This is a genomic window from Clostridium sp. (genome assembly GCF_036569345.1).
Taxonomy (GTDB): domain Bacteria; phylum Bacillota; class Clostridia; order Clostridiales; family Clostridiaceae; genus Clostridium_AD.
Map to the genome: position 1 here is coordinate 1 of NZ_DATCQT010000120.1, position 57671 is coordinate 57671.

Annotated in this window: 61 protein-coding genes and 1 tRNA gene (1 of these 62 running past the window's edge); 6 read left to right on the top strand and 56 right to left on the bottom strand. The window is 30.7% G+C overall.

The window, feature by feature from the left end:
- Window positions 1-59: 59 nt before the first annotated feature.
- Window positions 60-134: transfer RNA gene (locus VIM70_RS11665), tRNA-Thr, on the bottom strand.
- A gap of 190 nt (window positions 135-324) precedes the next feature.
- On the bottom strand, window positions 325-951 hold the full coding sequence (locus VIM70_RS11670) for a hypothetical protein (protein WP_331945936.1): 627 nt from the start codon (window positions 949-951) through the stop codon (window positions 325-327).
- A gap of 159 nt (window positions 952-1110) precedes the next feature.
- Here VIM70_RS11670 and yyaC point away from each other — a divergent pair, with 159 nt between their 5' ends.
- A complete protein-coding gene (gene yyaC / locus VIM70_RS11675; RefSeq protein ID WP_331945937.1) occupies window positions 1111-1665 on the top strand; it encodes a spore protease YyaC in 555 nt (184 codons plus the stop codon).
- Between the two features lie 118 nt (window positions 1666-1783).
- On the opposite strand, the gene VIM70_RS11680 is transcribed toward yyaC, so the two are convergent.
- The 19 genes from VIM70_RS11680 to VIM70_RS11770 all read right to left on the bottom strand — a co-directional run bounded on the left by VIM70_RS11680 (window position 1784) and on the right by VIM70_RS11770 (window position 18967).
- Window positions 1784-2818 (bottom strand): rod shape-determining protein, encoded by a 1035-nt coding sequence (locus VIM70_RS11680; protein WP_331945938.1) that lies wholly within the window; start codon window positions 2816-2818, stop codon window positions 1784-1786.
- A 124-nt stretch (window positions 2819-2942) separates the two neighbouring features.
- Window positions 2943-3197: a sporulation transcriptional regulator SpoIIID gene (gene spoIIID, locus VIM70_RS11685; RefSeq protein WP_331945939.1), complete on the bottom strand. Its 255-nt coding sequence runs from the start codon at window positions 3195-3197 to the stop codon at window positions 2943-2945.
- Between the two features lie 123 nt (window positions 3198-3320).
- The gene (locus VIM70_RS11690; protein WP_331945940.1) at window positions 3321-4094 is read right to left on the bottom strand and encodes a M23 family metallopeptidase; all 774 of its coding nucleotides are present in this window, start codon (window positions 4092-4094) and stop codon (window positions 3321-3323) included.
- A gap of 127 nt (window positions 4095-4221) precedes the next feature.
- Window positions 4222-5268: a stage II sporulation protein D gene (gene spoIID, locus VIM70_RS11695; RefSeq protein WP_331945941.1), complete on the bottom strand. Its 1047-nt coding sequence runs from the start codon at window positions 5266-5268 to the stop codon at window positions 4222-4224.
- 203 nt (window positions 5269-5471) lie between these two features.
- Window positions 5472-6737: a UDP-N-acetylglucosamine 1-carboxyvinyltransferase gene (gene murA, locus VIM70_RS11700; protein WP_331945942.1), complete on the bottom strand. Its 1266-nt coding sequence runs from the start codon at window positions 6735-6737 to the stop codon at window positions 5472-5474.
- Window positions 6738-6764: 27 nt separating this feature from the next.
- Entirely contained in the window at window positions 6765-7484 is a 720-nt protein-coding gene (locus tag VIM70_RS11705) for a YwmB family TATA-box binding protein (protein WP_331945943.1), read from the bottom strand.
- Between the two features lie 310 nt (window positions 7485-7794).
- Entirely contained in the window at window positions 7795-8196 is a 402-nt protein-coding gene (locus VIM70_RS11710; RefSeq protein ID WP_331945944.1) for a F0F1 ATP synthase subunit epsilon, read from the bottom strand.
- A 98-nt stretch (window positions 8197-8294) separates the two neighbouring features.
- Window positions 8295-9692 (bottom strand): F0F1 ATP synthase subunit beta, encoded by a 1398-nt coding sequence (gene atpD, locus VIM70_RS11715; protein WP_331945945.1) that lies wholly within the window; start codon window positions 9690-9692, stop codon window positions 8295-8297.
- A gap of 15 nt (window positions 9693-9707) precedes the next feature.
- A complete protein-coding gene (atpG, locus tag VIM70_RS11720; RefSeq protein WP_331945946.1) occupies window positions 9708-10562 on the bottom strand; it encodes an ATP synthase F1 subunit gamma in 855 nt (284 codons plus the stop codon).
- 149 nt (window positions 10563-10711) lie between these two features.
- Window positions 10712-12229 carry a F0F1 ATP synthase subunit alpha gene (gene atpA / locus VIM70_RS11725; protein WP_331945947.1) on the bottom strand — a complete coding sequence of 506 codons (1518 nt, stop codon included), beginning with the start codon at window positions 12227-12229 and terminating at the stop codon, window positions 10712-10714.
- Window positions 12230-12244: 15 nt separating this feature from the next.
- Window positions 12245-12778 carry a F0F1 ATP synthase subunit delta gene (locus VIM70_RS11730; protein ID WP_331945948.1) on the bottom strand — a complete coding sequence of 178 codons (534 nt, stop codon included), beginning with the start codon at window positions 12776-12778 and terminating at the stop codon, window positions 12245-12247.
- A gap of 1 nt (window position 12779) precedes the next feature.
- Window positions 12780-13265: a F0F1 ATP synthase subunit B gene (locus VIM70_RS11735; protein ID WP_331945949.1), complete on the bottom strand. Its 486-nt coding sequence runs from the start codon at window positions 13263-13265 to the stop codon at window positions 12780-12782.
- A gap of 59 nt (window positions 13266-13324) precedes the next feature.
- Complete coding sequence (atpE, locus tag VIM70_RS11740) at window positions 13325-13567, bottom strand: ATP synthase F0 subunit C (protein WP_331945950.1); 243 nt, start codon at window positions 13565-13567, stop codon at window positions 13325-13327.
- A 32-nt stretch (window positions 13568-13599) separates the two neighbouring features.
- Window positions 13600-14280 carry a F0F1 ATP synthase subunit A gene (locus VIM70_RS11745; protein WP_331945951.1) on the bottom strand — a complete coding sequence of 227 codons (681 nt, stop codon included), beginning with the start codon at window positions 14278-14280 and terminating at the stop codon, window positions 13600-13602.
- Window positions 14281-14284: 4 nt separating this feature from the next.
- The gene (locus tag VIM70_RS11750; protein WP_331945952.1) at window positions 14285-14659 is read right to left on the bottom strand and encodes an ATP synthase subunit I; all 375 of its coding nucleotides are present in this window, start codon (window positions 14657-14659) and stop codon (window positions 14285-14287) included.
- A gap of 567 nt (window positions 14660-15226) precedes the next feature.
- A complete protein-coding gene (gene wecB / locus VIM70_RS11755; RefSeq protein ID WP_331945953.1) occupies window positions 15227-16360 on the bottom strand; it encodes a non-hydrolyzing UDP-N-acetylglucosamine 2-epimerase in 1134 nt (377 codons plus the stop codon).
- Window positions 16361-16412: 52 nt separating this feature from the next.
- Window positions 16413-17441, bottom strand: coding sequence for an MraY family glycosyltransferase (locus tag VIM70_RS11760; protein WP_331945954.1), 1029 nt, complete (start codon window positions 17439-17441; stop codon window positions 16413-16415).
- Window positions 17442-17541: 100 nt separating this feature from the next.
- Window positions 17542-18030 (bottom strand): deoxycytidylate deaminase, encoded by a 489-nt coding sequence (locus VIM70_RS11765; RefSeq protein WP_331945955.1) that lies wholly within the window; start codon window positions 18028-18030, stop codon window positions 17542-17544.
- A gap of 196 nt (window positions 18031-18226) precedes the next feature.
- Window positions 18227-18967, bottom strand: coding sequence for an ATP-binding protein (locus VIM70_RS11770; protein ID WP_331945956.1), 741 nt, complete (start codon window positions 18965-18967; stop codon window positions 18227-18229).
- A gap of 141 nt (window positions 18968-19108) precedes the next feature.
- Between VIM70_RS11770 and VIM70_RS11775 the strand changes: the two genes are divergently transcribed.
- Window positions 19109-19804 (top strand): Crp/Fnr family transcriptional regulator, encoded by a 696-nt coding sequence (locus VIM70_RS11775; protein ID WP_331945957.1) that lies wholly within the window; start codon window positions 19109-19111, stop codon window positions 19802-19804.
- Between the two features lie 196 nt (window positions 19805-20000).
- Entirely contained in the window at window positions 20001-20546 is a 546-nt protein-coding gene (locus tag VIM70_RS11780) for an NADH peroxidase (RefSeq protein ID WP_331945958.1), read from the top strand.
- Window positions 20547-20890: 344 nt separating this feature from the next.
- On the opposite strand, the gene upp is transcribed toward VIM70_RS11780, so the two are convergent.
- The 10 genes from upp to VIM70_RS11830 form a co-directional block, all read right to left on the bottom strand.
- Window positions 20891-21520 carry a uracil phosphoribosyltransferase gene (upp, locus tag VIM70_RS11785; protein ID WP_331945959.1) on the bottom strand — a complete coding sequence of 210 codons (630 nt, stop codon included), beginning with the start codon at window positions 21518-21520 and terminating at the stop codon, window positions 20891-20893.
- Between the two features lie 25 nt (window positions 21521-21545).
- Entirely contained in the window at window positions 21546-21995 is a 450-nt protein-coding gene (rpiB, locus tag VIM70_RS11790) for a ribose 5-phosphate isomerase B (protein ID WP_331945960.1), read from the bottom strand.
- Between the two features lie 70 nt (window positions 21996-22065).
- Window positions 22066-22272 (bottom strand): hypothetical protein, encoded by a 207-nt coding sequence (locus VIM70_RS11795; protein WP_331945961.1) that lies wholly within the window; start codon window positions 22270-22272, stop codon window positions 22066-22068.
- A 55-nt stretch (window positions 22273-22327) separates the two neighbouring features.
- Window positions 22328-23374, bottom strand: a complete 1047-nt coding sequence (locus VIM70_RS11800; protein ID WP_331945962.1) for an L-threonylcarbamoyladenylate synthase — start codon at window positions 23372-23374, stop codon at window positions 22328-22330.
- Window positions 23375-23408: 34 nt separating this feature from the next.
- Window positions 23409-24137 carry a ZIP family metal transporter gene (locus VIM70_RS11805; protein WP_331945963.1) on the bottom strand — a complete coding sequence of 243 codons (729 nt, stop codon included), beginning with the start codon at window positions 24135-24137 and terminating at the stop codon, window positions 23409-23411.
- A gap of 108 nt (window positions 24138-24245) precedes the next feature.
- Window positions 24246-24848 (bottom strand): hypothetical protein, encoded by a 603-nt coding sequence (locus VIM70_RS11810; protein WP_331945964.1) that lies wholly within the window; start codon window positions 24846-24848, stop codon window positions 24246-24248.
- A gap of 33 nt (window positions 24849-24881) precedes the next feature.
- Complete coding sequence (prfA, locus tag VIM70_RS11815; RefSeq protein WP_331945965.1) at window positions 24882-25958, bottom strand: peptide chain release factor 1; 1077 nt, start codon at window positions 25956-25958, stop codon at window positions 24882-24884.
- Window positions 25959-26043: 85 nt separating this feature from the next.
- Entirely contained in the window at window positions 26044-26898 is an 855-nt protein-coding gene (gene prmC / locus VIM70_RS11820) for a peptide chain release factor N(5)-glutamine methyltransferase (RefSeq protein ID WP_331946000.1), read from the bottom strand.
- Window positions 26899-26964: 66 nt separating this feature from the next.
- Entirely contained in the window at window positions 26965-27870 is a 906-nt protein-coding gene (locus VIM70_RS11825; protein ID WP_331945966.1) for a DUF1385 domain-containing protein, read from the bottom strand.
- 2 nt (window positions 27871-27872) lie between these two features.
- Window positions 27873-28457, bottom strand: coding sequence for a thymidine kinase (locus VIM70_RS11830; protein ID WP_331945967.1), 585 nt, complete (start codon window positions 28455-28457; stop codon window positions 27873-27875).
- Between the two features lie 220 nt (window positions 28458-28677).
- Here VIM70_RS11830 and rpmE point away from each other — a divergent pair, with 220 nt between their 5' ends.
- Window positions 28678-28896 carry a 50S ribosomal protein L31 gene (gene rpmE, locus VIM70_RS11835; protein WP_331945968.1) on the top strand — a complete coding sequence of 73 codons (219 nt, stop codon included), beginning with the start codon at window positions 28678-28680 and terminating at the stop codon, window positions 28894-28896.
- Between the two features lie 60 nt (window positions 28897-28956).
- Here rpmE and rho read toward each other — a convergent pair whose 3' ends face one another.
- The 18 genes from rho to VIM70_RS11925 all read right to left on the bottom strand — a co-directional run bounded on the left by rho (window position 28957) and on the right by VIM70_RS11925 (window position 48744).
- On the bottom strand, window positions 28957-30426 hold the full coding sequence (gene rho / locus VIM70_RS11840; protein ID WP_331945969.1) for a transcription termination factor Rho: 1470 nt from the start codon (window positions 30424-30426) through the stop codon (window positions 28957-28959).
- Between the two features lie 207 nt (window positions 30427-30633).
- Entirely contained in the window at window positions 30634-30978 is a 345-nt protein-coding gene (locus VIM70_RS11845) for a hypothetical protein (RefSeq protein ID WP_331945970.1), read from the bottom strand.
- 181 nt (window positions 30979-31159) lie between these two features.
- Window positions 31160-32764, bottom strand: a complete 1605-nt coding sequence (locus tag VIM70_RS11850) for a CTP synthase (RefSeq protein ID WP_331945971.1) — start codon at window positions 32762-32764, stop codon at window positions 31160-31162.
- Between the two features lie 274 nt (window positions 32765-33038).
- Complete coding sequence (locus VIM70_RS11855) at window positions 33039-33332, bottom strand: ribose-5-phosphate isomerase (protein WP_331945972.1); 294 nt, start codon at window positions 33330-33332, stop codon at window positions 33039-33041.
- Window positions 33333-34028: 696 nt separating this feature from the next.
- Complete coding sequence (locus VIM70_RS11860) at window positions 34029-34448, bottom strand: DUF1934 domain-containing protein (RefSeq protein ID WP_331945973.1); 420 nt, start codon at window positions 34446-34448, stop codon at window positions 34029-34031.
- A gap of 14 nt (window positions 34449-34462) precedes the next feature.
- On the bottom strand, window positions 34463-35446 hold the full coding sequence (locus VIM70_RS11865; protein WP_331945974.1) for a tRNA 4-thiouridine(8) synthase ThiI: 984 nt from the start codon (window positions 35444-35446) through the stop codon (window positions 34463-34465).
- A gap of 44 nt (window positions 35447-35490) precedes the next feature.
- On the bottom strand, window positions 35491-36522 hold the full coding sequence (locus VIM70_RS11870) for a D-alanine--D-alanine ligase family protein (RefSeq protein WP_331945975.1): 1032 nt from the start codon (window positions 36520-36522) through the stop codon (window positions 35491-35493).
- Window positions 36523-36753: 231 nt separating this feature from the next.
- Window positions 36754-38124, bottom strand: a complete 1371-nt coding sequence (gene ypeB, locus VIM70_RS11875) for a germination protein YpeB (RefSeq protein WP_331945976.1) — start codon at window positions 38122-38124, stop codon at window positions 36754-36756.
- A 77-nt stretch (window positions 38125-38201) separates the two neighbouring features.
- Entirely contained in the window at window positions 38202-38831 is a 630-nt protein-coding gene (spoIIR, locus tag VIM70_RS11880; RefSeq protein WP_331945977.1) for a stage II sporulation protein R, read from the bottom strand.
- Window positions 38832-38892: 61 nt separating this feature from the next.
- Window positions 38893-40068, bottom strand: a complete 1176-nt coding sequence (locus VIM70_RS11885) for a Ger(x)C family spore germination protein (RefSeq protein WP_331945978.1) — start codon at window positions 40066-40068, stop codon at window positions 38893-38895.
- Window positions 40058-41173 (bottom strand): endospore germination permease, encoded by a 1116-nt coding sequence (locus tag VIM70_RS11890; RefSeq protein WP_331945979.1) that lies wholly within the window; start codon window positions 41171-41173, stop codon window positions 40058-40060. The genes VIM70_RS11885 and VIM70_RS11890 overlap by 11 nt, the downstream gene beginning before the upstream one ends.
- Window positions 41174-41210: 37 nt before the next feature.
- On the bottom strand, window positions 41211-42671 hold the full coding sequence (locus VIM70_RS11895) for a spore germination protein (protein WP_331945980.1): 1461 nt from the start codon (window positions 42669-42671) through the stop codon (window positions 41211-41213).
- A gap of 93 nt (window positions 42672-42764) precedes the next feature.
- Window positions 42765-42956, bottom strand: coding sequence for a CLC_0170 family protein (locus VIM70_RS11900; RefSeq protein WP_331945981.1), 192 nt, complete (start codon window positions 42954-42956; stop codon window positions 42765-42767).
- A gap of 193 nt (window positions 42957-43149) precedes the next feature.
- Window positions 43150-43992 carry a 4-(cytidine 5'-diphospho)-2-C-methyl-D-erythritol kinase gene (gene ispE, locus VIM70_RS11905; protein WP_331945982.1) on the bottom strand — a complete coding sequence of 281 codons (843 nt, stop codon included), beginning with the start codon at window positions 43990-43992 and terminating at the stop codon, window positions 43150-43152.
- Between the two features lie 297 nt (window positions 43993-44289).
- Entirely contained in the window at window positions 44290-45852 is a 1563-nt protein-coding gene (locus VIM70_RS11910) for a DUF3794 and LysM peptidoglycan-binding domain-containing protein (protein WP_331945983.1), read from the bottom strand.
- 288 nt (window positions 45853-46140) lie between these two features.
- Window positions 46141-46398, bottom strand: a complete 258-nt coding sequence (locus VIM70_RS11915) for a Veg family protein (protein WP_414648711.1) — start codon at window positions 46396-46398, stop codon at window positions 46141-46143.
- Between the two features lie 246 nt (window positions 46399-46644).
- Window positions 46645-47559, bottom strand: a complete 915-nt coding sequence (yabG, locus tag VIM70_RS11920; RefSeq protein ID WP_331945984.1) for a sporulation peptidase YabG — start codon at window positions 47557-47559, stop codon at window positions 46645-46647.
- A 180-nt stretch (window positions 47560-47739) separates the two neighbouring features.
- The gene (locus VIM70_RS11925) at window positions 47740-48744 is read right to left on the bottom strand and encodes a CotS family spore coat protein (protein ID WP_331945985.1); all 1005 of its coding nucleotides are present in this window, start codon (window positions 48742-48744) and stop codon (window positions 47740-47742) included.
- A gap of 139 nt (window positions 48745-48883) precedes the next feature.
- On the opposite strand from VIM70_RS11925, the gene VIM70_RS11930 reads away from it, so the two are divergent.
- Complete coding sequence (locus tag VIM70_RS11930) at window positions 48884-50035, top strand: glycosyltransferase family 1 protein (protein WP_331945986.1); 1152 nt, start codon at window positions 48884-48886, stop codon at window positions 50033-50035.
- A 42-nt stretch (window positions 50036-50077) separates the two neighbouring features.
- Here VIM70_RS11930 and VIM70_RS11935 read toward each other — a convergent pair whose 3' ends face one another.
- The 4 genes from VIM70_RS11935 to VIM70_RS11950 form a co-directional block, all read right to left on the bottom strand.
- Entirely contained in the window at window positions 50078-51133 is a 1056-nt protein-coding gene (locus VIM70_RS11935; RefSeq protein ID WP_331945987.1) for a CotS family spore coat protein, read from the bottom strand.
- 31 nt (window positions 51134-51164) lie between these two features.
- Window positions 51165-51929, bottom strand: a complete 765-nt coding sequence (locus VIM70_RS11940) for a hypothetical protein (RefSeq protein WP_331945988.1) — start codon at window positions 51927-51929, stop codon at window positions 51165-51167.
- A gap of 108 nt (window positions 51930-52037) precedes the next feature.
- The gene (locus VIM70_RS11945; RefSeq protein ID WP_331945989.1) at window positions 52038-52262 is read right to left on the bottom strand and encodes a hypothetical protein; all 225 of its coding nucleotides are present in this window, start codon (window positions 52260-52262) and stop codon (window positions 52038-52040) included.
- A 4-nt stretch (window positions 52263-52266) separates the two neighbouring features.
- Window positions 52267-53277 carry a CotS family spore coat protein gene (locus VIM70_RS11950; RefSeq protein ID WP_331945990.1) on the bottom strand — a complete coding sequence of 337 codons (1011 nt, stop codon included), beginning with the start codon at window positions 53275-53277 and terminating at the stop codon, window positions 52267-52269.
- 184 nt (window positions 53278-53461) lie between these two features.
- Here VIM70_RS11950 and VIM70_RS11955 point away from each other — a divergent pair, with 184 nt between their 5' ends.
- Window positions 53462-54592, top strand: coding sequence for a glycosyltransferase family 1 protein (locus VIM70_RS11955; protein WP_331945991.1), 1131 nt, complete (start codon window positions 53462-53464; stop codon window positions 54590-54592).
- A 56-nt stretch (window positions 54593-54648) separates the two neighbouring features.
- Here the strand turns inward: VIM70_RS11955 and larB are convergent, their stop codons facing one another.
- The 3 genes from larB to VIM70_RS11970 form a co-directional block, all read right to left on the bottom strand.
- Window positions 54649-55395: a nickel pincer cofactor biosynthesis protein LarB gene (larB, locus tag VIM70_RS11960; RefSeq protein WP_331945992.1), complete on the bottom strand. Its 747-nt coding sequence runs from the start codon at window positions 55393-55395 to the stop codon at window positions 54649-54651.
- Window positions 55396-55452: 57 nt separating this feature from the next.
- Window positions 55453-56877 carry a nickel pincer cofactor biosynthesis protein LarC gene (larC, locus tag VIM70_RS11965; RefSeq protein WP_331945993.1) on the bottom strand — a complete coding sequence of 475 codons (1425 nt, stop codon included), beginning with the start codon at window positions 56875-56877 and terminating at the stop codon, window positions 55453-55455.
- A gap of 124 nt (window positions 56878-57001) precedes the next feature.
- A protein-coding gene (locus tag VIM70_RS11970; protein WP_331945994.1) for a glycosyltransferase family 4 protein crosses the window boundary here: on the bottom strand, window positions 57002-57671 show its 3' portion. Its footprint extends 515 nt past the window's final position; 670 of the gene's 1185 nt are visible here — the last part of the coding sequence; its start codon lies off the right edge, out of view; the stop codon is at window positions 57002-57004.

The window sequence follows — 57671 nt, forward strand, 5'->3', positions numbered from 1 at the left end:
ACATTACGTAACAGATTTACAGTCTGCCCCCTTTGGCCACTCGGGAACTCCTCCACTTTTGGAGCTGGCAATAGGAATTGAACCTACAACCTGCTGATTACAAGTCAGCTGCTCTACCGTTGAGCCATGCCAGCATATTATGTTTTCTATCGCTTTATCGTGTCGACAAGAATTATTATACAACTTTTATTTATTAATTTCAAGTCCAATTTTAATCATTAAACAAGTTCTTCTCTGCATTACTATATTATTCTCATATTTGCTCAATATTAAACATAAATATAACTTATTATTCTTCTAACATTTAGTTCTTATTAATATAAATTAATTCAGTTTTTCTGCAGCATCCATATCTATAAATTTTCCAGCTATAACACGTATTTTTTCATATTCTTTATCGGTTAAATCCTCTTTTAATAAATTCAGTGCTTTAAGTACTCCATCCTCAGCATCTACATCATATAAATAATCCTTCACTTTTTTATAATCCTCTTTGCCTAACTGTATACTAACAAATAGTAACTTTATTTTATCTGAAGTAGTTAGACTTTCTTCTATTTTTCCTGTCGATACTTTAAATACTGATTTCTCCTTTCCTATATAATCATAATAATTTTCTAGGCTATCTGTACTTTTATTATCAATTTTCACATCTTCCTTAGCTGAAATTACCTTTGAATTAGCATTTTCTTCATTTTTGTAATCATTTTTTGTTTTTTCTTGTGACAAACCATCAGTTTCTAAACTTTCTTTTTTCACTACTTCAGCTTTATTACTATTATCCAGTTTTTTTTGAATGTAAGCTTTATTATTAGAAGTTGCTTCAATTTGAAGTAAAATGGTTTGTTCATAATGATTTGAATCTATTTTATAGTAATACCAGGACACCATATTAATTAGACTTACAAAAGTAAAAAATATAATAATAAATATTGAATTGTTTTTTTTCATATGGATATCACCTCAAAAAAATAACTTTTATATATTATTTTCCAATTAATCATATTTTTATTCTTTTATCATAATATTATACAGAATTTATTCATATAAATTATTCATAGGAAAATAATTAGTAATTTTCCTTCAGCGCGATACAAGGAGGTATATTTCTTGAGTAAAGCTAAAACCCATTATAAAGATCCTTTAGCCTACTACACAATTTCCAATTTTTTAAAAGACTATATTGACAAAAATACTTTAGTTGTTTGCATTGGTACGGATAGATGTATAGGTGATTGTCTAGGCCCTTTAGTTGGTACATTTTTAAAAAATAGCTCCTTCCCACTACCTGTATATGGCACTATAGATAATCCAATTCATGCTCTGAACATAGATATTAAATTATCAGAAATAAATGCTTTGCATCCAAATTGTACTATAATTGGTGTGGATGCATGTTTAGGCGACATTGCAAATATTGGTGAACTCCAAGCTAGAAATTATCCAATTCATCCTGGTAAAGGCGTAGGAAAAACACTTCCTAAGGTAGGTAATGTTTCATTAATAGGTATAGTAGATTCAAGCGATGATAGTGAATTGTTTACTAATAGAAACATAAGGCTTAGCTTAGTAATGGAAATTGCTAATGTTTTAAGTAGGTCCATTTTGCACTCATATTATTTGTATTCACTTACAAGCGACGAGGATAATCCAGATCCTATTTGAAACTGTTTTTTAATATAAAATTTATTGAAACTTTTAAATTTATTTTTTCAATTAAAAAATAAGCAATACAATTATATTAATAATTGCATTGCTTATTTTTATAGCTTGTTTACACTTTTTAATCTATTAAGTAATTGTTTTCTCCATTAAATGAATCATCTAATTTATCCACATAATCCAGCATTTTTCCTGTTCCTAGTACTACACATGAAATTGGGTCCTCAGCTAAATATACCGGAACCTTAGTAATCTCTTGTATAAGTTTATCTAATCCTTTTAACAATGAACCGCCACCAGTCATAACTATACCTTTATCTGATATATCTGCTGAAAGCTCAGGTGGTGTTTTTTCTAATACAGAATGTGCACACCCTGCTATTAAAGATACCGCATCTTTTAAAGCTTCTCTCATTTCTTCCGACGATACTAATAAATTTTTAGGAAGACCAGTAACTAAATCTCTTCCCCTAATCTCCATACCTGCGTCCTCTTCTTGTTTATAGGCGCAACCTATGTTAATTTTTAAATCCTCTGCTGTCCTCTCACCAATCATTAACTTATGTTTTTTCCTAATGTATTTTATAATATCTTCATCAAACCTATCTCCAGCTACTTTAATTGACTCACGTACAACCATTCCTCCTAGAGAAATGACTGCAATATCAGTAGTTCCTCCACCAATATCAATTACCATATTACCACTTGCTTTAGTAATATCGAGTCCTGCTCCAATTGCTGCTGCTAGTGGTTCTTCAATAAGGTGAGCTTTTTTAGCTCCTGCATTTTTAGCTGCATCTTTTACTGCTCTTCTTTCTACTTCAGTTGCTTCGCAAGGGACACATATCACAACATTCGGAGCAGATAACCTTCTTTTCCCACAAGCCTTCGTTATAAAATGCTTTAACATTTTCTCAGTTATATCATAATCTGAAATAACACCGTCTCTCATAGGACGTATTGCCACAATATTACCTGGCGTTCTCCCTATCATTTGCCTAGCTTCTTCTCCAACTGCAAGTACCCTATTATTGTTTCTATCTATGGCAACAACAGATGGTTCTTTTAAGATAACACCTTTACCCTTAATATATACAAGCACTGTGGCCGTACCTAAATCAATTCCCATATCCGTACCCATTCTAAAAAAAAACATCTTAAAACTCACTCCTGCTCTTTAGTATATTGACTATTTAAATCATACTAAACTCTATTCTACAAAGATATAAAAAAATCCTCTTTTTAATTTAATATTTTTATAGTTTTTAGCTTGAAGTGTTTTATCCTTCTACTGCCTTGTATTTAAGTCTTGTTGCTCTTCCACCTCTTATATGTCTCTCAGCTTTATTTAAATCCAAAATTGTTTTTGCTTGGTTAGCAATCTGAGGATTTATAGTAGGCAATCTTTCCGTCATATCCTTGTGTATAGTACTCTTGCTAACTCCAAACACTTTGGCTGTTCTTCTTATTGTGGATTTCGATTCTATAATATACTTTGCAACTTCTAAAACCCGGTCTTCAATATAGTCTTTCAAAGTGTTACCTCCTAAACCCTTCTATATTTATAAATATGCAATACCTTGCTTTTAAATTCCATTCCAATTAGTCATCTGACCATATATTTTGGAAAAATGGCTAATTGAAATGGTTATTGGTTATTATTTAGTTACTGTAGATTGGTATTTTCCATATGTTACATATTTAGCAGGATCAATATTCTTATTACTTTGTAAAATCTCAAAATGTAAATGAGATCCGTAGTCTTCTTTATATGCATTTAAACTAGTGTTTCCAACTGAAGCAATTTGTTGTTTTTGCGTTACTTTATCACCAGTTTTTACCAATATTTTATCATCTAAATTGGAATAAACAGTAACAAAACCATTTTGATGATCTATCTGAACCATCTTACCCTTTTGACCATTAACATCAGTACCAACAAATTTAACTATTCCATCCATGGTTGCTACAACTGGCTCACCTAATTTTGCTTGAATATCGATACCTAAGTTTGTTCTATAACTCCCATCAGTTTTCCACACAACTGAATCAATCTCTTTCGAATATGCCCTTGCAAGCAGTCCATTGACCACTGGTTTTACAAATTGAGCATTAACTGTTTTAGAAACTGATGTTGTTGCTACAGTTTCAGTTGTAACCTTTTTGATATCGGGTACTGCTTTAAGAGCATTAGCCTTAGCCAAATCTTCTTTTACTTGAAGAGCACCTTCATATGCCTTTTGTTGCTCATTTAAAACATTGCTTGCATTTGCTTGTTCCTTTTGTAGAGCTTGCTGATTACTTGTAATTTTATTATTATTCGCTGTTATAGATGCCACTGTAGCTACTATACATAAACATACAAATAAAATTACATAGAAGCCCTCCTTCTTTAAAAAGTTTAATGCTTTGTTGTTTGCGTTCTTATCCATACAAACACCTCCACTTCTATTTTTGTCCATAATGTATAAAAACATACATATTATATAAAATTTATTTATACTTTTTTAAAAAAATAAAGCTAGTTATCCTTTTTTATAGGTTAACCAGCTTTATTTTTTATTTTGATATATCAGTACCTTGATAATAATGAGTTAATATTTGAATATAATTTTTCCCATCCTTCGCCATTGCATCTGCACCCCATTGGCTCATTCCTACACCATGGCCATAACCACTACAATCAATTTCTATATCATTTGAATTGAACTTTATTTCAAAATTTGACGATTTTAAACCGAGCATTGTTCTAAATTTACTACCTGTCATGGTTATGCTACCTACCTTAATATTTTTAACACTTCCTGCCTCAGTCCTATCAATTACTGTAATCTGTTTTTTGACATTAGCAGAGGTTACATTAGCATTATTATAGTTATTATTTATAATTTGACTTAGCTCGGTATACTTAAAAGTTTTACTACTCTTGAAATATTTTGCTCTCTCTTCGCCTGGGCTTTCTACGCTCTTTAAATAAGGTATACTACTACTAAATACCTCCTCAGAATTTTCCGTTTTCCCACTGCTAGTTGCAAAATAATATGGTTCCATTACTAATGTATTGTTATATGTTAATACTTGCCCTGCTGTCGCCTTCACTGCCGTTTCAATCTTATTCCAATTTTCCTGTGCCGAACTTTTAGCCCATAGTTTTATACGCTCTTCTTTAGTCATATAAACTTGGCAATGGACTGTATCGCATAAATCCGCTCCCTTCCCATTTTTACAGGCCGCTCCACCGAGCTTCGTAACATGAGCTAAAGCGTAAGTCCTAGATGCAACAGCTTGAGCTTTTAGGGCTTCCATCTCAAACCCAGCCGGCATTTCAGCTGCAACAACTCCAGCAACATATACTTCTAAATCAAGTTCTTTTATTGTATTTTCTTTTGAAATGAACACTTTAACTTTAGATACTTTGGGTAGTTCATCATATTTAATGATATTTTTATTTTCTTCTGACTTAACTACAGGGTTTTTACTTTTATTTAAACTATTATTATGTCCTATGCCAACTATTAAAACAGAAGTAATAACTATAAAAGTTATAAATGCAATGATTAATAATAGGATGTTTTTTAAATGAAGTGTAATAAAAACTCTTCGCATTCTTTTCTCCCCTCGTTATAAAACAGATTTTACTTTATACATATTAAAGAACTACAAAAAATATTACTTATTAATAAAGCAAATATAAAAGAGTCAAAATATATTAATAGCTTAATATATTCCAACTCCTAACGTTTAAACCAAAAATAATTTACTATATATTTCTATATTTATTATAAATTTAATTATAACTAATTCTCATATTACTTATCATAATGTACTCTTTCTATACTTGCGCCTAACCCCTTTAATTTCTCTTCAATAGAAACATACCCTCTATCAATATGGTAGGTATCCTTTATTGTAGTTGTCCCGTCAGCTGCAAGCCCTGCAAGTATTAGTGCAGCACCCGCTCTTAAATCTGTAGCTGTAACTTCTGAACCCGTAAACCTATTTATGCCCTCTATTACAGCGCTCCTACCGTCTATTTTTATATTTGCTCCCATTCTCTTAAGTTCGACTGCATGCATAAATCTATTTTCAAAAACAGTTTCTGTAATTATACTAGTACCTTTTACTGTACATAATAAACTCATCATCTGAGCCTGCATGTCTGTCGGAAATCCTGGGAATGGCATAGTTTTTATGTCTATTGGATTCAACTTTTTGCGACCATCAACTATTATGCTATTTTTATTGATTTCTATTGCTACTCCCATTTCTGTAAGCTTTGCGATTATTGGTTTTGAATGAATTTCATCGATTCCATTAATTTTAATCAAACTTTTAGTTATTGCAGCGGTTATCATAAAAGTACCCGCCTCTATCCTATCAAATATCGGTTTATAAATAACTTCTTTAAAATCTTTAACTCCTATTATTCTTATAGTATCTGTTCCTTCTCCGTCAATTTGTGCTCCCATAGACTTTAGAAATCTTGCCAAATCAACAATTTCTGGTTCTTCTGCTGCATTACCAATTATTGTTTCTCCCTCTGCAAGAGTAGCCGCCATCATTATATTCTCTGTAGCACCAACTGACGGATAATCTAAATATATATTGCAACCTATTAATTTTTTTGCTTTTGCTTCCACATATCCGTGTCCTACTGAAACTTCTGCGCCTAAGGCCGCTAATCCTTTTAAATGAAGGTCAATTGGCCTAGTTCCAATATTGCATCCCCCTGGAAGTGAAATTTTAAAACTTCCAAACCTTCCAAGCATAGGACCCATTATTAAAAAAGATGCCCTCATTTTTCTAACCAATTCATCGTTGGCTCCATTGTCAAATAGATTAGCAGTATTTATTTTCACCCTATTATTAACTTTATCTATATTGATATCTGCTTTAAGAGATTTTAATACATCACAAATTACAAATACATCTTCAAGCATTGGTGCATTTTCAATAGTACAACTATTTCCATTTAATATTGTTGCCGCAATTATAGGAAGCACTGCATTTTTAGCTGCACTAATATTAACTTCCCCTTCTAATTTTTTTCCACCTTTTACGACTAATTTATCCATTTAATTCCTCCATTTTATTGTTAATTTTTAATAAGCTACAATTATTTGAGGTGTACCTATGATAATGTACCTTCCAGATGAGTAATTACATACAGCATAATTAAAATCAATCAACTTGTTATTAATTACAGTCTCATCATATTTTTTAGTATATGCTATAGTACTTAGTCCATTATTTAAACTCACTGTCTCTATATTTTTAGATCCATGAGATTTTAAAATTTTTGCTATCTCGTAATTAACACTATAAATGTTCTGAATTTTAAGTTTTGTATTATCATTTTCAATTTTAGCTTTTAGATATTGAAAATATTTAACATTTTCACCTCTATTACCTATACTGACTCCAACTTTATTTTTAAGGGGTACTAGTCCATTTTCATTACTTATTTTACTTATGTTAATCGTTATATCATTCTCATTTTTGTATTTTAAGGCTTCTATATATCCTTCAACACTTTTGCCTAAAAATTCTATACAATATGAATTTTCATTTTCAGAACTGGTTAATTTTATTTCTTTGCTATTAAGTCCTAAATCTCGAATTAAATAATTACAAATTTCTTTTGAATCTTCCTTAGTTTTAAAACTTGTCTTCAATCCATATTCTACAGTCTTGCTTTTAGTTTGTAGTAATATTTCGTCAAATAAATTAACTTGCCCCTGTGCATTTGATAACCCTACATTTACTTGTAAAATAATTAGGCTTAATACTATACACAAAAGTGTTATACTTTTTCTTTTCATTTTAATCCCCCTACCATTTAATTAAATTCTTAAACATAATTAAATTGTTGACATTAATTTACTTTTTTATTCTATAAATAATGATTTTATTAATATTACTTTCATTAAAAAAATCATCCCCCAGCACAAGTGTGAAGAGGGCTATTTGGTTCATCATATTGGTAGGGATATTGATAGGTATATTGTAGAAACTGATTTTTAATTTATCTAACCTTTATATTATTAATATATATAATTTTAATGAAAACGTGCCTAAAAGAATTTTAAGCATAAAAAAATGGAGATAAATTAATATCTCCATTTTTTATATCTACCCTTTTGTCTTAATTCGCATAAGTGATCTTAAAACAGCATTCTCGGCTCTTTTCATGTTAATTTCATCATCATCATTACTTAATCTTTTTTCTGCTCTTTCTTTAGCCTCATTTGCTCTTTTAACGTCTATATCTTCTGGCCATTCACAGGCACTGCATAACATTTCTACTTCGCCTTTAAGCACTCTTAAAACACCCGTTGATGTAAAAGCTTTTAGCTCTTTACCATCAACCTGCGTAAATGTTGTCACCGTTGGTTTTAATTGAGATATCATAGGAACATGGTTCGCAAGAACGCCAAATACACCTTCATCACTCTCCGTATTCAAGTTCAAGATATCACCACTATAGAATTCCTTTTCAGGAGTAATCATAGTAAGTTTTATATGATTTTTCATATAAAAACACCGACCTTTCTATGTACGTATTTTTAAAGATTAATTAATAGTTTCTATAAAATAAGTAACATAATGGCTAGTTACCTTTGTAAAAAGTGTTATACACTAGCCAAAGTCTTTGCTTTCTCTACTGCTTCTTCTATAGTACCAACAAACATAAATGCTGCTTCAGGTAAATTGTCATGTTTTCCTTCAATAATTTCTTTAAAACCTCGGACCGTTTCTTTTACTGGTACAAATTTACCTTTCATTCCCGTAAACTGCTCAGCTACTGTAAATGGTTGAGATAAAAATCTTTGTATCTTTCGCGCTCTTGTTACTACTAATTTATCTTCTTCAGATAATTCATCCATACCAAGTATTGCAATAATATCTTGAAGTTCTTTATATCTTTCAAGTATATGTTTAACCATTATAGTAACATCATAGTGTTCCTTGCCAATTATTCTAGGGTCAAGCATTGTTGAAGTAGATTCTAGTGGATCTACAGCTGGATAAATTCCAAGTTCAGTTATTCCTCTTGATAGTACTGTAGTAGCATCAAGATGAGTGAAAGTGGTCGCAGGAGCTGGATCTGTAAAATCATCTGCTGGTACATATATAGCCTGAACAGATGTAATTGCGCCTTGTTTTGTAGATGTAATTCTCTCTTGTAATTGTCCCATTTCTGTTGCAAGTGTTGGTTGATATCCAACAGCACTTGGTATTCTTCCAAGTAATGCGGACACCTCAGAGCCTGCTTGTGTAAATCTAAATATATTGTCTATAAATAATAATACATCTTTCCCTTGGTCTCTAAAATTCTCGCACATAGTAAGACCTGTTAACGCAACTCTCATCCTAGCACCAGGCGGTTCATTCATTTGACCAAAAACCAAAGCAGTTTTTGATATAACTCCTGACTCCTTCATTTCATTATAAAGATCATTACCTTCCCTTGTTCTCTCTCCAACTCCAGTAAATACTGAAAGTCCATTATGTTCTTTTGCAATATTATTCATAAGTTCTTGTATTAGAACAGTTTTACCAACTCCTGCTCCACCCAAAAGACCGATTTTCCCACCCTTTTGATATGGTGCTATAAGATCTATTACCTTAATACCAGTTTCAAATACTTCTGGTTCAACAGATTGTTCTGCAAAAGTTGGAGCTGCCCTATGAATAGGCATAAATTTTTCTACCACAACTTCACCCAGTTCATCCATAGGCTTTCCAAGAACATTAAATAACCTTCCAAGGACTACGTCTCCAACTGGCACCATTATTGGACTTCCTGTGTCAGTAGCATCGAGTCCTCGTCTTAAACCTTCTGTACCTTCCATAGCTATGGCTCTTATTACATCATCACCAATATGCTGTTCAACCTCAGCTACAATTATTCTATCTTCCATCTGGATTTCGATACTATTATAAATATTAGGAAGACTGTCTGAGTCAAATTTTATGTCTATAACAGGTCCTATTATTTGAACGACTTTCCCTATATGTCCTGCCATTATCTTCTCTCCTTTCTACTTTTGAGCCTCCGCTCCTCCGACTATTTCTGAAATTTCTTGTGTAATTGAATATTGTCTACTTCTATTATATTTCAAATTTAGTTTTTCTAGTATATCATTAGCATTGTCGGTAGCTGAACCCATAGACTCCATTCTAGATTTATGCTCACTTGCTTTTGAATGTAGCATTGAATTTAGCATTTTTCCACCTAAAAACAATGAAGTTATTTCATAAAGTGCTTTATCATCTATTGACTCAATATTCACATACTCTTTATTACTATTCTCATCGTTATTGAAATCTAGCGGAAGTAACTTTTCAATTTTGATTTCATTTTTCATTGCTGAAATAAGTTTTTTATAAACAATATGCACCTCACCTATTTCTTCGTTACTATACATATTAAGTGCATGGTTAATAATAGTAGTAGCTTCCTTTTGAGTTGGCACATCTGAAATATCAACATATTCAGCCACAGTTTCCATATTGAGTTTTTTAAATATAACCCGTCCTTTATGGCCTATTACAATTATGTTGTGTTCTTCATTATTGCTTTTAAGTTTGCTTATCAGTTCATTTACTATTGACCAATTAAAGCCGCCACAAAGGCCTGTATCCGAAGTCAAAACAACATACAGTTTTTTACTACTTTTATTTCCTTTTATATAGATACTATCTTCTTCATAATTTTCTTTAACTTGCTTTATAATTCCCTCAAGCTTATTTAAATAATTATTATTAGCATCTACTTTCTTTCTTATCTTTTGATATTTAGATGTGGAAACTAGTCCCATTGCTTTTGTAATCTTTGTAGTATTTGTTATGGATCTTATCCTTCGCTTAATTGCAACAAGCCCTGCACCTGCCATGTTTCACCTCTCTTTAGCCTTAATGAAATGTTTTAAGGCAATTTAGCCTTAATGAAATGTTGTAAAGGCAATTTAGCCCTGATAACATATTATCAAGGCAAATTAATTATAGCGTGAAAGTGCTATATTAATAACTTCCTTGTATACCGTTAGCTTTCTTCAATAGAAAATATTTTTTTAAACTCTTCTATAGCTTCAGTAAGCTGTTGCTTTAATTTATCATCTAAAACCTTATTGGTAAGTATTGTCTTACCTATATCTCTATGATGCGTATCCATGAATTTGAAGAATTCGCTTTCAAATCTTGTTATTTGGTTTACTGGAATATCCATAACATGATTATTAGTTCCAGCAAAGAAAATCATAACTTGTTTTTCTACTGGTACTGGGGTATATTGATCTTGCTTTAATATCTCAATTAATCTTTTTCCTTTTTCTAGTCTCATTTTAGCATCTTTATCAAGATCTGTTCCAAATTGAGCAAAAGCCGCTAGTTCCCTATATTGAGCAAGTTCTAACCTTAAGGTTCCTGTAACTTGTTTCATAGCTTTTATTTGGGCATTTCCACCAACTCTTGATACAGATATTCCAGCATTAACTGCTGGTCTTTGCCCTGAATGGAACAATTCAGCTTCAAGAAATATTTGACCATCTGTTATAGAAATAACATTAGTTGGTATATATGATGTAACATCACCTGCAAGAGTTTCTATTATAGGAAGGGCCGTTAATGATCCTCCTCCTAATTTATCAGAAAGTTTTGCAGCCCGCTCAAGCAATCTTGAATGAATGTAGAATATATCTCCGGGATATGCCTCTCTACCTGGTGGTCTACGAAGTAATAATGACATAGCTCTATAAGCTACCGCATGTTTAGATAAATCATCATATACTATCAGTACATTCTTACCGTTATGCATAAAGAATTCGCCCATTGTACATCCAGCATAAGGTGCTAAATATTGAAGTGGCGCTGAATGTGAAGCTGTAGCAGCTACAACTATAGTATAATCCATTGCTCCCATTTCAGTTAATGTGTTTACAATATGTGCAACAGTTGATTGTTTCTGACCAATAGCTACATATATACATATAACGTCTTTGCCCTTTTGGTTTATAATAGTATCAGTAGTTAAAGCAGTTTTACCAGTTTGCCTATCGCCAATTATAAGTTCTCTTTGTCCTCTACCAATTGGTACCATAGAGTCTATTGCTTTTATTCCAGTTTGAAGTGGTTCCTTAACAGATTGTCTTGAAATAACTCCAGGTGCTATTACCTCAACAGGCCTTGTTTCTGTAGTGTTAATTGGGCCTTTACCGTCTATTGGTACACCTAGGGAATCTACAACTCTTCCTATTAAAGCATCTCCTACAGGAACCTCTACTACTCTACCAGTTCTTTTTACTATGTCCCCTTCTTTGATTCCCTCTTCTGACCCTAAAAGTACACATCCTACATTGTCTTGTTCTAAATTTAATGCCATACCAAATATTCCATTAGGCAACTCTAAAAGTTCATTTTCCATACATTTATCTAACCCATACACCCTAGCGATTCCATCGCCTATTTGGATTATTGTTCCAGAGTCAACAGTTTCAATTGTCTTTTCATATCCTTCAATTTCTTTCTTTATTATGGATGTTATTTCTTCTGGTTTAATATTCATAAACTCACCTCATCCCTATTTAAACATTATTTTTTTCATTTCCTCTAATTTGCTTTTTACCGTACCATCAATAACGTCATCACCAATTCTTATATATACTCCGCCTATAACTTTTTTATCTAATTTTTCATCGAAAAGAATTTTTTTATCATATATTTTAGATAGTTTAAGCCTCAAGTTTTCTCTCTCAGTTTCCATCAGAGGTATTACCGTTTTAACTTCAGCTAATAACGTATTGGTACGTTTTAAATGGATTTTCTCCATTTCTTTAAGGTTTTCTTCCACAAACAATATTCTACCTTTTTCTATGAGAATAAGTAGAAAAGATAAAAGTCCGTCATCAATTTTATCCTTAAAAATTCTAGTAAACATTTCTTTTTTTGTAGATGTACCTATTTTAGGATGTTTAATAACTCTTAGAAACTCAACATCATTTTTCATAAGTAAAACAATTTCTTGCAAGTCTTTTAAATATTCCTCTACTTTCCCTTTTTCCTCAGCAACTTCATATAGAGCTAATGCATATCTTTTATATAAGTATTCATACATTTTAGCTACCTACCTTAACAATAAAATCTTCAATTAATCTTCTATGTTCTTTTTCATCTATATGCTGCTCTAGGGCTTTTTCAGACAATATTAAAGATAAATCTATAACCTGTTTTTTAATTTCACTTGCTGCTTTTTCTTTTTCTCTTTCAATTTCAACCCTTGATCTCTCCATAATTATAATTGACTCTTTTTTTGCTTCATCAATAATTTCTTGAGAAATGTTTTGGGCATTCAATTTATATTCTTCTACTATTTCTCTACCTTTTGTCTTTGAATCATGTAATAATTGGTCTTTTTCTTTTCTAGAAATTTCCGCTTTTTCTTCATTATCTTTAGCATTTTTAATAGATGTATTTATTCCATTTTTTCTATCATCCATTATCTTATTTACTGGCTTAATAAAAAAGTGCTTTAAGATAAGTAATAATAAAATAAAGTTTATTATAGTCGCTATAATTTTAATTAAATCTACGCTTAAATTCATGATCTATTAAAGCCCCCTTTAGGACTAATTTCAAAATTTTCATTCTGATTTATACTATATTACTTAAATGCTAATATTAATGCTATTAAGAATGCATAAATAGCTGTAGCTTCTGAGAAAGCAGCACCTATAACTAATGTACTGATTATTGATCCTCTAGCTTCTGGTTGTCTTGCAACTCCCTCTACTGCCTTAGATGCTGCATTACCTGTTCCTATTCCTCCGCCTATACATCCTATTGCTGCAAGACCTGCACCTATTGCAGATGCTCCTGTAATTATTGTTGCTGAATCTATAGCCATAATATATTCCTCCTTAATTTTAAAAACTTAATTTAATGTTCTGCGATAACTTTTATATTAACCATTGTCAACATAACAAAAATTACCATTTGAATAACTCCATCAAACAAATCAAAATAAAAATGCAATGGTATTGGGACTAATAATTGAGCGAAACCATTCAAACTACCTAAACTTTTATATGCCAAATCTAATATTACAATACCTGCAGTCATATTTCCAAATAATCGAAAACTTAATGATACTGGCAACATAATTCTCTCTATTAAATTGATAGGTAATATAAATGCATATGGTTCAACATATCCTTTAAAATAGTGACCTAGGCCTACTTTTTTAATTGCAAACCATTGAACAACAACAAATGTTATTAATGCTAATGCTAATGCTACACTATAATCTACTGTTGCTGGTGCAACACCTATCAGTCCCGTTAGATTTACAAAACTTAAGAAAATTACTATTGTTCCTATATAAGGTACAAACCCCATATATTCTTCTCCCATATTATCTCTAACGAGATTGTTTATAAAATCCATAATTATTTCTATTACATTCTGCTTCTTATTTGGAATTATTTTTAAGTTTCTTGTAAAGCATATACATAATATAGCTATTATAGCTATTACGCACCACTGAACAAATATACTTTCTACAATTCCAATATTGTAACCAAAGAATTTAATATAAAATAACGGCACTATCTTATCCATTAAATCACTTCCCTCCATTATTTCTTTTATTTATACCGTAATACACTAAAGATATGAATTGTGAACTATATCCTATAATATAAGCAATTATAATGAATATATCATGTCTACCGATGATAAACCCAATTACACTTACTAGGAATACCCTTATAAAAGATCCAAATACCATTATCCCTGTACTTTTCTTGTTATTATTAGCAAGAGAATACTCAACTGTAATACCATTAACATAAAAATTCACTAATGCTATTATTAACCCTAATAAAAAAAATAATGCATATTCTTTGGCTATAAAATAAATTGCTACAGTAAAAATTAATGAAATAAAAAAATCATATACAGCAATTTTTCTAAACATTTTCCTAAAATCACTTTTCACTTTTTCTTCTCCTTACTTTTTAACAGTATTTTAATTATAGTCTACTAGTTTTCATAAATAAAATACCAAATTATTCATTGTATGGTGTTTTAAGGCGATATTCGCTCATTTTAACCATATTAAGCCTAAATTCCTATGTATGTCTCGATTTTAAGATTCAATACTACTATGCAATTCATTTATACTAATCTTATTCAATTGATTAGTTTCTAATATTATTATGAATATTCTAAAAATTCATAATATTACAATGCATATTTCAATATCTCCTATTTTTACTAATTATCTTGAATTTTATGTCATGTTTTATATATATTTAAACTTTTATGAAAATTTTGTAAATGAAACTGTTTACACATGTTTTTTAATTTTCAGACAATTGCATGATATTGTTTCTAAAGTTTCATTATTTTTTTCTTATTAATATTCTTTTTTCCATTGTTATTACCATATCAGATTTATAATATACATTAAATTTAAATCATATAGGTTCTTAAATACTATATGCATATTGTATATTACAATGAACAATACTTTTAAATCTAAAATTCTATTACTACATGCATATTATTTATCAGTTTTTTTGCTAAAATAATTTAATAGTGCATCAACTATTTTAACAGAAGCAAACCCATCTCCATAGGGATTAATTGATTTACTCATATTATCATACTCATCTGGGCATCTAAGAAGCTTATTAGCACTTGATATAATTTTTTCTGTATTTGTTCCAACTAATTTCACTGTGCCAGCACTCTCTGCCTCGACTCTCTCAGTAACTTGCCTAAGGACTAAAACTGGTTTACCTAAATGAGGAGCTTCTTCTTGAATTCCTCCTGAATCTGTCATTACCATGTAACATTTTTTCATTAAATTATGAATTTCTTTGGTGTCTATAGGCTCTATTAGATGTATTCTATTTTGTCCTTTTAAAATACTATTCGCCATATCTTTAACTACTGGATTTGGATGAACTATATACAATACTTCCACATCTTCATTTTCTTTTACAATAATTTTAAGAGCATTACATATATTTTCGATTCCACTTCCCCAGTTTTCTCTTCTATGAGCCGTAACAATTATAACTTTTTTATTTTTATAATCTATTGCATTTAAATTAGGGTTTTCAAAAATATAATTCTCCTTAATTGTAAATTTCATAGCATCTATAACTGTGTTTCCAGTAACAAAAATATTGCCCTCTTCTATTCCCTCTCTTAATAGGTTTCCCTTAGAGATTTCAGTAGGCGCAAAATGTAAATCTGATAAGGCCGCAGTTAACTTTCTATTAATTTCTTCAGGATAAGGTGAAAATTTATTAAAACTTCTAAGTCCCGCTTCTACATGACCAACAGGTATTTTTCTATAAAAAGCAGCAAGGGATGCAGCAAATGTTGTGGTAGTATCACCATGTACAAGTACTATGTTCGGTTGTTCTTTATCAAATATAGCCTCAAGTCCTTGAAGTACAGAGCATGTTATCCCTGTTAAACTTTGTTTTTCTTTCATAATATTTAAGTCATACTGAGGCACAATGTTAAAAATATCCATAACTTGATCTAATATTTCTCTATGTTGTGCTGTGACACATACCATGCATTGTATTTGATGATTTTTTTCTAATTCCTTAATTAGCGGTGCCATTTTTATAGCTTCAGGTCTTGTACCAAATATTACAATAACTTTAATATTCTTCACTAACTACCTCCTATTCTAATTTTAAAAATTTTTTTTATTTAAAGATGTATAATCACTCTTTTTGACGAAATATTCCATATTTCCAAGCAATAGAAACTGTTATAACTACTACTAGCGCTAATAAAAAATACGCCCTTTGATTATTCATTTGCATAGCTATAATGGCAATTCCACCTAGAACAGCACTTATAAAGTACATAATAACAACTGCCTGTTTTTGACTGAGTCCCATATCCAAAAGTCGATGGTGCAAGTGACCTTTGTCTGCTTGCATTATAGATTTTCCATTCACTTTCCGTCTTATCATAGCGAAAAGGGTATCATAAATTGGCAATCCAAAAGCTAAAATCGGCACTGCAATTATAAACACTGTCGCAGATTTAATAGCCCCCTCAATTGAAATGGCTGCTAAAAGAAATCCCAGTAATTGAGATCCCGTATCCCCCATAAAAATAGAAGCTGGGTTAAAATTGTATGGTAAAAACCCTAAAATTGCACCACTTAAAACAGCAGTTAAAAATGCTGCTTCGAGTCTTCCATTAAGCATAGACACTATCATTAAAGTAACACAAGATATAAATGCTATTCCTGCTGCTAATCCGTCTAACCCGTCTATCAAATTAAAAGCATTAGTCACACCTACAATCCATATTATTGTTACCGGAATATTAATCCACCCTATACTTAAATAAGGATAAAATTCTTTAAAAGGGTTAGTTACAATTGATATACTTATACCTGATACTAGAAGGCATATAGCTGCTATAACTTGTATTAAAATTTTGTATTTAGGCCTTAAGTCTTTAAGATCATCTATAATTCCCCCAGTTACAATAACAGTTGCTCCAATAATTATACCCGTTTGAGAAGGTGTTAAAATCCCGTTATATAAAATTGTTCCTAAAACAAACGATATGTATATAGCGAGCCCTCCCATAACTGGAATAGGTTTATTATGAACCCGTCTTTCATCTTTAGGAATATCAATTGCATTAACTTTTATCGCTAATTTTCTCACTAAAGGAGTAATTATGATAGAAATTAAAGCTGTAATTATTGCTAAAATATATATATTACTCATAAAAAAAACCTTTCTTTCACAAACACAGGGTTTTTATTTGATAAATGTAGTTCAAAATTTGTGGAATTAATAAATAAAATTAATTTACAAAATTTCATAATTAATATCCACCATCACCTTGAAGTGAGTCATCATTTTCTATCCATTGCTCTACATTTACTACTTTATACTGTGTTTTAGTTTCTCTAATTATTACTTTCTCTATACCTGAATTAATTATAAACCTCTTGCATAATGAGCATGGTGACGCATTCACAACTAATTCGCCACTGCTAACTTCACTCCCTACTAAATACAAGATCGCCCCTAACATATCACTTCTTCGAGCTGATATAATTGCATTTTGCTCAGCATGAACTGATCTGCAAAGCTCATATCTAGTTCCTCTTGGAACTTTTAATTCTTCTCTTCTACATACGCCTAAATCACAACAATTTTTTCTCCCTCTAGGCGCTCCAGAATATCCAGTAGACATAATTTCATCATTTTTCACTATTAAAGCAGCAAAATTTCTACGTAAACAAGTTCCTCTCTCTGATATTGTTTCGCATATATCCAAATAATAATTATGTTTGTCAATCCTTCCCATAACTATACCCCATATAAATATATTTTAATTACGTAGACTAAAAACCAACAAACTATATTTATAATCTAATAATCAATTACTGTTATTTTACACTAAAACATTGAATATTTAAAGTGTTTAAAATGTTAATTTATTATAAAGTAAAAAAAGAAAAGCATTTATTATTACAAATGCCTTTCTTTTGCTGATAATCATGTTAAATTATTACTCCATTTATACCAATAATCACTTCTTTATATGGAACTATTATTTTAGCGTTTAGCATAGCTTCCTTTACACAGCTAACAATTCCTGAGCAACAAGGTACCTCCATTCTAACTACCGTAATGCTCTTAATATCATTATTTTCTAATATTTCAGCAATTTTCTGTTTGTAATACTCATTATCATCCAGCTTTGGGCAACCTATTAATGTTATTCTACCTTTGATAAATTCATTGTGAAAATTTCCATAAGCATAAGCAGTGCAATCTGCAGCAATCAATATATCTGCACCCTTTAGAAATCCAGCCTTTGAGTTAACTAACTTTAGCTGCACCGGCCATTGATTTAATTGAGATGTTGCTGATGCCTCTACCCCTCCACTTTTTTTAGTTGACTCTTGTAATGCATTCGAATTCACATTTCTTTTTATAGACTTTTCCATAGTACCAGGACATCCACATGGTAAATCTTTTTTCTTATCCTCTTTTTTATCATTTTGATTTTTCTTCATCTCCACAGCTTCTAAGTCGTAACTCGTAGCCTCTCTTTCAACTATTCTAATGGCATCAGTAGGACACTGAGGCAAACAGTCTCCCAGTCCATCACAATACTCGTCGCTTATTAATTTAGCCTTACCATTAACAAGTTCTATGGCCTCTTCATGACAAGCGTTTATGCACAATCCACAACCATTACATTTCTTTTCATCTATACTAATAATATTTCTTTTCATTTTAACTCCTCCTAAAATTTTGTATATAAATATTTACGTATCTAATTAATTTTTCAATTGACTGTATAAGCTAATTATATTAAAATTACTTATGATGGTATGTAACTTACGTTACCAAATTGAAAAATTGAAGGTGATTTCATGGATAAGCTAGTAGATTGTTTGAAAGATTGTATTTTATTTAAAGGTTTAACTTTTCAGGAATTACAAAATTTAATTAAGAGTATAAACTATACAATTTACGACAACTGTAAAAACTGTGTTGAGTGCAGCACCTGCATAGTTGCTCTTGAGGGTGATCTTTGTGACTCCTTAGGAATTGTAATAAAGGGAGAACTTGAGGTGCAAAAACATTATGCTAGTGGGAAAATTGTGACGCTGGCAAAATTAGATAGTGGAAAAATTTTTGGAGAGGCAATAGCTTTTTCAGAAACGAATATTTACCCTGCCACTATCATATCTTATAAAGGTTCAATTATATTATATATTTCCAAAAAAGATGTTATATCTATGTGTAGCTCCTATCCAATAGTATTAAATAATTTCATGCAATTGTTATCAAGTAAAATACTTTTATTAAATAATAAGATTAAAGAGCTCTCTTTCGAAACCCTAAGACAGAAAATATCTAATTACTTGCTATCTCAATATAAAACTCAAAAAACCTTAACACTTGTACTTCCGATGTCTAGGAAAAATCTCGCCGAACATCTAGGTGTTCAAAGACCATCTCTCTCCAGAGAATTTGTTAATATGAAAGCTGATGGTTTAATATCTTTTAATAAAAACTTAGTTCAAATAAACAATTTAGAGGGTATTGAAAATCTATTAATCTAATTGTCGAATAAAATCGAACTATTTTTTTAAAAGATATTTAATTTTACTTGATAATTATTATCCGTTGTTGTATAGTTGTAATTGTAGCAAAGTTAAATGCAAATTTTCCATTCATTTGGTAAATTATATAACTAATATACGAGGGATACAATTTATAATTGCATCTAACTCAAAAGAATACAAGGGGGAAATTAATATGAAGAAATTTGTTTGTACAGTATGTGGATATATCCACGAGGGAGATTCTGCACCTGACGTGTGTCCAGTTTGCGGAGCAAAAAGTGATAAGTTTATAGAAAAAAATGAAAATGATATGTCATGGGCAGATGAACATAAAATCGGAGTTGCTAAAGGTGTAGACGCAGAAGTTATAGAAGGATTAAGAGCTAATTTTGTTGGAGAATGTACTGAAGTTGGTATGTACCTAGCAATGAGCCGTCAAGCTGATAGAGAAGGCTTCCCAGAAGTTGCAGAAGCTTATAAAAGAATAGCATTTGAGGAAGCTGAGCATGCTTCAAAATTTGCTGAGATGCTTGGAGAAGTAGTAACTGCCGATACTAAGAAAAATCTTGAAATGAGAGTTGACGCAGAACACGGAGCTTGCCAAGGTAAAAAAGATTTGGCTACTTTAGCTAAAAAACTTAACTATGATGCAATCCATGATACAGTACATGAAATGTGTAAAGATGAAGCTCGTCATGGTTCAGCATTTAAGGGATTACTTAATAGATATTTCAAATAAGGGTGTATCCTATGAAGTTTCTCCTTCGCGACTTGAAATAAGAGTTTGAAACGTGAAATTCCATTAAGTAATTCTAGTGTTTTGTGAATATAAAATCCTCTATCACTCACATTCGGCTTACAGCCGGTTCGCTAGACTTCCTTTCAGGAAGCCTCACGGGAATTTTATATTCCCAAAACAAGAATTTCTAAATGAAATTTCAATGTTTCTGCTCTTCTTATTTTAAGCCTCTTTCGGAGAAATTCATATATAATAGTGGTTGTAGTGAACAAAGATAAAAAGCAACTTACAGATAATTTTCTGTAAGTTGCTTTTTTTTTACTTTCTTATTTATTTAAAATTAACTATTTCGTTCCGAATAATCTGTCTCCCGCATCTCCAAGACCAGGTACAATATATCCTTTTTCATTTAATTTTTCATCAATTGAAGCTACATATATATCAACATCTGGGTGCGCCTGAGTAACTGCCTTAATACCCTCTGGTGCAGCTATAAGACACATTATTTTTATGTTTTTTGCTCCTCTTTTCTTAAGAGCTGTAATTGCATCAATTGCTGATCCTCCTGTAGCAAGCATAGGATCTGTAATGATTACATCTCTTTCACTGATGTCTGGAGGTAACTTACAGAAATACTCAATTGGTTGCAATGTTTCCTCATCTCTATACATTCCTATATGTCCAACCTTAGCTGCTGGTATAAGCTTTAGCATACCATCAACCATTCCAAGACCTGCTCTGAGTATTGGCACTATAGCCATCTTCTTTCCAGCTAAAACCTTACATTTAGTAGTACAAATAGGAGTTTCAATTTCTACTACTTCTAATTGTACATCACGAGTAACTTCATAAGCCATAAGCATTGCAACCTCTTCAACTAACTCCCTAAAATATTTTGAACCCGTGTTTTTATCTCGTATGTATGCCAATTTGTGTAGTATAAGTGGATGTGATATTTGTGTTACTTTGCTCATATATATTTCCTCCTAATTTTAATGTTTATTTAGAATATTTTTTCTCTATTTCAGTAATTTTATCAATTCTTTTTTGATGTCTATCTCCTTGGAACTTAGCACTTATAAAAGTATCCACAATATCTAGCGCCAAACCTATTCCAATAACTCTTTGACCAAGAGTAAGTATATTAGCATCATTATGTTCTCTACATGCGTGAGCGCTAAAAGTATCACTACATAGAGCGGCCCTTATCCCATTAACTTTATTAGCAGCAATACCTATTCCTATTCCTGTACCACATACTAATATGCCTAGTTCAGATTTTTTTGCTACTACTTCATCTGCAACTTTTAGAGCATAATCAGGATAATCACAAGAATCCTCCGTATAAGTTCCAAAGTCTGTTACCTGGATGTTTTTACTTTCTAAATGCTTAATTATCTCATTTTTCAAACTTAAACCACCATGGTCACTACCTAATGCTATTTTCATTATAAAACACCTCCAAGATATACTTTCTTATGAAAAGATACTATATTACAAAAGAAGAAGACATTGCCATCTAAATAAATAATTTAAATGACATCATCTTCCTTATCTTATCCAATAATAAGAATACACTATTTTTAAATTCGTTAATTTTTTTTAAATAAACTAAAATATTTTCAACATGGGTGGATTTATTGTTTATAGTACATATTTTATTAGAAATAGCTTCTAGCATATAGCTTCTTCGCATTTTCTCATCGCAAATATATAATATATCCATAGTAATCCTCCTTGTATTCCTCTAAAATAGATATAGAATGTTAACTATTATCCACCTATAAGTAAATTATATCAAAACCTGCTGATTTTTTAAGCCTATTCATTATGGCTAACCCTATTCCTTTTTCCTCAAAGGCTTCTGATAGTATTAAATCCACATCCATACCATCGAAACTTCTTAAAACCTCGAAAAGATTTCTGCCAACACTATCTATTTGTTTTCTGCTACCTAAAGAAATAACTGTGCCGTAAGGATATTTATCCTTAGTTTCATCAGTTGCTATAATGCCTATTTTTTTGTTGCCTATACTAGTTTGCACTATTTCATTGATTTTTGCAATAGTTTTATCTAAATCTCCACATATAATTTTTACTGGGGCTTTTGGTGCATAATGCCTATACTTCATTCCAGGTGCTTTAGGTCTAAAATCATCTTTTGGCTTAGACATAATGTTTTTATCAATATATATTTGCTCATCTATTTCTCTTAGCATTTCAATAGTTATCGCTCCTGGCCTTAGTATGCACAAAGGAGTACAAGTACAATCAACTATTGTTGACTCAAGGCCTACCTTACTTTTATCTCCACCTAAGATATACTCAATTTTTCCACTTAAATCCTCAATACAACTTTCTACATCAGTCGGACTAGGTCTGCCAGATATATTTGCTGACGGAGCCGCAATAGGAGTTCCAGCTGCCTCAATAAGCTTTCTCGCAACAATGTCCGAAGGCATCCGTATACCCACAGTATCTAGTCCTGCACTTGTAGTACTAGGTATCAAATCAGACTTATTAAAAATAAGAGTTATTGGCCCAGGCCAATATTTATCCATAATTTTCTTAGCTATATATGGTATCTCTTTAACAAAAGGCTTTATATTAAAATTAGCTACATGAACAATAAGAGGATTATCCTGTGGTCTCCCCTTAGCCTTAAAAATCTTTTCTACAGCAAACTTATTTAAGGCATTCGCACCGAGTCCATAAACTGTTTCGGTAGGGAACACAACTAAACCACCCTCTTTTATGACAAGCCCTGCTTCATTAATTATATTTTGATCTATATTATTTTCATCTAGAATTACTATCTTTGTATTCATCCTTACACCTCTTAATTTGTCATATTCTGTGATATTAAATCACATTTGTCATAATTAAACCCACTATTATTCCAAAAAGTATCCCCAATGTACTAGTAATGCCCGTCCAGAGTTTTCTAGACTCTGGAATCATCTCTCCATAAATAACATATAACATAACTCCAGAGGCAAAAGCTAAAGAATTACCCAATACATTTATAGATATGCTCCCAATATAGATTCCTATCCAAGCACCAATTGCAGTAGGTAGCGCTGTTAAAAACGCATAAAGCAGTATTTTTCTACCCCTTATTCCTGAAATCATGAGTGGAGCTGCCACAGCTAAACCTTCTGGCACATCATGCATTGCAATTATCAAACTCATTTTAAGCCCTAGGCTATCTCCATTAACAAACCCAAACCCCATTACAAGACCTTCAGGGAAATTATGAATCATTAAACCTATAGCAACCATAAATGCAACTTTTGTATATTGAGAATTTACACTGCTACTTAAATTACTCATTTTATCTATTATTACAACAATAATAATTCCTAGTATTAAAAATAATAAAGTTCCAAAAATGCCTGTTTTTTCTGTAGCTTCTGGAATAAGTTCAAAAACTACTATAGAAAGCATAAGTCCTGATGCAAATCCTAAAATACTTCCTAAAAATCTTTTAGACGGTTTGTTCATAATAACACCTAAAAATGCCCCCGTCATAGTACCTATTAAAGCCATTATTCCAGAAAATATTATTATTATAAAAATGCTATTATTCAAATCTATACCCCCCACTTATATAGAATTATAATTATAAAATCTATAATTCTATACGAGAAGAAATCATAAAAATGTATATTTTTATGATTTTATCTCTATATACTAATTTTATTTGTATACGTGAGGGTTTATGCAGCAATCTCTATATTCTTTAATTTTCTCTATAGCATCATCAGAAAATACTGCTTTCTCGCAGCCCTTATATAATTCATTAAGTAAAATATATTTTCTGAATCCACCATAATTTATTATAAAATAGAAATAAGCTTGTTCAGGATCTCTAATTTTAATTTTAGTATACATTTGAGCTACGTAAGGGTATTTTGTAAAAAAGTTTATATCAACTGGGTAGATTTTTTTATTTCTAAACCTAGATTTTGTTACTATGATAATTTTAAGATCCCTACCATTTCCATTAGTATAAACTAAATCTACTTTTTTACATGTAATTATAAATTTAACCTTTGTTATTCCACACCATATACTTATATGGTACCCATCCCATTTAAAATCAATATATTCTTCATTAAATCTAAGAAGTACGACAGCTGTAATCATAAACTCTATGCAAACAAGATATACTATAAAAAACATATTTATAGTTTTTGATGCCATTAGGATAATTGGTAATAAAACAAAAATAAAGCACATTGATAGCATAAACCGTTTATAAGTTCTTTTTTGCTTTCTAATGGCCTTATTTATATTCATAATTTCACCTTTCACTATCATAATAATTAATTTCTATTCATTATTACCCATAGCTTTCATCTTTTCCGCTTGGTCAGCAGTTATTAAAGTATTCATCATTTCATCTATATCACCATCAAGAAAAGCTTCTAATCTATATAATGTTAAACCTATTCTATGATCCGTTACTCTTCCTTGAGGATAATTGTATGTTCTTATTCGCTCACTTCTATCTCCTGTACCTACTTGACTCCTTCTATTTTCAGCTATTCCCGCTGATCTTTCAGCCTCAGCTTTATCAAACAATCTAGATTTTAATATCTTTAGAGCCTTTTCCTTATTCTTTAGCTGAGATTTCTCATCCTGGCAAGAAACTACAAGTCCTGTAGGAATGTGTGTCATTCTTACCGCTGAATCCGTTGTATTAACACATTGTCCTCCATTACCAGACGCCCTAAACACATCTATTCTTAAATCATTAGCATTAACTTCGATATCTACATCATCAACCTCTGGTAGAACTGCAACAGTCGCCGTAGATGTATGGATTCTTCCACTTGATTCTGTATCTGGAACCCTTTGAACTCTATGCACTCCACTTTCATATTTAAATTTACTATACGTAGATTCACCTTTTACCATAAATACTACTTCTTTAAATCCACCAATATCGGTTTCATTAGCACTCATTACTTCAACTTTCCATCTATTGCGTTCTGCATATCTTGTATACATTCTAAACAAGTTTGCTGCAAAAAGTGCTGCTTCATCTCCACCAGCCCCAGCTCTAATTTCAATAAATACATTTCTCTCATCATTTGGGTCCTTAGGCAAAAGTAAAATTCTTAATTCCTCTTCCATAGTTTCCTTAATTTGATTTAAGTCTTTAATTTCATCTTGAATCATATCTTTCATTTCTTTATCTGATTCTTCTCTAAGCATTTCTTTATTTGTTTCTAAGTCTTGTTTAGCTTTTTTATATATTCTATATTTTGTAACAATTATCTCTAGTCCTGCATGTTCTTTGCATAATTTCTGCCATTCCTTTTGATTAGCAATAACAGAAGGATCTCCAATTTTCATTGAAAGCTCATCATATTTGTTTTCCGTAAAATCAAGCCTATCTAACATTTTTTTATCACTCCGTATATATATTATTACATCATTCTATTATATCATAATCTAGAGCAGAATACAAACTACATCACCCTAATGATCACCATGCTTTAGTGGCTTTAATAACCCTATCGTTTCCCGATAGATCTTTAATACATTCTATTTGTTCAAATCCTAATCTTAATAGTATTTCCTCAACTTGTTCCTTTTGATCATATCCTATCTCAAAAGCAAGCAAACCACCCTTTTCTAAAACCATTAAACTTTCCTCTGTAATTCTCTTATAAAAGTCCAATCCATCTTTCCCACCGTAAAGGGCTATGTATGGTTCGTAGTTCTTTACATCCTCCATTAAAGTAGGTATAACATCTTCTCTGATATAAGGAGGATTAGAAACTATCATGTCATATTTTTTATTTTGCTTAATGGCTACTTGTAATAAGTCGCTAAGTTCATCATTAACTCGACGTGACAAGTCGAACCTTTCTATATTAAGCTTTGACACTTCTAAAGCAACTTCTGATATATCATATAATGTTACCTGTGTATCTTTAATAAATTCTGCTATAGCTATGCCAATAGCTCCACTCCCGCTACAAACATCGCATATTTTAGTATACCCTTTTTTCTTTATTTGTTTAATTACTTCTTCCACTAAAATTTCAGTATCAGGCCTTGGTATTAAAACTCCTGGTTTAACTATGAAATCCATACCCATGAATTCACATTCTCCAAGAATATATTTTATGGGCATTTTATTTTTTCTCATCTGAATTAGTTTTGAAAACTCATCTTCCTGTTTTTCATTAAGATTAAAATCTCTATTAAGCATTATGAACAATTTTTCTTTTTTTAAAACCTTACCAAGTAAAAGTTGTGAATCTAGCAAATAACTATCAATTTTAACTTTTTTTAAGATTTCATATGACTCCAAAAGTACTTCACCTATATTAATTTTTACCACCTCATAATTTCGCCTTGATTAATAATTACCGCAGGTTTTGTATAAGTTAAACCCCAGCTAATCCATAATACCTTCTGCTTCTTTAAGCGCTCTTATTGCCACCTCTATTTGTGACAAATCCGGTTCCCTCGTAGTTAAATTTTGTAATTTAAGTCCTGGATATGAAAGAATTTTTGCTAAAGTACCTTCACTTTTTCCCATCCACTTAATAATTTCATAACTTACACCCGAAATCAAAGGAAGAAGTACTATTCTATATATTATCCTTTCACCAAGCGAATTCCAACCAGTTAAAGAGAACACTACTATGCTAACTATCATAACTAAAAATAAAAAATTCGTTCCACATCTCGGATGTAATCTTCCAAATTTGGATGCATTCTCTGGTGTTAATTCAACATTATTTTCGTAACAAAATATAGTTTTATGTTCTGCGCCATGATATTGGTACACTCTCTTAATATCTTCCATTTTTCCTATTAGATACACATACAGTAAAAATATCAAAACTCTAATAATTCCCTCTACAATGTTCAAACCCATTGTGCTTGCACCCATTTTGCTAAAAACACTTGCAACCAGGGTTGGTAAAATAAAAAATAATCCTACAGATACAACCAATGAAATAACAAGTGATATTCCCATAATTACATCATTACTTTTATCTTTAAATATCTTTTCTATCCATTTGTCTAATTTTGAAGCCTCTCCCTCCTCTTCAAAAAAAGAAGCTGAATAATTTAAAGTTTGCACACCTATAACTAAAGATTCGATTAAAGAAATAAATCCTCTTATTATTGGAAGCCCTAAAAATTTATTCTTTTTAGTGTAGGATATGAAGCCTTTTTTTTCAACTACAATTTCCCCTTCAGTAGTTCTCACTGCAGTTGCAATCCCCATTTTCCCTCGCATCATAACCCCTTCAATTACTGCCTGGCCTCCAACATTAACATTTTTGGACATATTTACACCCCTTCTCTAGGAACAATGTGACACTTTCTACACCTTGCTTCATAGGATTCAAGTGCCCCAATTAAAACAATCTTATCCTCATACTTAGCTGGCTTTCCATTAATCAAACGCTGAGTTCTAGTAGCTGGGTTACCACACACAACGCAAATAGCCTGAATTTTGTCAACAAATTCCGCTATAGCAAGAAGTGCTGGTATAGGTCCAAAAGGTTCTCCCCTAAAATCCATATCAAGTCCTGCACATATAACCCTTTTATTATCATCCGCTAAGGAAGTAATTACTTCAATTATCCCTTTATCAAAAAACTGTACCTCATCGATAGCAACAACTTGTGTATCTAAATCTAATAGTTCTAATATTTGTGAGCTATCACTAACTTGAACTGCCTCTTCCGTGGCTCCACAGTGAGATACCACATCTTCTTTGCTATATCTATTATCAATTTCCGGTTTAAAAACTTGCACTTTTTGTTTTGCAATTTTTGTCCTTCTTATCCTACGTATAAGTTCTTCAGACTTCCCACTGTACATAGGTCCTATAATAACCTCTACCCAGCCATGATTTTTTGGTCCGTACATATTTCTACCTCCATATTGTTAATCCATATTTTAAAAGTCACTCTTAACCATCCAAAAATTCAACCACATATATTTTAACAAAAAAATACCATAAATAAAAGTATAATTGATAAAAGTATAATTAATAATTAATTCTTATTGACTTAATTATTAATTATATGATAAAATTGAATAGTTGACAATACGGGTATATATTTATTTTTTAAAAGAGGTGAAAAATATGCAAAAAGAAATACATCCAGAATATCACCATGATACAGTTGTTAAATGCGCATGTGGAAACACTTTTACTACAGGTTCTACTAAACAAGAACTTAAAGTAGACGTATGTTCTAATTGCCATCCATTCTATACTGGTAAGCAAAAGAATATTGATGCTGGTGGAAGAGTAGATAGATTCATGAAGAAATTTAACATAAAAAGTGAAGATGTAGAATAATATATTAATGGAAAAGATTTAATTATCTTTTCCATTTTTTCATTTTTACATTAAATTATATTATTTAGCTAATACTTCAAAATTCTTATTTATCATTTCAAAAAATTCCTTATTACTCTTAGTTGTTGATAATAAATTCAACAATTTTTCTGTTACTCCTATTGCATTACCTTCTCTATACATTATCTTTCTTAAATTATATATAGTTTCCATTTCAATCTTTGTAAGTAATAAATCTTCTCTTCTTGTTCCTGATTTATAAATATCTACCGCTGGGAATATTCTTCTTTCTTGAAGTTTTCTATCTAGGTGAACTTCCATATTACCTGTACCCTTAAATTCTTCAAAAATCATATCATCCATTCTACTCCCTGTTTCTACAAGTGCAGTAGCAAGTATTGTTAAACTTCCACCCTCTTCAATATTTCTAGCAGCTCCGAAAAATTTCTTTGGCATTAAAAGTGCACTAGGATCGAGTCCACCGGATAAGGTTCTCCCTGAAGGGGTCACAGTTAGATTGTAAGCTCTGGAAAGCCTAGTTAAACTATCTAGTAGAATAACTACGTCTTGACCTTGCTCTACCATTCTCTTGGCTCTTTCAAGCACCATATAAGCTACTTTTGTATGATGTTCTGGTTCTTCATCAAAAGTTGAATAAATAACTTCACCTTTAATAGATCTCTGCATATCAGTAACTTCTTCAGGTCTTTCATCTATTAAAACAACAATTAATTTTACTTCTGGGTGATTTATAGAGATACTGTTAGCGATTTTTTTAAGAAGTGTTGTTTTTCCTGCCTTTGGTTGGGCTACAATTATACCTCTTTGTCCTTTACCTATAGGAGAAATAATATCCATAATTCTTGCCGATAAGTCTGCTGCATTAGTTTCTAATGTTAATCTTTGTGTTGGATAAATAGGCGTTAACTTTTCAAAAGGCCTTCTACCTACAGCTCTATCAGGATTCTCTCCATTTACACCCTGCACATACAATAATGCCTTGAATTTTTCGCCTTCTTTAGGTATTCTGACCTTACCTTCTACTTCATCACCTGTTTTTAAATTAAATCTTCTAATTTGAGATGGTGAAACATAAATATCGTCAGGTCCTGACAAGTAATTATATCCTCTTAAAAAACCATAACTATTATTCTCAATTATTTCTAGAACTCCTCTTGCTGACCCTGATTCGTTTATCATTTCTTGTAACTTTTCTTTTTTATTTTCATTTTGGTTTTTAAAACCTGTATCAATATTTTCATTTTTAATGGGTTCAACACTTGGAATTGTATTAATTTCGATTTGCTTTTCTGATTTTTCTATAATAGTTTCTTCAATTGTAGAAGTGTTTTTGGGGCTTATTTTTTCTCTTAAAATAACTCCATCCTTTTGCATGGAAACTGGTGTTTTTTTCTTTATTTCCTCAATTAATTCACTTTTTTTGAGTTTAGAAATACTTTTAATGTCAAGTTTTTTACAATGTTCTCGAAGCTCGACAACTGTCATGTTCTCAAAATCTTTATTTATCAAAAATCTGCACCTCCGAAGGGTATTTCATATATAATATCTATTTAATAAATATCATGGGAATTTAAAACGATTATACTATCCAATGAATTTTCTTGAAATGATATATTTCTCTAATTATATCCTATTTCATAATTTTAATCCACTATACTAAAAATCCACAGAAGTCCGTGCATTTTATGTGAACCCCGTATTCTGTTTTTATTTCTTTTAAATCATAGCGTAAATTTTCTCTATAGTCTGTCTATATTCATTTACTTTTTCTATAACTTTTTTATTCTTTCCAATCAAAAATATAGGCAATGCTAGTTGTTCACATCCTCCTATGACCATATTTCTTTTTAAAAGTTCATTAATTTTGTAATAATAGAAATGATTTTCGCCACATAATGGGCACTTAAGTTTTATTAATATTTCATTACCTTTATCCACTTTAACATTTAAAGATGGGAATCTAGTCTTCATATTTTTCATTTCAAATATTGTCAGTTCATAAACCTTATACTGACCACTGGAATTCTTTAAAGCCATAGCAATATTAGTATCAAATATCAATTACTTCACCTCCATATTTAAGATCTATCCCTATTTACTCATTTCGCTTTGTTATATAATAGTAATTCTATAAGTTTTATTAAATTCCTTCTAAACTTCGATTGAAATTATATGTATTTTGTTTTTTATTATAAAACAAAAATAAAAGGGTGCTTGTGCTACAAGCAACCCTTTAGATATATTATTTAATATGTTCAATTGACGCCTTAATAAATTCGATAAATAATGGATGTGGTTTGTTAGGTCTAGATTTAAGTTCTGGATGAAACTGAACTCCAACAAACCAAGGATGATCTTTAATTTCAACTATTTCAACTAGTCTTCCATCAGGGCTTGTTCCTGTAAGGATAAGTCCTGCATCAGTTACCGCTTTTCTATATTCATTATTAAATTCATATCTATGTCTATGTCTTTCATATATCACTTCATCAATATATGCTTCATGAGAATTAGAATCTTTTGTTAACTTGCATGGATATAATCCCAGTCTCATAGTTCCACCTTTTTCATCTAAATCCTTTTGATCTGGCATTAAATCTATTACAGGATACTTCGTTTGTTCGTCTATCTCTGAACTATTAGCTCCACTTAATCCTACTACATTTCTTGCATATTCTATAACAGCACACTGCATACCAAGGCATATCCCGAAGTATGGTACTTTATTTTCTCTAGCATATTTTGTTGCTTGGATTTTACCTTCTATTCCTCTGTCCCCAAATCCACCTGGAACCAATATTCCGTCAACGTCACCTAATATTTCGCATACATTGTCAGAAGTTACATCACAAGCATTTACCCATTTGATTTCTACATTACAATCATTAGCAAGTCCTCCATGACTCAATGCCTCAACAACAGAAATATATGCATCATGAAGCTCTACATATTTTCCCACTAGTGCTATTTTCACATTTCCAGATAGATTCTTTAATCTATCAACCATATTTATCCATGCAGTATTGTCTATCTCATGACAGTCTAGTTTTAATTTTTTACAAACCAAAGTATCTAATCCTTCTTTGTGAAGCATAAGTGGTACTTCATATAAATTCTCAGCATCTAAATTTTGAATTACAGAGTCCGCTTCCAAATTACAGAACATGGCAATTTTAGCCTTCATATCTTCAGATATTTCCTTTTCAGATCGGCATACAATAATATCTGGTTGAATACCTATACTTCTTAGCTCTTTTACAGAATGTTGTGTAGGTTTTGTTTTAAGCTCTCCAGCTTTTCTTAAATAAGGTACTAATGTAACATGGATAAAACAAACATTTCCTATTCCTACTTCATATTTTGCCTGTCTTATAGCTTCTAAGAAAGGTAAAGATTCAATATCTCCAATAGTTCCACCAATTTCAGTTATAACAACATCTACATCTTTTTCTTTAGCTACTCTATAGACCCTTTCTTTTATCTCATTAGTTATATGTGGAATTACCTGTACTGTACCGCCTAAAAAATCTCCTCTTCTCTCTTTTGTTATAACTGACCAATATACTTTTCCAGTAGTCACATTACTGCTCTTGCTTAGATTTTCATCAACAAATCTCTCATAATGTCCTAAATCTAAATCTGTTTCCGCTCCATCATCAGTAACAAAAACTTCCCCATGTTGATATGGGCTCATAGTACCTGGATCAACATTTAAATAAGGATCAAATTTTTGAATAGACACCTTTAACCCTCTATTCTTTAAAAGCCTCCCAAGAGACGCTGCTGTTATTCCTTTTCCTAAAGATGAAACTACTCCACCTGTGACAAATATGTACTTAGTACTCATAATTATTCCTCCTATGTTTTTTCATTACCAGATATTATCAAAACATGATTATGTAAAACTATTAAAAGTCTATACTAATTATTTTTTTAAATAGCTTGACAAATGTTCTTTACAATTTTATAATAGAAATTACCCTATAAATATAATGGTATAGGTTTTTTTAAAACATTTTTTTTAAAAACAATATTAATATCTTATCATACTTTTTTATCTTTAACCAGTGTTTTTTGGTTTTCTTTTTTTTGTGAATTTTAAAATCTTTATATATATACATTTAATCTACTTTTTCTAATATACTTTCTATTTCAAAATACATTTCTCTAAATTCTTTATTAATAAAAAATCTTTCCTCTGCTTTTTTCAAACAGTAATTAACAGCTCTTTTAGTTGAACATATATAATCTGTATAAGCACTTTGTACATCTCTGCATTTATATTTTCTTAATAATAAAAATAAAATATACTTGCATTCTCTATCTTTTAATATCTTAAAAGATGTTTCTCTTTTTATATTCTTAACGTAACAAATCGCATCTATTATCTTATCATAATCAATATTTTTTAACATTAAACCACCCCTAGATTCTCTATACATTATTGCGTTAATTAAATTATTGACAATAATCCACAAAAACTATCCATAGAATGAAATTTATAACTTAATATACACAAATAAAAAATAAGTATGCGATTCGTATGAAGTTTCTCCTGTGTGACTCCAAATAAGAGTTTGAAGTCACCTCCGGATAAACTTTATACTGTTATGCAATCTATATTCTGAATCAAAAGATCTATTTTCTAATTAATTCAAAAATAAAAATACCCTTAATCCCTTATATTACAAAGGTTTAAAGGTACTTTTTATAAATTTTCACGTGTAACATGATTAAACCACAAAAGCCTATGGTTTATTAATATATTACTTTCTTATATGCTATCCATACTAGATATATCTTGGAGTAAATGTGATATAGTATGAACTTTCTCCGGGAGTGGCACCAAATAAGAAGAGCAGAAACATTGAAATTCCATTTAAAATTCTTCTTTTGTTAACAAATATTTTTATGCGCAAAAAAAAGTATATATTACGTATAATGCATTGAAGCGAGCTTTAGAACTTCTTATTTTATTTTTAATTAAGATGCGTTAAGAAAAATATATGTTTGAGCGACAGCGAGTTTATATTTTTTAGCAGATTAATTAAAAATAAAATTAGTAGTTCTTAGCGAAGCGAGTGCATTAATAGTAATATATACTTTTTTTATTACGCTTTAATGTTAATTTTCAAAGTAGTACTTAAAATTTGTTGATTTCCTATTATCATGTCATAATCTATAAATACATCCCCACCACTATTATCCACATTCATTTTTAGTTCCTTTGTGTCCACTGTAAGATCCAGGGCTCCATGAGGAGTATTATATAGCGTTAAATCTCTTACATATTTTTTAAAGTTCATTTCCGTATTAGTAGTTCCAGTCCTTATAAGTGTGAACTTTTCTTCATCAATTTTTAATGTAGTAGTTGTTCCCTTCATTCCTGAAATTTCCGTTTCTTCATATACTGCGTAGTAGCAATTATTTTCTTTGTAAAATTTACCAGGTGTCACTACCTCAATTGCATCACCATCATCTTCATTATCCGATTGTTTGCTGACAACTGAAATTATTGCATTTTTTTTCATTTATTTACCCCTCGCTAATTTATAATATAGTTGTTTATTTCATCCTCAGTCGCAGGAGTCGCATCTATAGATTGATCTAAGTTTTGGGCATCTCTTCCATAACTAATAGATACAATTTTCTCATCTCGTCCCTTACAATATCTTCCTGTGATTTTACTTGCAAATTCAATATCTTCATCTGTAGCGATACCTATTATAGCAACCGTGGAACCATTATAGTCTTTAGCTAAAAACATTAGATCTTCGTCGGTTAAAAATTGTTCTAACAAGTCTCCCTCTTTTTCTGATCTTGTAGATATGATTTTAGCACCTTTAGATAACCTAAATTGTCTTCCTATTTTTAATAATTCTAAATCTATTTTTGATGGATTTTCTTTATTCTCTAGAAGATCCTTAAGTCTTATAGAATAGTTAGGTTCCGTAAGTTTACATCCCCCAGCAGGTGATGGATAATCTAGGATACCCCATTTCAACGCCAGTTCCATTTGAACTTTTCTATTTCTTCCTTTTATGTCCATTAGAGCTTCTCTATCTATTAGACCATCTATCTCCATTTGAGTTGGATTAAGATTTTTAGCACATAATGGTCTTAATATTTTGTGACCTATACCAGATTCATTTTTCACTATATCTAAAGCTGATCTATTTTGAGACATAGGTCTTTGATTTAATACTTCTCCTGTTATAATAAAGTCCGCATGAAATTTTTCTAATAATTCTCCACAATATCTCATCATCATAGCATGGCAATCGATACAAGGATTCATATTTTTACCATACCCATGTTTTGGATTCTTTACCATTTCAAAATGCTTCTCTGAGAAATCTACAACTTCTAATGGTATATCTATTTGTTTTACCATTTTCAATGCATTTTTTTCACCAAAAAAGTTTGATTTAAAGCATATTCCAATAACTTCTATGCCCTGATCTTTTACAAGTTTTGCTGCGAGCGTACTATCAAGGCCTCCAGAAATCATAGCCAAAGCTGTTGTCATATTTATTTCTCCCGTCTTCATTTTTATTGATTTTGATAAAATTACTATTTATTATTCCTTTCTATAGCTAATTCAATAAGTTTATCAATCAGTTCCACGTAAGTTATACCTGTCGCCTGCCACATTTTAGGGTACATACTTATTTTAGTGAATCCTGGGATAGTATTGACCTCATTTAAATAAACTTCTTCGGTTTCCTTATCTACTAGAAAATCCACTCTTGCCATGCCCGCACAATCTAAAATTTTATAAATTCTTATAGCTTCTTCTTTAATTTTCTCTAACTTTACCGCAGGCAACGCTGCTGGTATTAAAAGCTTAGATGCTTCACTTTTATATTTAGCTTCATAATCATAAAATTCTTTTGCTGGAATTACTTCTCCTGGAATAGACGCTAGTGGACAATCATTTCCAAGTATTGCTACCTCAATTTCTCTTGCATTTATAGCCTGCTCAACTAAAATTTTTCTATCGTATTTTAGTGCTTCTTCTATACCGAATATTAGCTCACATTTGTCATGTGCTTTTGTTATCCCTACAGAAGACCCTCCATTAGATGGCTTAATAAATACATCGTAACCCAGTTTCTTTTCAATAGTTTCTATTAATAACTCTTTATTTTTTATATATTCGCAAGCATTTATTACTACATAATCTGCTTGCTTTACATTAAAATTTTCTAATAAAAATTTAGTATATATTTTATCCATACAAATAGCAGAAGACATTACTCCGGGCCCCACGCAAGGAATATTAGATAATTTACACATGCCTTGAATAGTACCATCTTCTCCAAGCAGTCCATGCAATACTGGAAATACTACATCTACCTCTTTATTAAACAATAACTGTTGCCCATCTGCTGTTTTAAAATATTCGTCTTTTTCCCATTCTCCATTTTCTATGTTTTCTAATTTACCAGCATATTCAAACCATAACCCATCCTTAGTTATCCCAATTGGGTATATATCATATTTTGTTTGATCAATATTTCGTAATACTGATGTTGCTGATACTCTCGACACCTCATGTTCTGTGGATTGTCCACCAAATAATACTGCTATTTTCTTTTTCATTAATTCTCTCTCCTTATAACCATAATAATCATAATAACCATTTTACAAATAATAAAAACATAAGTCTAATAAATAAATCTATTATTATATTATATCATATCATTTCTATCTATTACTTTGTATTATAATTTTATAATCACAATATTTAAAATTTTAGAATAGCAATTACCATTAAAGTTACTCAATAAAAAAAGGATATACGCATTTTATTCACATATACCCTTTAAAAAGTTATATAGTTAATTTTCCATTAGGAGTATCTATTATTTCAATTATTCTTTGCTCATATCCAGTACTTGCGTTAATATATACTATAAAACTTTTCCCCTTATATGTTCCTAAAAATTCAAAACACAAAACTTCTTTATTTGTCTCAGTTGGTATAATAGCTAAACTAACTTTACTTATTTTTAGCCTTTTGCCAACCTTTTCTTGCGCTTGGGCTGCAGTTATTTTGGGAGTAGTGTCCTTCCTTGTTTCAATATGAGAAACTAAGAATTTTTCAGACTCAATTCCTATAATACTACCATTATCTAGTGCAATCTTAAGTTTTACTTGATCTGGATAAATAGTTACTTCCCCTTGTTTATATACATAACTTACTACTATTGTATTTTCATATTTTAGCGTGTATGTAGGTTGCATATTTTTATATCCCAATTTACTAATAAATTTACTTCCACCTTCTACTGCATTTTTAATATCTAAAGTCGCTTTTCCTATAGGCCTATTATCTAATAAATATAATATTTTGCCACCATTTTTACTTATTTCCAATACCGTTTTAGCCTTACTTTTTTCTTGCCCTTTAAATGTTATGTCAAAAGTATAGGAAGGTATTGTAGTTTTTCCTTCTGTTGGCTTATTTTTAATATTTACGATTTTACCTTTTCCGAATATCTTTTCTATATTTTGAATTGCTACCTTTTGACTTACTATATCTTCAGACATTATTTTAGGCTTTATTTCTAATATATTATCAGAGAAAGGACCATCATAAACTAATGCTGGATATTGAACTATTTGTTTTTGTATACCTATAAATTTTTCATTCATAAGATCATTTCCTGATTTTGCGAGTACGCCACTACTTTTTTTCCTAATTTCTCCCCATTTCACATTACCTTCATTTATATCAGTAAGTACACCATTTAATTGTTCTTGGAGCGTATATGACTGATTCTCTAATCCATCAATTAATTTGACTTCCTTATCACTAATTTCCTTTCCTTCTGATGCTGCTGTTGCTAATGTATAACAAAAATCTCCTACTTGAGTTAAAAACACACTAGTATCTCCAACAACTTCTTGGTCTAGTGGTAATGAATGCAATTTATCATTTGCAGTAGCTGAGTATCTAAAGATTTCTTCAAAAACCACTATGCTTTGTTCTCGAGAGCCAACAATTGCAGATTTACCAAGATTTACTCTTATGTTTTGTACAGAACTAATGAGTTCATACATATTCTTACTATATTGCCCTTGAAGATAATTTCTATAATCTAACCTCTCCAAAAACATCAGTATAGCAAAAGTAGTTGAAAATACAACAATTACAGCTACAGCACTTGTATACAAAATTCTTTTCTTTATCATTTTCATATGTTTTCCTCCAGTATTCTTCATTAGTAAATAACAATTATAATTTATTATTCTCTTAGCAGTTTTAAGATTCTTCCTTAGCTAAATAGTTCACTAAAAATTTCTTGCAATTTAAATTTCACAATTATTTTTTTATTATCTACAGTATTGTCTATAAATTTGTACTCATCATCTGATAATACTGTTTTCATTTCTTTTTCAGTTTTTACGTAGGATACATTTCCTTTTGTAATATCTACAAAACATAATGGTGGAAACATAACACACCACCAGTTTTGTCCTTTGCCTGTTCCTATAATTATTCTGTAGGCCTCATATTTTCCTTGGGGCAAAGTTATATTCCCATAGGTTTTAACTGGAAAATATTCCTGCGAAAGAGTAGTCGCAACTGAATATTTAAAACCATTTTTCTTTATAATCGTTTGAGCTATTTTTTTAATGTTTTTATCTTCATTCTTTATAATCTTTCTAGATTCTTCTATACTCGTCGAATCTTTAAGTTTTGGTGATATATATTTTAAGACGGAATCCCTTACTTTTAATTTTAAGTTTTGATCTATTTCTCCATCACTATTAGCTATTACATGAAACCTTATAAGTTTACCTGCAACTTCACCTTGGCTTACTTCCCCAGATGCATTACTCCAATTTAGAGCTATAAAAGTTATAATAATTATGGTAAGACTTGTTAATATAAATTTTTTCATATTTATCCCCCTTGAATAGAATAATTTATATTATAATCATTGCCATATTTTGTAATTATATTCACTGAACTGCTCCAATTCTTCGCATTTCAGTATTAACAGTTACATTTATTGTTGCATTTTTATATTTTCCATTCCAATCTTTTTCTATTTTGTTCCATAAAGAAGGTTTGAACTTTTGAACATACTCTCGAACCCCAAATGGATCTATCCCAAATTCACTTATAGAAATCGCCATAACTTTTTCACACTCTAAACTAATGGAATTATTAAAATCATTTTGAAGTTTTTGTAACTCATCCTTATCAAGCATTTTCTCACCTACATAATATTCACCTAGCTGTCCCTCTAACCTTAACTTCACATTAATGGCTAACTTATCTCCCTCTTCCACAACTTCCATTTCCCTATCATAGCCATCAATTATAAAATCAATTGGGTGACCATTTATATAGATGACTTTTTTACCAGCAATAAACTTACCATTTAAAAGTTGAATGTCCATTAGCTCAAGTGGTGTAAAATATCCCTTTATTTCATAATCTTTAATTATTGCAGCACCAGATAACATCAATTCATTTTTTCCCTTATCCATACTTATTCTAGGTAGTAACGCATTACCGTTTTCACTTAAAAGTATTAGAAGTTCATTTAAGGTCATGCTCATAATCCTAGAATTCCTCTTGCTGTTATCCATAAGTCCAGCAATATAATATTGGGCACTATTTTCAGTCGTAGGCTTGAATTTCACATAATCTTCTGCTTTACCATCTGAGACAATTACCTGCATCATTCTACTCAAACTAGGATTCCTCTCTAGATAATCTACTATCTCTTTAACTGTATCCTTATGTTTCAATATATCGCTACTCAATATAAGTAGCTTGGTATGTCCCATATATATATCTCTACTGCTTTTAGCCATAGCCTCAGAATAAGCATCTTCCATAGAGTAAGCCTGAGTGTTAATATATTTCTCCTGAGGACTTCCACCTTTGCCAACACCTATCATACTCATATCTGGAAATCCATAAGTAACATTGATTTTCTTAAGCTGCCTCTCAGCAAAGGGTTCTTCCGGTTTAATACTTTTTACTTGGTTTTCTTTATAAATATCTTCTCCCGGGTCTATAGCTATAGTTGATATAAAATTACGCCTATCTATTTCTACTCTATCCCAGCACCCACTAAGCAACATGCAACACATTATAATAGGCAAAACCTTTTTAAACTTCATCCACATTTCTCCCCTTTCCACGCTCTTTAGCTTTTCCCTTAAGTAAGATAAGTATGGGTAGCATTGCAAAAAGAAATATAGCTATTGATATGAGTAGAATATTATTGAACTGCAAAGTGTAAAGCTCTGCTATATTCTCTGGATATAGCGCTATTATATAAATAAATGGCATAATTAAAACCGAAGATAGCTTAGTATCCCTCAATTTAAATACATTTTTGATGATCTCACTAGAGAAGAAATACGAGTTAACAAAAGTAGTAAAATAAAAAAATATCCAAAATGCCATTACTATTCCTTCCCAGTGTTCTATAAATGTGTTTGGTATATCCAAAGACTGTATCATAGTTATAGTTGGCCATAATAAAATGCCACCCTGAGCTTTTGAGAATACAGCTAAAACAAGAATCATAACAATTAAATAAAATAAAGTTATAAACATAATGCTCTTTTTTAATACACTTGCTGAGTTATTCTTATTTTTAACATAAGGAAGTATAAGATATGCTATTTCTATTCCTCCAAAACAGAATAAAATATATTTAGAAGCCCTTAAGTAATCCAAAGGCTTATTATTAAGAACGGGCAATACATTTGTAAAGTCAGCATTTAGCGTCGTAAACGCTAACACTGTAAATGCTGGAACAAACATAACCCAAAATGAAATTTCATTAAACTTAACTAAATCGCCTATTTCGCCTCTAACTAAATAGGTTCCTGCCAAAATTGTAATCATTAAAATAAATTCTGTAGGCGTCTGCCTTAATAAATATAGTTTAATTACCTCACCAAATTCCCTCATTCCTAAGGAAATAATAAATATACTATACATTGAAAAGGTAATAGCAAATATCCCTCCAAGATACTTACCAAAACTATTTTGCAATATATTTGTAAGATCCTCAAAATCATTTTTCTTCATTACCTTGTATATAAGATATATCAATAAAAAAACTACTAATCCAGAAATTAAAGTAACTATCCATGCATCACTACCTACTTTATCTATAGCATTTTTGGGGCAGGAAAATATTCCTACGCCTACTACAGCTACTATAATGGTCGTAAATAAGCCAAAGTCTTCAATTATTTTTTTATCTTTCATAATATATTTTTCACCTCCAAATAAAAGATGTTCTAAATTATTTTTGCCTTATCTTATCTCCCGTTTTCATATATTTAGGTCTTTCTTTAAGTTCTGATATCGGTTCTCTAATATACATATCTTTTAAATCCTTCATATTAGTACTAACCGCCGGTGCTAAATAAGGTATTCCAAAACTTTTCATTCTAACTAGATGAATGAGTAGTATAATAAGCCCAATCATTATCCCGTAAAGACCTGCAATTGCTGAAGCAATAAGAATCAAAAATCTTACAAGTCTAAAGGCTGTAGAAACTTCATAATTAGGAGTTACAAATGTAGTAATAGCAGTAATAGCCACAATAATTATCATAACCGGGCTAACTATTCCTGCACTAACAGCAGATTGCCCTATAACAAGTCCTCCTACAATACCAATAGTGGATCCAATTGGCCTTGGCAATCTAACTACAGCCTCCATAAGCAGCGCAAAAAACAGTTCCATAATTATAGCCTCCATAAATGCAGGAAAAGGTACCCCTTCTCTAGAAGCTGCTATAGCATATGCTAATTTTGTAGGTATTATAGATGTATGAAACGAGGTAATAGCTACATAAAGTGCCGGTGCAGTAAGAGAAATAAGAATTGAAAGCATCCTAATAAATCTAACTACAGAACTATACATCCATCTTTGATAATAATCATCTGGAGATTGAAACAAATTAGGTAATGTAGTTGGTACAATAATTGCGAAAGGTGAATTATCTACAAGTAGCGCCACTCTACCTTCATATAAGGCTGCAGCTACAACATCTGGTCTCTCAGTGCTTTGTATTTGAGGAAAAGGGGAATATTTATTATCCTCAATTAGCTGTTCAATGTATGCACTATCGAGAACTGCATCAATGTTTATCTTGTCTACTCTTTGCAAAAGTTCATTAAGTACTTCTTTATTAACTATGTCGTCAATATACATAATAGCCACATCAGTTTTTGATCTATTTCCTATAGATTTAGGTTTAATTTTCAACCTTGTATCCCTAATTCGCCTTCTTACTAATGCAGTATTAAATCTTATAGTTTCTGTAAATCCGTCCCTTGCACCCCTAATTACTGTCTCGCCCGATGGGTCACCTACCCCTCTAGCAGGCCAGAAACGTGTTGCAATTATATAGGCGCAGTCTAGATCATCTATAAACATTAATGTGTCCCCAGACAGGGCAAATTTAACTCCTTCACTTAGTTTTTTCACTTCATGCATATCAGTCACTGCAAGTATATTATCTTTTATTTGCTCAACATTCTCTATATCCTTTGAAGCCAACATTAATGGTTCTAATACATAATGATCAAGTAGTAATTTATCTGCCATTCCATCAATATAAACTAGTGAAGCTTTCCATTCCCCCACATTGAAAGTTCTAAAAATAATATCAGAGTTATCTTGTAAAAGTTCTTTTAAATACTCTATGTTTTTTTCTGCCTTAAGTTCAATTTTATCGTTAATTTTCTCCCTCATATTTTTCACTTCCTTATATGTAAAATCCAACTATGCATATTCAGTTAAATCATCACCTTAGGTACCTTTATATTATCAACTTCTAAAATTTTATTAAACCATCCACCTCAATATAAATAAAATTGTAGATATAATAATTGCTGACCACCCTAAAACATGCGCTTTTTTACTAATAATTCCCATACCAGTTCTTTTAAAGTTTCTAACGTCAACTGTTAGCAAAACGGTACCTTCAATTACCATCATCGCCAAAAAATATATACCACATAAATGTAAAATTTTCATTTTCGTTCTCCCTATTTTAGTATGATTAACAAAACACCATAAATTATGAAACTTTATACAATAATAAATTTAATCTAATTTGATGTAGCTAGTTTTTACGACACAGAGAGAAAATATTCATTTATATAAATATAAAAACGTGTAAAAACCATAAAGGCTTTTACACGTTTCATATTTCAGTATATAACTATATCTAAATTGTTCTTGTTATATATACTTCTTTATATAAAATTTTGAATTTATCATAACATAATTGAGCTTTTAACATATCATCAAAAAAAGCAAATATTGTTGGCCCACTTCCGCTCATCATTGCACCTATCGCGCCCATTTTAACCATATCTTCTTTTATTCTTTTCAAAACTGGATATTTTCTTAATGTAACATTTTCAAGTAAATTTTTCATATTCTTACACACATTCTCTAATTTTTCTTGTTCCATAGCTTTTATTATGGCATCAGTATCTGGATGTTTAAAAATTTTATTAATATCTAAATTTTTAAAAACCTCCTTGGTGGATACTCCAAAATTAGGTTTGACCAGTACTAAAATATGATTTTTAAAAGGAGTAAGTGGTGTAATAATTTCTCCTATACCTTCACACATTGCAGTTCCTCCAATTATACAATAAGGAACATCTGCACCTATTTTAACACCTAAATCCATAAGCTCATTGTCGCCCACATTTACTTCAAATATTTGATTCAACGCTTTAAAAACAGCTGCTGCATCTGCACTTCCCCCCGCCATACCGGCAGCTACTGGAATGTTTTTCTTAAGATATATATTTATACCTTCCTGAATATCATAAGTATCCATAAAAAGCTCCGCTGCTTTATATACTAAATTCTTATCATCTGTAGGTATATATGGTTTATTACAGCTTATATTAATACCCTTATTACATTTTTGAAAAGACATAGAATCATATAAATCTACGTTTTGCATAATCATTTTTAGCAAATGATATCCATCTTCTCTTTTACCTACTATATCTAAAGATATATTTATTTTTCCATAAGCTTTTACTAACATGATTTTCCTCCAACTCTCTATTAATAAGCTACAACGGTAGCTTTATGTACCAAAGTAGCTTTATCTACTAAAGTAGCTTTATCTACTAAAGTAGCTTTATCTACCAAAGTAGCTTCATCCGTTAAACTCTGTTAAATATTATTATTAAAATTAGTATATTACAATAAATTTAATATTGCTACCTATAATTTAAAAACTAACAACATAAAAAATAAAACCCTCATGTGTTATTTATAACACATGAGGGCCTGACTATCCAAAAACCAATTTGTAATATTACCTTTTTAATAACTCTAATTATATAATTATTCTACCAGGTATTATAAGTTTTTGTGATACTTTTATAATATTAGGTTCTTCTATTTGATTGACTCTTGTGATTTCTTGTATTGTTGTATTATATTTTTTAGCAATTTTCCACAATGTGTCCGAAGGTTGAACTACATAAATAGTAATACTAGCTTTTTTCTTAGGCAATTCCCCCTCTACTGGATAAACATCAACTAAAAATTTCTTTTGAACCATATAGTTTACTCTTACATATACTTTAACTACAGCTCTAACTGCTATATTTCCTGCCTCAATATCTACATTTATATTTTCTAATGCTACCTTGCATAAGCTGCTCATATTTATTTTAGTGCCTAATATATCAGCCCCACAGGTGAAAGGAATTTCCTCAGATACAGCAGAAAGATATTTTTCTTCATCATCACTTCTGTATAATACAGTTACATTCATTATACCGTCAACTATAACCTTATCCTCAATTATCTTTTTGTCTGTTATACAAACGGTGGCATTACTCATAATTATTTTAGTAGGTTTTGCCATATCCTTGGCTAATTCTATATCTCCCTTAACCAATGTCTCGGTGAGTAATTGTCCTTGCATTACATTAAGACCATAATCTTTTTTATCCATCTCGAGCTTAGTAGTTGGTGAATATACATCTTCAATCATATCAACTTCTTCTTTGTGCATTGCCCTTGTATTAGTTTTTATCATAAATTCTACATCAATAACTCTTTTTTCTCCTAAATCATCTTCCTTAATATCAAACTGCACAGCGTCTACCTTAAAGTCTGTGTAATTATCCATGTATGGATTTACATCTGCAAAATCTAACTCTTTATTTAACATAACTTCATGCTCAATATAAGTCAATTCTCTACTATCTTTGCCCTTATATATCATATTAATAAACGCATATGCATTAATTTGAATTTTTCCGTCGTATAACTTTACTTCTTTCTTATGAATATTAACATCGTGTTTTATAATTTTAGCAATCTCAGGTTTCTCCATTGGAATTTTTATATTTGCTTTTCCAATAAGCTCTCCAGTAAAATTTCTTGTTACTTTATCTATACTAGTTGGATTCTTTAAATATTGAACATCCTTAACTGCTTCAATGTCCTTAACTATTTGGAAACTAAAATTTTTATAAACCTCACATTTTGAATTTAAAATACCCTCTAGACATATTTTCCTCTCATTTACTATTCTGCACTCCATATGTTCTACAAAACACTCAGTGTCACAAAGCATCTCAGGCATTGCTCCCTCTATATCTACAGTATTTGAGAACTTAGAACTATATATGACATTCTCAACGTCACTACGTTCTTGATCTTTTGTAATATAAAGCACATTGTATTGAAGTTGCCCTTCTACATATACTTTATTTTCAATTATTTCTTTAGAGACTATTAAAGCTTTTACATCTAACATAAGAATTTTCCTAACATCTGGATGAGTGTCTGGTATCACAAATTCTTCTTTCACCACTGTATCAACAGTATTTTCTCCTAGCAGTTGTTCATACTCTATGTTTTCTCTTATCAAATTAATATCCATACTATACCTCCTTGTATTTCTATTGGGGTAGCATTTATGGATTGTTACCCTCCTAAAATACCTACTATTAATATATATAGAAAGAGTACCCAAAATATGATATTTGATTTATATTTTCGTATAACAAAATTCTTCATAATTTTCAAGTAAAAAATCAAAAGCATATATTATGTAAAATGCACTGTTATCACTAACAAAATACATTCTATTTAATATATGCCTTGTTAATCCTATAAACATAAGATTAATTTATAAACATAAAAAACGATACTATGATACAGTATCGTCTCATCCTGCAAAAACTATTTGAACCGTTTTTGTCAAAACATCTGAATAACTATACGTCACTGTCCTGTGGGTGTCCTTTTCTAATCTAATAACAAAAATGTTTGGATATGTCTTCTCGATAACTCCGTTATCTACAAGTATTTTCCTTCTTCCACCATTAGCTTTTAATGTTACTCTTTCGCCAACATGACTTTCAATCTCATCTTTTATTGAAGTCAATACATTTATTTTTTCCACAGTAAACACCTCTTTCCACATTTTATATTATATATCAAATTTTATTTTTTGTCAAGCAAACTAAATATTTTATCACTACTATAACAATCTTGTCAATGTTGATTTTATGTTAACAAAATTCATTTTCACAGATTAATCGCCTTATAATTAATTTTTATCTATTTTATGAGCGTTTACATGATAATCCTCTAATACATTTTAATTACATAATTTTTATAATATAAACGCTTATAGTATCTTCTTTAAGAAGATAAATTATACGCTTTTTTATATATATTGAGACTTTGGAAACCCCTCTCTATATTTCCCTCTAGTTTGTAAACCCCCTATACCTGAAAGTCCTGTTATAGTGTTTTGTATGACGTCTTCTATAGCTACAACGCTTTCTATATTTGTATAGGCTATCTTCTCGGAAACCAAAACAGGATCAAGGCAATGAATTAAGACACGATTTGGCGAACTAGCAAAATTTGCACCAGCATCTAAAATTGCCTCATAGCAAGATTGACATGCGCCTGCGAATATAACTAAATCATCATAGTTACTATTATAAGTTCTAAGGGCCATAACAGCCTCTACAAAGTACTTTGAATTTCTGTAATTACTTAAATCTATATAATTAGTTATTCCTTTTACCATACCATCATGTCCTGTAATTACTACTATATCTGGCTTAACTTCTTTAACTAACTCTACAATTTCATTTGGTTGATCTTGTTCTGATATTACTCTACCTACAGCATTTAAAGATAGCTGCTTATAAGTTTTCATGCAAACCTCAAGATATTCTGCATCTCCATCAACATGTAGTATCTTTCCAGGTCTTCCAAATGTCATAGCTTTATTTTTATATTCTCTGTGTTTTTCTTGTTTTAACTGCATATCTTTAACTTTCCCTTTAAAATCTATAGCTGCTGCTTTATCTCCTCTTGTCCCCTTAACCCTATTAATTAAGATTCTTTTAATGGAATCATTTACTTTTTTATTAAAAACCTTATCGATTTCATAAATGTCATCTTCTGATACTAATTCTAAATCCTCCCCTAAAGAGTCCGCTTCTATTCTTAAATTTATTCCCTTAAGTAAGTACATGTAGTTACTGCCCTCTAACACAATATCAATTATTTTAAAGGTAATGTCACCCCCATAAGATTTTCTTACTACAATGTCCCCTTTTTTCACAATACCACCTCCATATTTAAACTCATAATATATATTATGAAAATATGGCTAATAGGTGAGCATAAAAAAAGTTATGTAAATATTATTTCTACATAACTTTAATAAATAATATGATTTATGCTACATACAGCATGATTTATGCTACATACAGCATGATACATGCTGTAACCAGCACTTATACTACCTCTGATTAAATACTTTTTTATATTGTTCAATAAATACCATAAACTTTTCTTTTTCAGAAATTAACTCCTCTATCTTCTTGTTAAAGGTGTTTTGAATCCAAGTAACTTCATTATAATAATATCTATTGCAAAGTCTCCAATATCTTTGTGGAAATACTAAAAATGCATATATAAGTCTGTACTCTTCTTCTGACAGAGGATTTACACTACTATATGCCTCTAATACTACTTGTGCATATTTTATGTCCCAATCCTGTTTTTTAAGCATTTTGATCAAAAAATTAGATAAATCGTATGCTTTTACTTCTCTTTTGCAATAATCGAAATCAATTATATTAACATCATTATTTTTATCAATAATAATATTATGATAAGTATAATCATGGTGGCAAAATCCCTTTTCTTCCTCTGTTAACCTACATATATCAAAATACCTTGAGTCATCTAGTATAGCCATAGCCCTTTTCCCTAATTCCTTTTGAGATTCAACACTTCTTATATAATTCATATCGAAATCTGTTTTGTTATTTTTCTTTTTTCTAATCATGCCTTGCATTTTATCAAAGGACTTTATTCTCTTTTCCATTAAGTGTGGCCATCTTCCAAGATCTGTTTTTAGCTTACTATTTTCTGGTGGGTCATATCCCTTGGATGCAATATGCATATAAGCTAAGTTTTTCGAAGCTTTAACTAAATCCTCTTCATTGTGAAAATCACACTCACGACCATCTATCCATGTCGATAGTGTGTAAATATCTTCATTAACTAATGCATAAGGGTTTCCTTCGGTATTCAAAAAATATCTATCTACTTTGTCGAATCCATTATTTGCGAGATGTTCTTTAGCTCCATATACGAACAAAAGTTTTTGTGTCCCATAACTGATTTTCTTTAGACATTTAGCACCATCATTTGTCTTCAAAAAATACACTCCCTTATTGGGACGTATGCTTTCTATTTTAATTCCATACTGTCTTTCAATTTCAAATTCTCTCATCATATTTCTCACCCCCCCTATAATTTATATTACTAATATTTTATTTTAGAATAAATTCTTGCATGTTTTAACAACATTTATGCTTTCTTTTAATATAATAAAATATATTAGTATATTAAATCAGTGTTTAAGGAGTCTTAAAATGAAAATCGGAATTGATGCTAGAGCTGCAAAATGGTATAGAGGAACTGGTATAGGCACTTATTCTTACCAACTAATTCACTCTTTAAATAAAATAGACAGTTATAATGATTATCTGCTCTTTGTACCAGACGACTGTAAACTAGCCATACCCTTTAGAAAAAATTTCCATATAAAAAATACTAAACAAGAAAGCCAAAATAACTTCTGGAATGAGGTGAATGTCTCTAACCCAATAATAGACAAGTCTATGGACATATACCATGTTCCCCAAAATGGTATTGGTCTACCGAAAGCCAAAAATTGTCCTTTTGTTATTACGCTGCATGATGTTATCCCATATAAAATGCCAGATACAGTTGGAGAACAATATTTAAAAATTTTCAATGAACAATTACCAAATATCATTTCCTTGTGTGATGGGATAATTACCGTATCAGAATATTCAAAAGAAGATATTATTAAAGCTTTTAACTATCCAAGAGAAAAAATATATGTCACTTATTTAGCTAGTGAAGACATTTATAAACCTTATGACAAAGCCCTTAGTAAATCTATCATTGAAAAAAATTACTCAATTACAGGAGACTATATTCTCTATATTGGAGGGTTTAGTCCTAGAAAAAATATTCTTGGATTACTGGATTCCTTTAGTTTACTTTTACCAAAACTAAAAAAAGATATTAAATTAGTCATTGCAGGTAGCAAAGGTAAATCTTACGATATATACAAAAAAAGAGCACAAGCTTTGCATATTGAAAGTAAAGTGATTTTCCCAGGGTTTATATCTATGAATCATATTCCCTTTATGTATAACGCTTGTGAGCTTTTTGTATATCCTTCTTTTTATGAAGGTTTTGGATTACCACCAATTGAAGCAATGGCTTGCGGAGTGCCTGTAATAACCTCCAATGTCACCTCCATTCCCGAAATCGTTAAGGATTCAACGTTACTTGTAAATCCTCACGATATTAATGACTTAAGCGAAAAAATGTATAACGTGCTTCACGATAATGTATTAAGACAATCTCTAATAACTAAAGGATTAGAAAGATCTTCTGACCTAACTTGGGAACACACTGCTAAAGATACCTTAAATGCCTATATAAATATATTAGAATCAAAAAGTAACTTTATTAATGACGATGCCTAAACAAAGCCCCGCATAGTGCATTCACTATATGGGGCTTTTCAACTAACAATTATAATGATTTTTAAACCATTCTAAAAACTCTTCTCTATCTTCTCTATATCCAATTTTCCTCTTCAATCTATTTAAAAACATCTCTTCACTCCACTGTTTTTTCCTTGTGTAATAATCTCTAACTACACCGTAAAAATCTTCTGGGAAACTAAGCAAACCCCTCAGTACTTTTAGTTCACGATTATCTATTGGGTTAACTTTTACATATTCACTTATAATGTTATTACATTTTTCTATATCATAACAAAAATCTTTAATAGCCTTATTTGTAAAATTACAAATATCATGTACTTTTAAATCTACAACTGCATAATCAAAATCTAAAAAATAGACTTCTTCCTTGTTAATAAGTATATTATGGTGAGCTAGGTCATGGTGGCAAAATACAATTTTTTCTTTTTCATAACACAAATTGGAATACTCTGATTCTTTAAGAATGTTTATACTTCGTTTTATATCTTCCTCATAATATTTAACGTGATCTAAAAATATATAATCAAATTCACTTTTATTTTCATTTCGGGTTGCTATACTTTTAAAAAATATAAGTTCCTTTAATTTTTTATTAAAGTTTTTTATAACACTACCACATAAATAACGCTGTTTATTCTTCGCTATTAGCCTTTCAAATCCCTTTTCAAGCATAATACCTGTTGATGCTCTATGAAGCTCAGCTATTGCTCTAGCCGTAAGCATAACGTCCACTGGGTTGCTATACTCACACTCTCTTCCCTCTACTAAATTCATAATACAATATATATCATCTTTCCAAGGAACATATATAAGATTGGATTTTGTCTTTTCGAATTCAATTATCCTATTAAAATTATTCTTTTTAATATATTCAATACCATAATTAATAAATTCAAGTTGGTCTATGCTATAGTCTACTTTTTTTAAAACCTTATCACCTTTATCTGTATTAAGTATAAATACCTTCCTTACTGGAATGACATCATATACTAATAGATCAAATTCGCTGAATAAATTTACGTCTAAATCATATTTGCTTAAATAAGCCTTATCCTTATATCTAACGTCTACCATATTTCCACCTCTCTAATTATCACTTTGCTAATTATAATAAAGAATTCCCATCCTGAATTATAGTTTTTATAAGTTTCTGAGAAAATACATCATCATTCCACATTCTTTTACCCGCTCTATACCTATTACAACATTTCATGAATTCATGAGGGTAAGAAATTAAGGCTATTAGAAATTTTGAGCTATTTGCATCTAGCCCTTCAATGTAACAGAATTCATCTGCTAGCTTGTGGACATCAAGTTTCACTCCCTTTCTTTTTAACTTACTAAGTAAAGAGAAACAATCCATTTCCACCATATTGTAACTACAGTTCGCAAAACTAACCACCTCAATAAAATTATTTAATCTGAGATTTTGAAAATCTGTATTGCCTAGGCATATTTCTCCACGCCTCATACTTCTTGTTATAATCTCTAAATAATTCGCTTCGTATACAGCTTTTATACATTCCTCTCCTCTTTTTATAACTCCTTCTCCATATTTTATAATTAATTTCTCAAATGAATTTTTAGGTTCATCTCTATTAATACTATTTATATCTCCAGCAAGTTTTTTAATAGAAATTTTATATTCCTCTATGATTTTCCCTGTATTGTTATTTAACCTATTTCTGAGGTATCCATCAAATCCAGAAGATTTTTCGTGTATAACGTGCATAACACCAAACTGCTCTATTATTAATTTCTCAGTTATATCTAGCCCTTTATTCTTATATTTTAATTCAATTAAATCTACATTTTTAATTCCTTTAAACATCATATAGTCAGAAAAGTCATTATAGATGCTTATTGCCACCGGCACCACCTCAAATTAAATATATTAGTTAACTGCTACAATAGCAAAGTGCTATTTTTATAGCCAAGTGCTATTTTTATAGCCAAGTGCTATCTAGATAGCCGAGTGCTATTTGTTCTTTTTATAATTTCTGTCCATTTTCTTCAATATCTCTCTTTGCTGAAGTTCTAACTCACAAAGTTTTTTTTGTCTTCTCCTTATTTTCTTAAGCCTTTTAACGTCTTCCTTCATGTTCTCAAGTTTCATGTCATAATCCTCTACTGTAGATTCCTCTGTTTCAATTATCTCAATCTCGGACTCATCCATGTACATGTCTTTTTTGCTTTTTCCCATAACATTACCTCCCATATTTTATTTTTCTAAACTTATCAATGAATGTCTGCTTATCTACTCTATCTTCATACATTTTTTCAAGCTTCTTTAAGAAAAACTCTTCTCCCCAATTCTTTTTTTCCCAATAATATTGAATTCCTATTTGCCAATATTCCTGAGGGAATTCCATAAATGCAGCCATTACATCTATGTCACTTTTATATATATAATTTGTAGCATCATACTCATCCATAATAAACATTGCATTTTCGATGCTCCATTTACCACTTTTCATTCTTCTTATAAGAAGGCTGCTTAAATCATGCAGATGAGTATCTAAAATGCAATAATCAAAATCAATAATACTCACTCCTCCATTTTTTTCCATCAACACGTTATGGTGAGCATAATCATGATGGCAAAATCCCCTATGTTTTATTTCCTCTTTCATCTTACTTACATATTTACTTTTGCATAAATTACTTATTGATCTATTGCTCCTATCCAGTTCGCCCTCCATCACTTTTAAATAATTGCTATCAAATTCCGTCTTACATTCCTTTTCATTTATCCTTCTTTTAAAATCCAGTATTTCCCTTCCCCTTGTTTTAAAGGTTTCTATCCATTTAAGCCATGCTATTCTTGGTTTCATATCAGGTGTAACTTTAAAATTTAAACTTTTATTATGAAGCTCCGCAAGTTTTGATGTGCATAATTTTATTTCTACCGGATTATCATAATTGCATTCCCTTGCATCAACCCACGGTGTTAGATAGGCATATTTATTCTCAAGTGTTATATACTCTTTACCATAATTGGTTATAATAATTTCTGGTATATTTTGAAAACCATTTTTCTGCAAATGTTTTATAACACCAATAATAAATAAAAAATGCTTAAACTCATAATTAATGATTTTCAAGCAATACATGTTGTTTTCACTTTCTATCTTATAAACATTTTTTATTTTTTCTATATCATTAATACGAAAAGAATAATTTTCTTGTACTATCTCCTTTAATTCCTCAATTTCCAAATCCAAACCCCCAAAATATTGTTCTATTGCAATATATGAACATTTAAAGTAATTTGTGATTAATTAAATCTACTCATTTAGCACACTTATTAAGTTAAAATAATATATTAATATATATTACCAAATTAACGAGATTTCAAATTATAGATATAGGCTTTTTTAATAATTTTAAGGAGTGGAACCTATGAAGATCGCAATTGATGCTAGGGGCGTCAATTTATATAATGGCACCGGTATAGGAACTTATACAGAGAATGTACTTAAAAATATGATTGACATAGATGATATGAATAACTACCATATTTTTTGGTCAGGAAATAATTACGAAAGCATAAAAAAAGATAATTGCAAAATTGTAATGACTTCTAAAAGGCATCAAAGATTTTTTGAGGATTATTATTTTCCAGAAAATATTTCAAAAGAAAATATAGACATATACCATATGCCCCAAAATGGAATAGGTTTTAATCAGGATATATATTGCAAAAAAATAGTAACTATCCATGATCTTATTCCGTATGTTATGCCAGAAACAGTTGGCCGTGGCTATTTGCTGAAGTTTTTAAAAGAGATGCCGATAATTATAGGAAATTCCCATGGAATAATAACTGTGTCCGAGTTTTCGAAGCGAGATATTCTAAAATTTTTCCCAATAGATGAGAAAAAAATTTTTGTGACCCATTTGGCTGCTGATAAAAAGTATAAACCTTTAGATAAAATCTATTGCAAAAATTTTCTAGAAACCGCTTATAATTTAATAAATCCATTTATACTCTACTTAGGTGGCTTTAGTGAAAGAAAAAATGTAGCCTCTGCCATAACTGCTTTTTCTAAAGTGTATAAAGATCTAAGCGAAAATTATAATTTAGTTCTTGTAGGTGACTATAAAGACCCCAGTCAAAGCTTAGTTAAACTAGCAAAGGAACTTAAAATAGAATCTCATGTTATTTTCATTGGTTTTGTACCTGAAGAACATTTACCTATTTTTTATAATTGCTGCGATACCTTTATATATCCGTCTTTTTACGAAGGATTTGGACTTCCACCATTAGAGGCAATGAACTGTGGGACACCTGTAATAGCTTCTAATCTTACATCTATTCCTGAGGTAGTTGGCGATGGAGGCATTTTAATAGATCCCTATGATATTAATGAGATGTCTCTAGCAATTGGAAACCTTTTAAGTGACCAAAATTTGCGTGCAGAGCTTAGTTCTAAGGCCTTAATAAGAGCTAAAGAATTTTCATGGCAAAACACTGCTCGTGATACTCTTAACGTTTACGAGAGCGTATACAATAGTGAATCTCCATCATAATAAATTAAAGGCTTGCATTATTAATATGCAAGCCCCGTTTATGTTTACAATGTAAATTATAGTCTATTAATGATACTCGCTAAATATCCTGCTCCAAAGCCGTTGTCAATATTAACAACACTAACTCCACTAGAGCAACTATTTAACATGCTTAGTAGTGCAGCAAGTCCTTTGAAACTGGCTCCGTACCCAACGCTTGTTGGAACAGCTATAACTGGTTTATCAACTAATCCTCCAACGACACTTGTTAGAGCACCTTCCATCCCTGCCACTGTAATAACTACTCTTGCATGTCTTATAACATCAAGATTCTCAAATAGCCTATGAATACCTGCTACCCCTACATCATAAATTCTTTCAACCCTATTTCCAAAAATCTCTGCAGTAATAGCGGCTTCCTCCGCTACAGGTATATCAGAAGTTCCTCCTGTTACTAACGCAATGTATGTATTTTTAGGCTCTACTTCCTTCCTCTTAATTACAATTGTTCTTGCAAGTTCATTGTACTTTGCGTCAGCACATATTTCTTTTACCCCTTCGTACATTAATTTAGATGCTCTTGTGCCAAGAATATTTACATCTTTCGTAAGCATTAAACTAACAATATCATTTATCTGCTGCACGGTTTTACCTTCACAATATATAACCTCTGGGTATCCAACTCTAAGTTCTCTATGATTATCTATTTTTGCAAATCCTAAATCTGAATAAGATAAATCTTTTAATTTATCTACCCCATCTTCAATTGACATATCTCCATTTTTTATGCATTTAAGAAATTTTTTCATTTCTTCTGAATTCATATGTTCCCCGCCTTTTTTAATTTAGAACTCAAATCTTATATTCCTATAGCTCTAATCTTATATTTCTTTCCTCAATTTATCATATACCTTGCTTATAGACTCCACTAAATTATTAGCTATTTTCTTGCACTCCTCATATTCCAATTTACTTTTTATTTTATCGCCCTTATAATAAGCTTCTTTAACGGTAACTTCTCCATAACTAGTGTTTACTTTATTAAATTTTCTTTGGAGTTTCGTTTTGTAAACTCTAAAACTTCTTACCCCAAATGTAGTAGTTTCTCTAAATAATATTTCCTTCATCGTCGTAACTTTATCTTCCCCGCATAAAACACTTATTTTTACACTAGGTCTTCCTTTTTTCATTATTATTGGAGTTAAATACACATCTAAAGCACCTTCATTAAAAAGTCTTTCAATAACATATTCATAAAGCTCTGAATTCATATCATCCATATTACATTCTATAATTTGTTCTATTATTTCATCATCACCTTCATCAGAAGGTACCCCTACCAATTTATTTTTATTAATTGGTTTATCTGTTTGTTCTACTAACATAACCCTTAGTACATTAGGAATTTGAGTATCCCTGTTACCTATACCATATCCAATCTTATTTACAATAAAATTATTATCATCCTTAAATTCAGAAACATTAGCTGCTAGAATTGCAGCTCCTGTGGGTGTTGTAGTTTCAAAGGGCACTGCTCCAAGTTTTACAGGAATTCCTTTTAATATTTCAACTGTTGCAGGAGCAGGTACCGGTATAAGTCCATGTGCACACTTAACAAACCCTCCACCAAGTTCTACAGAGGAACTCATTATCTTATCGACATTTAAATAATCCAAACAAATAGCAGCCCCTACGATATCCACAATGGAATCTACTGCTCCTACCTCATGAAAGTGAACTTCATATAATGTTTTTCCATGAACCTTTGCCTCAGCTTCAGCCACCTTCATAAACATTTTCAAACTTAATGTTTTGACTTTAGAACTTAACTCACTATTCTCTATAATTTCCTTTATATCTTTAAGATTTCTCTGCTCATGGTGATTGTGTTCATGCTCACTATGCTTATCATTAGTATCCCCATGGATGTGTTCACCATTATGGGAATGCTCATTCTCATGGGAATGCTCATTCTCATGGGAATGCTCATTCTTATGGGAATGCTCATGATCACCTTCAGTATGATCATGGCAGTGATTATGTTCACCCCCAGCATAATCATGGCAGTGATTATGCTCACCCCCAGCATAATCATGGCAGTGATTATGCTCATGTAAAATTACATCTACCTTAGTGCCCTCTATACCTTTCCTACCATCTCTTGATACTTTTATTTCATATCCATGTAAATTTAGCTTGCCTAATTCTCCTACTAAATATTTTTCATCTATACCTAAATCTATTAATGCACCTAAATTCATATCCCCACTAATGCCTGAAAAACAATCATAATAAAGTATTTTCATTCTCGTCCTCCCCATATCTTATGTATTTATTTCATTGTACCAAATATATAAATGTTATAGGACAAATATATTTAAAAAAACAAAAGAAGATAATTGTTTTTACAATTCTCTTCTCATAAATTAATTATGTTACCTTTTGATTTTGCAACATACAACTTTGTCTCTCAACTTCCATATAAACTTTTTCTACACTTTCCCCAAAACACTTAGATGATAATGGTTCTATTCCATCATAAGCATTTTTCACCATTAATGCACTTTTTTCTTTATCACTTAAAACTTCAAATAATATTCCAGCTAAATCTTCGTCTTTATAAAAAATTCTTCCGTTGGTTTTATCTTCAATTATGCCGTCTAGATTTTTATCATATTTAGCTACCACAGGAATTTGTGCCGCCATTGCTTCCGTAAAGGTTAATCCTTGTGTTTCAGTTAGAGAAGCCCCTACAAACACATCCCCCATCTGATAATACCTACCAATTTCTGCCCAAGGTTTTTCACCAGTAAATATTACAGATTCTTCTACACCTAAATTCGAAGCCAATTCTTCTAGATTTTCACGTTCTGGTCCATCACCAACAATAAGCAATTTACAATTTGGTATTCTCCTAATTAGCTCTTTCATACTATTTATAATTATATCTATACTTTTTTCTTTCGCAATACGCCCAATAAATAATACAACTGGTTGTGCTACATTTATACCAAAAGATTTTTTTTCATCTTTAATAAGCTCTTCATCGTAATTACTTCTTTTGAAGGGTTCAATATTAACTCCCGTAGGTATTACATCT

What these genes read in the sequence shown, in the direction of transcription:
- VIM70_RS11770 (WP_331945956.1), bottom strand. Translation starts at nt 18,967, where the DNA reads ATGAAAAGAAATATTATTAGTATAGATGAAAAGAAATGTAATGGTTGT.
- upp (WP_331945959.1), bottom strand. Translation starts at nt 21,520, where the DNA reads ATGAGCAAAGTAACACAAATATCACATCCACTTATACTACACAAATTG.
- VIM70_RS11810 (WP_331945964.1), bottom strand. Translation starts at nt 24,848, where the DNA reads ATGAATATAAATAAGGCCATTAGAAAGCAAAAAAGAACTTATAAACGG.
- VIM70_RS11895 (WP_331945980.1), bottom strand. Translation starts at nt 42,671, where the DNA reads ATGAGGGAGAAAATTAACGATAAAATTGAACTTAAGGCAGAAAAAAAC.
- VIM70_RS11925 (WP_331945985.1), bottom strand. Translation starts at nt 48,744, where the DNA reads ATGATGAGAGAATTTGAAATTGAAAGACAGTATGGAATTAAAATAGAA.
- VIM70_RS11910 (WP_331945983.1), bottom strand. Translation starts at nt 45,852, where the DNA reads ATGGATATTAATTTGATAAGAGAAAACATAGAGTATGAACAACTGCTA.
- VIM70_RS11730 (WP_331945948.1), bottom strand. Translation starts at nt 12,778, where the DNA reads ATGTATGAATACTTATATAAAAGATATGCATTAGCTCTATATGAAGTT.
- VIM70_RS11830 (WP_331945967.1), bottom strand. Translation starts at nt 28,457, where the DNA reads ATGTACGGACCAAAAAATCATGGCTGGGTAGAGGTTATTATAGGACCT.
- VIM70_RS11765 (WP_331945955.1), bottom strand. Translation starts at nt 18,030, where the DNA reads ATGGGAAGGATTGACAAACATAATTATTATTTGGATATATGCGAAACA.
- atpG (WP_331945946.1), bottom strand. Translation starts at nt 10,562, where the DNA reads ATGGCAGGTGCAGGGCTTGTTGCAATTAAGCGAAGGATAAGATCCATA.
- VIM70_RS11915 (WP_414648711.1), bottom strand. Translation starts at nt 46,398, where the DNA reads ATGTGGAAAGAGGTGTTTACTGTGGAAAAAATAAATGTATTGACTTCA.
- VIM70_RS11900 (WP_331945981.1), bottom strand. Translation starts at nt 42,956, where the DNA reads ATGAAAATTTTACATTTATGTGGTATATATTTTTTGGCGATGATGGTA.
- VIM70_RS11780 (WP_331945958.1), top strand. Translation starts at nt 20,001, where the DNA reads ATGAAGAAATTTGTTTGTACAGTATGTGGATATATCCACGAGGGAGAT.
- VIM70_RS11955 (WP_331945991.1), top strand. Translation starts at nt 53,462, where the DNA reads ATGAAGATCGCAATTGATGCTAGGGGCGTCAATTTATATAATGGCACC.
- VIM70_RS11870 (WP_331945975.1), bottom strand. Translation starts at nt 36,522, where the DNA reads ATGAAAAAGAAAATAGCAGTATTATTTGGTGGACAATCCACAGAACAT.
- larC (WP_331945993.1), bottom strand. Translation starts at nt 56,877, where the DNA reads ATGAAAATACTTTATTATGATTGTTTTTCAGGCATTAGTGGGGATATG.
- atpE (WP_331945950.1), bottom strand. Translation starts at nt 13,567, where the DNA reads ATGGCTATAGATTCAGCAACAATAATTACAGGAGCATCTGCAATAGGT.
- VIM70_RS11935 (WP_331945987.1), bottom strand. Translation starts at nt 51,133, where the DNA reads ATGGTAGACGTTAGATATAAGGATAAGGCTTATTTAAGCAAATATGAT.
- VIM70_RS11775 (WP_331945957.1), top strand. Translation starts at nt 19,109, where the DNA reads ATGGATAAGCTAGTAGATTGTTTGAAAGATTGTATTTTATTTAAAGGT.
- atpD (WP_331945945.1), bottom strand. Translation starts at nt 9,692, where the DNA reads ATGGCAGGACATATAGGGAAAGTCGTTCAAATAATAGGACCTGTTATA.
- VIM70_RS11680 (WP_331945938.1), bottom strand. Translation starts at nt 2,818, where the DNA reads ATGTTTTTTTTTAGAATGGGTACGGATATGGGAATTGATTTAGGTACG.
- VIM70_RS11885 (WP_331945978.1), bottom strand. Translation starts at nt 40,068, where the DNA reads ATGAAGTTTAAAAAGGTTTTGCCTATTATAATGTGTTGCATGTTGCTT.
- murA (WP_331945942.1), bottom strand. Translation starts at nt 6,737, where the DNA reads ATGGATAAATTAGTCGTAAAAGGTGGAAAAAAATTAGAAGGGGAAGTT.
- VIM70_RS11690 (WP_331945940.1), bottom strand. Translation starts at nt 4,094, where the DNA reads ATGGATAAGAACGCAAACAACAAAGCATTAAACTTTTTAAAGAAGGAG.
- ispE (WP_331945982.1), bottom strand. Translation starts at nt 43,992, where the DNA reads ATGTTAGTAAAAGCTTATGGAAAAATAAATATATCTTTAGATATAGTA.
- VIM70_RS11670 (WP_331945936.1), bottom strand. Translation starts at nt 951, where the DNA reads ATGAAAAAAAACAATTCAATATTTATTATTATATTTTTTACTTTTGTA.
- VIM70_RS11825 (WP_331945966.1), bottom strand. Translation starts at nt 27,870, where the DNA reads ATGTCCAAAAATGTTAATGTTGGAGGCCAGGCAGTAATTGAAGGGGTT.
- VIM70_RS11710 (WP_331945944.1), bottom strand. Translation starts at nt 8,196, where the DNA reads ATGAAAAATCATATAAAACTTACTATGATTACTCCTGAAAAGGAATTC.
- VIM70_RS11890 (WP_331945979.1), bottom strand. Translation starts at nt 41,173, where the DNA reads ATGAAAGATAAAAAAATAATTGAAGACTTTGGCTTATTTACGACCATT.
- VIM70_RS11850 (WP_331945971.1), bottom strand. Translation starts at nt 32,764, where the DNA reads ATGAGTACTAAGTACATATTTGTCACAGGTGGAGTAGTTTCATCTTTA.
- VIM70_RS11745 (WP_331945951.1), bottom strand. Translation starts at nt 14,280, where the DNA reads ATGGATAAGATAGTGCCGTTATTTTATATTAAATTCTTTGGTTACAAT.
- VIM70_RS11760 (WP_331945954.1), bottom strand. Translation starts at nt 17,441, where the DNA reads ATGAGTAATATATATATTTTAGCAATAATTACAGCTTTAATTTCTATC.
- VIM70_RS11705 (WP_331945943.1), bottom strand. Translation starts at nt 7,484, where the DNA reads ATGAAAAGAAAAAGTATAACACTTTTGTGTATAGTATTAAGCCTAATT.
- VIM70_RS11865 (WP_331945974.1), bottom strand. Translation starts at nt 35,446, where the DNA reads ATGACAACAGCTTTGGCTATGATTTCTGGAGGCCTTGATAGTACGCTC.
- VIM70_RS11800 (WP_331945962.1), bottom strand. Translation starts at nt 23,374, where the DNA reads ATGAATACAAAGATAGTAATTCTAGATGAAAATAATATAGATCAAAAT.
- ypeB (WP_331945976.1), bottom strand. Translation starts at nt 38,124, where the DNA reads ATGAAAATGATAAAGAAAAGAATTTTGTATACAAGTGCTGTAGCTGTA.
- atpA (WP_331945947.1), bottom strand. Translation starts at nt 12,229, where the DNA reads ATGAATATTAAACCAGAAGAAATAACATCCATAATAAAGAAAGAAATT.
- spoIID (WP_331945941.1), bottom strand. Translation starts at nt 5,268, where the DNA reads ATGCGAAGAGTTTTTATTACACTTCATTTAAAAAACATCCTATTATTA.
- VIM70_RS11930 (WP_331945986.1), top strand. Translation starts at nt 48,884, where the DNA reads ATGAAAATCGGAATTGATGCTAGAGCTGCAAAATGGTATAGAGGAACT.
- spoIIR (WP_331945977.1), bottom strand. Translation starts at nt 38,831, where the DNA reads ATGAAAAAATTTATATTAACAAGTCTTACCATAATTATTATAACTTTT.
- rpmE (WP_331945968.1), top strand. Translation starts at nt 28,678, where the DNA reads ATGCAAAAAGAAATACATCCAGAATATCACCATGATACAGTTGTTAAA.
- prfA (WP_331945965.1), bottom strand. Translation starts at nt 25,958, where the DNA reads ATGTTAGATAGGCTTGATTTTACGGAAAACAAATATGATGAGCTTTCA.
- VIM70_RS11855 (WP_331945972.1), bottom strand. Translation starts at nt 33,332, where the DNA reads ATGTTAAAAAATATTGATTATGATAAGATAATAGATGCGATTTGTTAC.
- VIM70_RS11945 (WP_331945989.1), bottom strand. Translation starts at nt 52,262, where the DNA reads ATGGGAAAAAGCAAAAAAGACATGTACATGGATGAGTCCGAGATTGAG.
- VIM70_RS11735 (WP_331945949.1), bottom strand. Translation starts at nt 13,265, where the DNA reads ATGAATTTAAGCGTAGATTTAATTAAAATTATAGCGACTATAATAAAC.
- VIM70_RS11795 (WP_331945961.1), bottom strand. Translation starts at nt 22,272, where the DNA reads ATGGATATATTATATATTTGCGATGAGAAAATGCGAAGAAGCTATATG.
- larB (WP_331945992.1), bottom strand. Translation starts at nt 55,395, where the DNA reads ATGAATTCAGAAGAAATGAAAAAATTTCTTAAATGCATAAAAAATGGA.
- rpiB (WP_331945960.1), bottom strand. Translation starts at nt 21,995, where the DNA reads ATGAAAATAGCATTAGGTAGTGACCATGGTGGTTTAAGTTTGAAAAAT.
- VIM70_RS11860 (WP_331945973.1), bottom strand. Translation starts at nt 34,448, where the DNA reads ATGAAAAAAAATGCAATAATTTCAGTTGTCAGCAAACAATCGGATAAT.